Annotated in this window: 48 protein-coding genes and 7 pseudogenes (1 of these 55 running past the window's edge); 23 read left to right on the top strand and 32 right to left on the bottom strand. The window is 57.8% G+C overall.

All coding sequences use genetic code 11. From position 1 onward, the window contains the following. Both FHT77_RS26295 and FHT77_RS26290 read right to left on the bottom strand, forming a co-directional pair. On the bottom strand, positions 1 to 659 hold the 5' portion of the coding sequence (locus FHT77_RS26295; RefSeq protein WP_183757872.1) for a type III PLP-dependent enzyme. The gene continues 583 nt to the left of window position 1, outside the view; only the first 659 of its 1,242 coding nucleotides appear in the window; it begins with the start codon at positions 657 to 659; its stop codon lies beyond the left edge, outside the window. A 41-nt stretch (positions 660 to 700) separates the two neighbouring features. Next, positions 701 to 3,298 (bottom strand): EAL domain-containing protein, encoded by a 2,598-nt coding sequence (locus FHT77_RS26290; protein ID WP_183757870.1) that lies wholly within the window; start codon positions 3,296 to 3,298, stop codon positions 701 to 703. 297 nt (positions 3,299 to 3,595) lie between these two features. Between FHT77_RS26290 and FHT77_RS26285 the strand changes: the two genes are divergently transcribed. Next, positions 3,596 to 3,826 carry a patatin-like phospholipase family protein gene (locus tag FHT77_RS26285; RefSeq protein WP_183757867.1) on the top strand — a complete coding sequence of 77 codons (231 nt, stop codon included), beginning with the start codon at positions 3,596 to 3,598 and terminating at the stop codon, positions 3,824 to 3,826. A 315-nt stretch (positions 3,827 to 4,141) separates the two neighbouring features. Here the strand turns inward: FHT77_RS26285 and FHT77_RS26280 are convergent, their stop codons facing one another. Then, positions 4,142 to 4,555: a response regulator gene (locus FHT77_RS26280; protein WP_183757865.1), complete on the bottom strand. Its 414-nt coding sequence runs from the start codon at positions 4,553 to 4,555 to the stop codon at positions 4,142 to 4,144. 285 nt (positions 4,556 to 4,840) lie between these two features. On the opposite strand from FHT77_RS26280, the gene FHT77_RS26275 reads away from it, so the two are divergent. Beyond that, the gene (locus FHT77_RS26275) at positions 4,841 to 5,512 is read left to right on the top strand and encodes a DUF938 domain-containing protein (protein WP_183757863.1); all 672 of its coding nucleotides are present in this window, start codon (positions 4,841 to 4,843) and stop codon (positions 5,510 to 5,512) included. Between the two features lie 541 nt (positions 5,513 to 6,053). Next, positions 6,054 to 7,241 carry a diguanylate cyclase gene (locus FHT77_RS26270; RefSeq protein WP_183757861.1) on the top strand — a complete coding sequence of 396 codons (1,188 nt, stop codon included), beginning with the start codon at positions 6,054 to 6,056 and terminating at the stop codon, positions 7,239 to 7,241. 210 nt (positions 7,242 to 7,451) lie between these two features. Here FHT77_RS26270 and FHT77_RS26265 read toward each other — a convergent pair. Then, positions 7,452 to 7,896 (bottom strand): annotated as a pseudogene (locus tag FHT77_RS26265) (3-hydroxyacyl-CoA dehydrogenase family protein); the annotation flags it as partial. A 229-nt stretch (positions 7,897 to 8,125) separates the two neighbouring features. On the opposite strand from FHT77_RS26265, the gene FHT77_RS32115 reads away from it, so the two are divergent. Together FHT77_RS32115 and FHT77_RS32110 are read left to right on the top strand one after the other, a co-directional pair. Then, positions 8,126 to 8,479 (top strand): PAS domain-containing protein, encoded by a 354-nt coding sequence (locus FHT77_RS32115; protein WP_310503299.1) that lies wholly within the window; start codon positions 8,126 to 8,128, stop codon positions 8,477 to 8,479. 1 nt (position 8,480) lies between these two features. Next, entirely contained in the window at positions 8,481 to 9,047 is a 567-nt protein-coding gene (locus tag FHT77_RS32110) for an HWE histidine kinase domain-containing protein (RefSeq protein WP_310503300.1), read from the top strand. A 1,105-nt stretch (positions 9,048 to 10,152) separates the two neighbouring features. Here the strand turns inward: FHT77_RS32110 and FHT77_RS26255 are convergent. From FHT77_RS26255 to FHT77_RS26245, 3 genes are read right to left on the bottom strand one after another with little or no spacing between them, the layout of a single operon-like run. Beyond that, positions 10,153 to 10,443 (bottom strand): hypothetical protein, encoded by a 291-nt coding sequence (locus FHT77_RS26255; RefSeq protein ID WP_183757859.1) that lies wholly within the window; start codon positions 10,441 to 10,443, stop codon positions 10,153 to 10,155. Next, positions 10,424 to 11,203 (bottom strand): sulfite exporter TauE/SafE family protein, encoded by a 780-nt coding sequence (locus FHT77_RS26250; RefSeq protein WP_259131358.1) that lies wholly within the window; start codon positions 11,201 to 11,203, stop codon positions 10,424 to 10,426. Before FHT77_RS26250 ends, FHT77_RS26255 begins: the two co-directional genes overlap by 20 nt. Then, complete coding sequence (locus tag FHT77_RS26245; protein ID WP_183757857.1) at positions 11,200 to 11,379, bottom strand: DUF1127 domain-containing protein; 180 nt, start codon at positions 11,377 to 11,379, stop codon at positions 11,200 to 11,202. Before FHT77_RS26245 ends, FHT77_RS26250 begins: the two co-directional genes overlap by 4 nt. A 178-nt stretch (positions 11,380 to 11,557) precedes the next feature. Here FHT77_RS26245 and FHT77_RS26240 point away from each other — a divergent pair, with 178 nt between their 5' ends. The 3 genes and pseudogenes from FHT77_RS26240 (at position 11,558) to FHT77_RS31625 (ending at position 14,383) form a co-directional block, all read left to right on the top strand. Further along, positions 11,558 to 12,901, top strand: coding sequence for a PLP-dependent aminotransferase family protein (locus FHT77_RS26240; protein ID WP_183757855.1), 1,344 nt, complete (start codon positions 11,558 to 11,560; stop codon positions 12,899 to 12,901). 399 nt (positions 12,902 to 13,300) lie between these two features. Then, positions 13,301 to 13,450, top strand: a pseudogene (locus tag FHT77_RS26235) (SDR family oxidoreductase); the annotation flags it as partial. A 381-nt stretch (positions 13,451 to 13,831) separates the two neighbouring features. Next, positions 13,832 to 14,383 (top strand): annotated as a pseudogene (locus tag FHT77_RS31625) (integrase). A gap of 243 nt (positions 14,384 to 14,626) precedes the next feature. Here the strand turns inward: FHT77_RS31625 and FHT77_RS26225 are convergent. After that, positions 14,627 to 15,445, bottom strand: a complete 819-nt coding sequence (locus FHT77_RS26225) for an alpha/beta fold hydrolase (RefSeq protein WP_183757851.1) — start codon at positions 15,443 to 15,445, stop codon at positions 14,627 to 14,629. Positions 15,446 to 15,701: 256 nt separating this feature from the next. Here FHT77_RS26225 and FHT77_RS26220 point away from each other — a divergent pair, with 256 nt between their 5' ends. Both FHT77_RS26220 and FHT77_RS26215 read left to right on the top strand, forming a co-directional pair. Continuing rightward, entirely contained in the window at positions 15,702 to 16,625 is a 924-nt protein-coding gene (locus FHT77_RS26220; RefSeq protein ID WP_183757849.1) for a LysR family transcriptional regulator, read from the top strand. 935 nt (positions 16,626 to 17,560) lie between these two features. Beyond that, positions 17,561 to 18,013 (top strand): hypothetical protein, encoded by a 453-nt coding sequence (locus tag FHT77_RS26215; protein ID WP_246720187.1) that lies wholly within the window; start codon positions 17,561 to 17,563, stop codon positions 18,011 to 18,013. A gap of 307 nt (positions 18,014 to 18,320) precedes the next feature. On the opposite strand, the gene FHT77_RS26210 is transcribed toward FHT77_RS26215, so the two are convergent. From FHT77_RS26210 to FHT77_RS26190, 5 genes are all read right to left on the bottom strand, one after another. Further along, positions 18,321 to 18,938: a DJ-1/PfpI family protein gene (locus FHT77_RS26210; protein WP_183757845.1), complete on the bottom strand. Its 618-nt coding sequence runs from the start codon at positions 18,936 to 18,938 to the stop codon at positions 18,321 to 18,323. A 61-nt stretch (positions 18,939 to 18,999) separates the two neighbouring features. Further along, positions 19,000 to 19,950: a substrate-binding domain-containing protein gene (locus FHT77_RS26205; protein WP_183757843.1), complete on the bottom strand. Its 951-nt coding sequence runs from the start codon at positions 19,948 to 19,950 to the stop codon at positions 19,000 to 19,002. A gap of 57 nt (positions 19,951 to 20,007) precedes the next feature. Beyond that, positions 20,008 to 21,000 carry an ABC transporter permease gene (locus FHT77_RS26200; RefSeq protein WP_183757841.1) on the bottom strand — a complete coding sequence of 331 codons (993 nt, stop codon included), beginning with the start codon at positions 20,998 to 21,000 and terminating at the stop codon, positions 20,008 to 20,010. Then, positions 20,997 to 22,556 (bottom strand): sugar ABC transporter ATP-binding protein, encoded by a 1,560-nt coding sequence (locus FHT77_RS26195; protein ID WP_183757928.1) that lies wholly within the window; start codon positions 22,554 to 22,556, stop codon positions 20,997 to 20,999. Before FHT77_RS26195 ends, FHT77_RS26200 begins: the two co-directional genes overlap by 4 nt. 28 nt (positions 22,557 to 22,584) lie before the next feature. Next, a complete protein-coding gene (locus FHT77_RS26190; RefSeq protein WP_183757838.1) occupies positions 22,585 to 23,265 on the bottom strand; it encodes a GntR family transcriptional regulator in 681 nt (226 codons plus the stop codon). A 111-nt stretch (positions 23,266 to 23,376) separates the two neighbouring features. Between FHT77_RS26190 and FHT77_RS26185 the strand changes: the two genes are divergently transcribed. The 5 genes from FHT77_RS26185 (at position 23,377) to FHT77_RS26165 (ending at position 28,528) form a co-directional block, all read left to right on the top strand. Beyond that, positions 23,377 to 24,411 carry an Ldh family oxidoreductase gene (locus tag FHT77_RS26185; protein WP_183757836.1) on the top strand — a complete coding sequence of 345 codons (1,035 nt, stop codon included), beginning with the start codon at positions 23,377 to 23,379 and terminating at the stop codon, positions 24,409 to 24,411. Beyond that, entirely contained in the window at positions 24,408 to 25,634 is a 1,227-nt protein-coding gene (locus tag FHT77_RS26180; RefSeq protein WP_183757834.1) for an iron-containing alcohol dehydrogenase, read from the top strand. The genes FHT77_RS26185 and FHT77_RS26180 overlap by 4 nt, the downstream gene beginning before the upstream one ends. Before the next feature lie 17 nt (positions 25,635 to 25,651). Then, entirely contained in the window at positions 25,652 to 27,139 is a 1,488-nt protein-coding gene (locus FHT77_RS26175) for an NAD-dependent succinate-semialdehyde dehydrogenase (RefSeq protein ID WP_183757832.1), read from the top strand. Between the two features lie 15 nt (positions 27,140 to 27,154). Next, entirely contained in the window at positions 27,155 to 27,976 is an 822-nt protein-coding gene (locus tag FHT77_RS26170; RefSeq protein WP_183757830.1) for an alpha/beta hydrolase, read from the top strand. Positions 27,977 to 28,198: 222 nt separating this feature from the next. Continuing rightward, positions 28,199 to 28,528, top strand: coding sequence for a hypothetical protein (locus tag FHT77_RS26165; RefSeq protein ID WP_183757829.1), 330 nt, complete (start codon positions 28,199 to 28,201; stop codon positions 28,526 to 28,528). Here FHT77_RS26165 and FHT77_RS26160 read toward each other — a convergent pair. Next, positions 28,516 to 29,088: an AraC family transcriptional regulator gene (locus tag FHT77_RS26160; protein WP_183757827.1), complete on the bottom strand. Its 573-nt coding sequence runs from the start codon at positions 29,086 to 29,088 to the stop codon at positions 28,516 to 28,518. The genes FHT77_RS26165 and FHT77_RS26160 overlap by 13 nt on opposite strands. A gap of 248 nt (positions 29,089 to 29,336) precedes the next feature. Continuing rightward, positions 29,337 to 29,556 (bottom strand): annotated as a pseudogene (locus FHT77_RS31620) (helix-turn-helix domain-containing protein); the annotation flags it as partial. A 612-nt stretch (positions 29,557 to 30,168) separates the two neighbouring features. On the opposite strand from FHT77_RS31620, the gene FHT77_RS26155 reads away from it, so the two are divergent. The 4 genes from FHT77_RS26155 to FHT77_RS26140 all read left to right on the top strand — a co-directional run bounded on the left by FHT77_RS26155 (position 30,169) and on the right by FHT77_RS26140 (position 35,899). Next, entirely contained in the window at positions 30,169 to 32,466 is a 2,298-nt protein-coding gene (locus FHT77_RS26155; protein WP_183757825.1) for an FdhF/YdeP family oxidoreductase, read from the top strand. A gap of 783 nt (positions 32,467 to 33,249) precedes the next feature. After that, positions 33,250 to 34,812: a sensor histidine kinase gene (locus FHT77_RS26150; RefSeq protein WP_246712697.1), complete on the top strand. Its 1,563-nt coding sequence runs from the start codon at positions 33,250 to 33,252 to the stop codon at positions 34,810 to 34,812. Further along, on the top strand, positions 34,805 to 35,461 hold the full coding sequence (locus FHT77_RS26145; protein ID WP_183757821.1) for a response regulator transcription factor: 657 nt from the start codon (positions 34,805 to 34,807) through the stop codon (positions 35,459 to 35,461). The genes FHT77_RS26150 and FHT77_RS26145 overlap by 8 nt, the downstream gene beginning before the upstream one ends. Positions 35,462 to 35,530: 69 nt before the next feature. Continuing rightward, entirely contained in the window at positions 35,531 to 35,899 is a 369-nt protein-coding gene (locus FHT77_RS26140; protein ID WP_183757819.1) for a response regulator transcription factor, read from the top strand. 697 nt (positions 35,900 to 36,596) lie between these two features. On the opposite strand, the gene FHT77_RS26135 is transcribed toward FHT77_RS26140, so the two are convergent. The 11 genes from FHT77_RS26135 to FHT77_RS26085 form a co-directional block, all read right to left on the bottom strand. Continuing rightward, positions 36,597 to 36,929 (bottom strand): cupin domain-containing protein, encoded by a 333-nt coding sequence (locus tag FHT77_RS26135; RefSeq protein WP_183757817.1) that lies wholly within the window; start codon positions 36,927 to 36,929, stop codon positions 36,597 to 36,599. 10 nt (positions 36,930 to 36,939) lie between these two features. Then, positions 36,940 to 37,944 carry a zinc-binding alcohol dehydrogenase family protein gene (locus tag FHT77_RS26130; RefSeq protein ID WP_183757815.1) on the bottom strand — a complete coding sequence of 335 codons (1,005 nt, stop codon included), beginning with the start codon at positions 37,942 to 37,944 and terminating at the stop codon, positions 36,940 to 36,942. A 32-nt stretch (positions 37,945 to 37,976) separates the two neighbouring features. Then, entirely contained in the window at positions 37,977 to 38,855 is an 879-nt protein-coding gene (locus FHT77_RS26125) for a 3-keto-5-aminohexanoate cleavage protein (protein ID WP_183757813.1), read from the bottom strand. Next, positions 38,855 to 39,616 carry an SDR family NAD(P)-dependent oxidoreductase gene (locus tag FHT77_RS26120; protein WP_183757811.1) on the bottom strand — a complete coding sequence of 254 codons (762 nt, stop codon included), beginning with the start codon at positions 39,614 to 39,616 and terminating at the stop codon, positions 38,855 to 38,857. The genes FHT77_RS26125 and FHT77_RS26120 overlap by 1 nt, the downstream gene beginning before the upstream one ends. A gap of 2 nt (positions 39,617 to 39,618) precedes the next feature. Then, complete coding sequence (locus tag FHT77_RS26115) at positions 39,619 to 40,545, bottom strand: dioxygenase (protein ID WP_183757809.1); 927 nt, start codon at positions 40,543 to 40,545, stop codon at positions 39,619 to 39,621. Positions 40,546 to 40,578: 33 nt separating this feature from the next. Next, positions 40,579 to 41,361: a glutathione S-transferase family protein gene (locus FHT77_RS26110; protein WP_183757808.1), complete on the bottom strand. Its 783-nt coding sequence runs from the start codon at positions 41,359 to 41,361 to the stop codon at positions 40,579 to 40,581. Positions 41,362 to 41,426: 65 nt separating this feature from the next. Next, positions 41,427 to 42,470: a branched-chain amino acid ABC transporter permease gene (locus tag FHT77_RS26105; RefSeq protein WP_183757806.1), complete on the bottom strand. Its 1,044-nt coding sequence runs from the start codon at positions 42,468 to 42,470 to the stop codon at positions 41,427 to 41,429. Further along, positions 42,470 to 43,348: a branched-chain amino acid ABC transporter permease gene (locus FHT77_RS26100; protein ID WP_183757804.1), complete on the bottom strand. Its 879-nt coding sequence runs from the start codon at positions 43,346 to 43,348 to the stop codon at positions 42,470 to 42,472. Before FHT77_RS26100 ends, FHT77_RS26105 begins: the two co-directional genes overlap by 1 nt. 12 nt (positions 43,349 to 43,360) lie before the next feature. Then, entirely contained in the window at positions 43,361 to 44,092 is a 732-nt protein-coding gene (locus tag FHT77_RS26095; RefSeq protein ID WP_183757802.1) for an ABC transporter ATP-binding protein, read from the bottom strand. Then, a complete protein-coding gene (locus FHT77_RS26090; RefSeq protein ID WP_183757800.1) occupies positions 44,092 to 44,838 on the bottom strand; it encodes an ABC transporter ATP-binding protein in 747 nt (248 codons plus the stop codon). Before FHT77_RS26090 ends, FHT77_RS26095 begins: the two co-directional genes overlap by 1 nt. A gap of 69 nt (positions 44,839 to 44,907) precedes the next feature. After that, entirely contained in the window at positions 44,908 to 46,182 is a 1,275-nt protein-coding gene (locus FHT77_RS26085) for an amino acid ABC transporter substrate-binding protein (RefSeq protein WP_183757798.1), read from the bottom strand. Positions 46,183 to 46,394: 212 nt separating this feature from the next. Here FHT77_RS26085 and FHT77_RS26080 point away from each other — a divergent pair, with 212 nt between their 5' ends. Together FHT77_RS26080 and FHT77_RS26075 are read left to right on the top strand one after the other, a co-directional pair. Continuing rightward, on the top strand, positions 46,395 to 47,501 hold the full coding sequence (locus FHT77_RS26080) for a LacI family DNA-binding transcriptional regulator (RefSeq protein WP_246712696.1): 1,107 nt from the start codon (positions 46,395 to 46,397) through the stop codon (positions 47,499 to 47,501). A gap of 548 nt (positions 47,502 to 48,049) precedes the next feature. After that, positions 48,050 to 48,625, top strand: a complete 576-nt coding sequence (locus tag FHT77_RS26075) for an acyloxyacyl hydrolase (RefSeq protein ID WP_183757797.1) — start codon at positions 48,050 to 48,052, stop codon at positions 48,623 to 48,625. Positions 48,626 to 49,908: 1,283 nt separating this feature from the next. Here FHT77_RS26075 and FHT77_RS26070 read toward each other — a convergent pair. The 4 genes and pseudogenes from FHT77_RS26070 to FHT77_RS26055 form a co-directional block, all read right to left on the bottom strand. Further along, positions 49,909 to 50,790, bottom strand: a pseudogene (locus tag FHT77_RS26070) (ATP-binding protein); the annotation flags it as partial. A gap of 356 nt (positions 50,791 to 51,146) precedes the next feature. After that, positions 51,147 to 53,750 (bottom strand): bifunctional lysylphosphatidylglycerol flippase/synthetase MprF, encoded by a 2,604-nt coding sequence (gene mprF / locus FHT77_RS26065; RefSeq protein ID WP_183757795.1) that lies wholly within the window; start codon positions 53,748 to 53,750, stop codon positions 51,147 to 51,149. Between the two features lie 76 nt (positions 53,751 to 53,826). After that, the gene (locus tag FHT77_RS26060) at positions 53,827 to 54,117 is read right to left on the bottom strand and encodes a hypothetical protein (RefSeq protein WP_183757793.1); all 291 of its coding nucleotides are present in this window, start codon (positions 54,115 to 54,117) and stop codon (positions 53,827 to 53,829) included. A gap of 92 nt (positions 54,118 to 54,209) precedes the next feature. Continuing rightward, positions 54,210 to 54,332 (bottom strand): annotated as a pseudogene (locus FHT77_RS26055) (aspartate-semialdehyde dehydrogenase); the annotation flags it as partial. A 72-nt stretch (positions 54,333 to 54,404) separates the two neighbouring features. Here FHT77_RS26055 and FHT77_RS31610 point away from each other — a divergent pair. After that, a pseudogene (locus FHT77_RS31610) lies at positions 54,405 to 54,563 on the top strand (glycosyltransferase family 4 protein); the annotation flags it as partial. Between the two features lie 849 nt (positions 54,564 to 55,412). Then, complete coding sequence (locus FHT77_RS26040) at positions 55,413 to 56,621, top strand: GGDEF domain-containing protein (RefSeq protein WP_246720190.1); 1,209 nt, start codon at positions 55,413 to 55,415, stop codon at positions 56,619 to 56,621. 174 nt (positions 56,622 to 56,795) lie between these two features. Here FHT77_RS26040 and FHT77_RS26035 read toward each other — a convergent pair whose 3' ends face one another. Together FHT77_RS26035 and FHT77_RS26030 are read right to left on the bottom strand one after the other, a co-directional pair. Beyond that, entirely contained in the window at positions 56,796 to 57,089 is a 294-nt protein-coding gene (locus FHT77_RS26035) for a type II toxin-antitoxin system RelE/ParE family toxin (RefSeq protein ID WP_183757785.1), read from the bottom strand. Continuing rightward, entirely contained in the window at positions 57,089 to 57,343 is a 255-nt protein-coding gene (locus tag FHT77_RS26030) for a type II toxin-antitoxin system ParD family antitoxin (protein ID WP_028828054.1), read from the bottom strand. The genes FHT77_RS26035 and FHT77_RS26030 overlap by 1 nt, the downstream gene beginning before the upstream one ends. Positions 57,344 to 57,671 lie beyond the last annotated feature (328 nt).

Here is a 57,671-nt window from a genome sequence, read left to right as displayed (position 1 = left end):
CCGACATGAAATGAAATCCCCGCCTTGATCCCCTTTGAGCGGATGTGACGCAGCAGGTGGATTGCCTTGTCCGGCATCGCACCGAATTTGGTCGAGAGAACATAGCGAGCGTCGGTTCCATTCGTGGCGAGCCTGACGGCAATCACGAGATCGCTACCGCGGGCTTCCTCGGCTATTTTGTCCACCTCCTCCAGGCAATCGGCCGTATAGAAGCGAATGCCGTGCAGATCATTTGCCATTCGGATCGAACGGCGTGTCTTCGCCGGGTTGTTGTAGAACTTTCCAGCGGTGCTTCCGAACAGGCTGCCAATCAGTTCGACCTCGTCGAGAGAGGCGACGTCAAAGTTTGTAATTCCGGTCTGGTAAAGGGTCTCCAGAACAAACGGATGAGGATTGCATTTGACGGCGTAAAGGCAGGTCCCGGGAAACGAAGAGAAGCTCGCAGCAGCACTGCGTAGTCTTTCGGGCGTGATGCAGAAGACGGGTTCTGACGGCTTGAGCTCCGCAATGACCGCATCCACGCTTGCGAAATTCCTGAGCGCATCCTTCGCGGGCCGGAGGGTCGTTCCGCCGCCCGAAAAAGCTGTCTCAATCTGACCTTGCAGATGTCGCGCGTCGTGGCCGAGTACGTGCTCGGCCGAAAGGGCATGGGCATTCATTTTCGTTGAACCTGTTTTTGATTATTCGTCGTGCGCGAAAGCTATGCGGCTTCTTCGCCAGCTTCCTTACCGGAAGCCCAGCGCCCGATGAAGGCGGACAGTTCCAGTGCGGTCACAGGGCGGCTGAAGTAGTAACCCTGCAGCTGGTCGCAACCCTCCTGGGCAAGGAACGCGGCCTGCTCCGGCGTCTCAACGCCTTCTGCAGTCGTGGTCATGTTCAGGCTCTGGCCGAGACTGATGACGGATTTCACAATGGCGCCCGACTTATCCTTGCTGTTCATGTCTCCTATGAAGGACTTGTCGATCTTGATCTTGTCGAAGGGGAACGAATTCAGGTAGCCGAGCGACGAATAGCCGGTGCCGAAATCATCCATGGCAATCTTGACACCCAAGCTCTTGAGGCCATTCAGGATTTCCAAGGCTGCTGATGTGTCGTTGATAAGGACGCTTTCCGTTATCTCGAGTTCCAAGCGCGCAGGATCGAGCCCTGTGCGTACCAGGACCTGGCGCACTGTCTCGACCAGCTCCTTGTTGCGGAACTGCACGGGTGAAAGGTTTACCGCGACGCGCAGTCCATCCCATTCCATGACCTGGCGGCAGGCCGTCTCGAGGATCCACTCGCCCATCGAGACGATGAGGCCGGTTTCTTCTGCGAGCGGAATGAATTCTGCCGGAGACACGAGACCGCGGATCGGATGCCTCCATCGAACCAGCGCTTCCACGGCCGCAACGCCATGCTGTGCAAGATCGATCAACGGCTGATAGTGAATCTCGAGTTCGTCCTTCAGGACCGCCTGGCGAAGATCATATTCGAGAGTCTTGCGTTCCTGGAGTTCGGCATCCATCTGAGCCTCGAAAATCCGGTAGGTCGCCCGACCACCCTGCTTGGCTCGGTAAAGTGCGATGTCCGCACTTTTGAGCAACCGTTCCGGATCGGCATCATCCACGTTTGCAATCGCGATCCCGATACTAACTCCGACATGAAGATCCTGCCCTTCAATGATGAAAGGCGCGCGGACGACATCGATAAGTTTTCGGCTGAGTTCTTCGGCTTCCAGCGGTTGGTTGAGACCGATCTGGATGATCGCGAACTCATCACCGCCAAGTCGGGCGACGGTGTCATTCTGGTGTACGCATGCCCTCAGCCGTCCCGAAAGTTGCTGAAGCAGGAGATCTCCAGCACCGTGGCCCAAGGTATCGTTGACTTCCTTGAAGTGATCGAGATCGAGGCAGATCACCGAAACTCTCGCGGTCTGCTCGGCATTCGACGTAAGAGCAACATTCAGACGTTCCCGGAACAGAACGCGGTTCGGAAGTCCAGTCAGGGCATCGTGGTGCGCCAGATGGCTTGCCCGTTCCTGGGCTTCCACTTCTTCGGTAATGTCTGTCGCTGTCCCCCTGAAACCAAGGAATTCCCCTGTCGTGCCAAGGATAGGACGACCGGCCAATCTGGAGATGCGGATGTGACCCTTTGCGTCGCGATAGCAGCAGCGAAGATCTCTGAACGAGACGTGCTCATCAGATCCCTCGACCAGCCGCTTCCAACCGTCAGAGTCAGCGTCACTTGAAAAGAACTGACCGAGTGTCTTCCCGAGAACATCAGAGGCGGGCAACCCGGTGACATCGGTAAAACGTGCCGAGAAGTAGACCAGTTTGAGCGAATGGTCGGTTTCCCAAATCCAGTCGGACGATGCTTCCGCCACGTCCTTGAACCTTACTTCGCTCTCCTTCAGCGTCTGAGCATAGGCTTCCACGGTTTTGGCGGAATCCTCCAATTCCTTCGTCGAACGCCTGGCATTGCGCACGACAAGAGCTGAAAACGCCGCCAGAACTGCAAGCACCAGACATAGCGGGGGCAGGATAAACTGCAGGAGCTGGTATCCCGGCTTTGCGGGTGACCAGGTAATCGCTCCGAGGAATACCCTGTCTTGCGTCAGCAATGGTATAGACGCCTCCGCTCCACCGGCCTCATGAAGCGAGATCTTCAAGTCGGAGAGTAAGTAGTCTCGTCCCATGCGGTCCAGGAAGCTCTGGTCGAGCCGCTTTGCGAAAGCCAGCATCGTAAGTTTGCGCGGATTAACCGTCGATCGATCAATCGAGGGAGGCAACAAAGCGCTGGCCGCAACCAGGTAGACATTGTCCCCTGATTTGATCAAGCTCGTAACCGGGTCAGTCTGTATGGCAGCGACATGCAAGAGATCACGCAATCCACGTGGCATCAGCTTGAGGGCATCAACCTTCTGCGGAACGCCCTCGATCACTGCGTATACGGTGTTTTCGTTGGCATCGACAGCAAAGGCCATCTCGTAGCCCAGGCCTTCAAAGATATTCGCCCCGATATTCCCGTCGGTTGCCGCCCACTCCAGGTTGCTCTTGTCGTGCAGGTTTTTGTATGCGTCCTCCCAAACCGCATAGTCCCGCAGATTGCGCGCGACCTCGCGCGCCTTGACCTGGAGAGCCGTAGTTGCAAGCTTGGTGGATGCTTCGACTTCAAGGCTGTTTTGCTGACGCGCGGATAGAACAACAATGGCAATGACAATCGTAATTGCCACGATGAGGATCCCAGCCATAGGAAATACGATCCTGCGGTTGAAATCGCGACCGAAAAAGTTGGCCGTATGGGGAACGAAGGCGCGCATCTTTTCCTCATGAAGTTTTCTCAAAACTACGAGTTGAGATACAAATTCTCAGTTAACTAGAATTGTAACTTTTCGCGTTGGTTAACAATATATGGATCTGATTTCCCCGCGTGTTTTATTCCATTAAACCACTGAAATATGGTGGCATTTGTCTCTGGCTACGCCGCAATATTCGCCATGATCTAGAGATGCTGAAATGGGAAGGGCACCATACCACTAAGACCAAGCAGCAATTCCAACGCGAACATGTCATCCGGCGAGAGCCTATAGCCATCGATCTCGCCCTGCAAAGTGGCGGTGCGCTCGGGCGTTCAGCTGGGGGTAATCGAGCGGATCATCGACGAGGCCGGCCTGGTCATTTCAAGCATTACCGGCACATCCGCGGGGGCGATGAATGCGGTCGTTCTTGCCCACGGCGTTGCGCTGGACGGGGAGAAAGGGGTAATGGCGGCGCTCGAGACATCCTGGCGCCGCGTCAACGGGATAGCCGGCTTTAGCCCTTCCAGCGCACCGCACCTGACGTTATGAGCGTTGGCCCGGAACGCGGTGACAGCGATCGGAAACCGGTTGGGATCGTTTTGACGATCACGCGTTGGATTGCCTACGCCCGCGCCATTGACGTGCGCTATCGACGATGTCATCGCATGTTAACGGTCGGTTCTTCCCGGCTCCAGGCGATGCCAAGCCCGATCCTGATTTAAAGTCGATGCCCAGGCCATCTCGAGCGGGGTAAAACAGGCTGCAGAGCAACCCTATGCGACGTCCCCGCGAATTACGGCAGCTGAACGATTTGTCGCAAAGGCCTTCGCGGTTTTCATTTTATAAGCTTGAGCGGGTCTTCCCCTAAATCCGAACGGTCGAAACAGGTGTGTCAACTCCCAGCAGGAACCGGAAGCATTTAATCGCGTCCTCAGGTTCATATGGCTTACTCAGGAACCGACAGCGTGGGGGAAGCGAAGACTGCCGGAGACTAACGACTCCCGATGTTATGACAATTGCGAGATCCGGTCGCTCACGATGAATGCGAACAGCAAGAGCAACTCCGTCAAGTGGACCTGGCATGTTTACGGCGGTGAACACAAGCCCGATGTCAGTTCGCCGGTCGAGAATACTTAGCGCTTCTAGTGCGTTTATCGCAGGGATCGCAGCGAGGCCCGTGCATGCCAACTGAGCCGCGATGCGAGAGTACAGATCCGCATCGGGTTCGACGATAAGAATCGCGCCGGCGAGTTCGGGTTGAATGTCTTTCTGTTTCAACGCAGTCCCCCGGGTGCATTGTTCTCCTTGCTCCGATCGGGAGCAACGGAAGGACGTATTCAAACCAGCAATCTAGAGGCTCGCATTTTGCTTTCCCACGTCGACCATACTTCAATTACGCCCAAAATAAATGCGACTTTATGCAGACCAGTTATGCGCTATGCATTCACCGAATAACATGGTTCATAGAATTGAACCTCCACGGGGCCGCGTTAGACCAAGTGGTTTCAGTCCCATCGTTTCAGCTATAAGGTGGGAGACAACGCCAAAGTGGATTCAAGACCCATGCCCGCAGAGAAGGACGACCGTTCGCCTGTTGCACTGGAACAGCGCGACGTAAGCGCCGACAAGCGCATGTTCTCGCCTTCCGTTGCGCGAAATTCGGCGCCGATCCTCACGGCCCTAAAACGTGTCCTTCCAACACATGGCGCTGTGCTGGAGATTGGTTGCGGGACTGGCGAGCACGCCGTGTGTTTTGCGGGAGCAATGCCCAACCTCACCTGGCTGCCCAGTGATCCGGATGCCGACGCTCGCACCAGCACGTCTAGCTGGAGCAAATTCGCAGGGCTGAAGAATGTGCTGGCACCGCGGGATATTGATGTGTGCTCAGGACAATGGGACGTCGAACAAATGGGGGCTTTTGACGCCATCGTGTCGATCAATATGATCCATATCGCGCCATGGGCGGCAAGCTTAGGATTGTTCGCAGGAGCTGGCCGTTTGCTTCGCGCTGGTGGGCTTCTTGTTCTATACGGCCCGTTCATGCGCGACGGCGCACACAACGCCCCCTCGAACGCTGCTTTCGACGCGGCTCTAAAGGAGCGCAACCCATCCTGGGGTGTGCGTGATATCGCTGATCTTGAACAAGTGGGCGAGGCCGCTGGACTTAGTCTCAGAGAGGCGATCGAGATGCCTACCAACAATATGTTGCTGGTCTTCTCCAGCGGCAGTGCCTGAACGACAATCGTCCCAGGCCCCGGAAGATCGGGTACCACAAACGTGCCAGCGGGTGCCCTGCAACAAAAAAGCAAGGACGCGTCGTGTCAGTCGCCACTGAACCGAATGCAAGCCGTGCCAAGGAGTTGCGCTCGGTTGCAGCCTTTGGTCAGCGGATCCTGGAGGGCGTCATGTCCGCTTCGCCGCAACGGCGGCCGATGGCTCCACACTATGGACGTGAAGCCGTCATTAAAACATGCTCATCGCAAACCTCCGAAAGAGGCTCGACAGCGGACGAGCTCTCGAAGGTCCCGCCGGAACAAAACCTGAGAGCCCGTCATTCGCCATCCAGTGCAGTTGAAAGGATTCTAGCCAGCGCCCCGCGTTTGTCTTATTGCGGCTGCGGATCCAGTCCCGCTATGAAGCGAGACTGGATCGAGTGAAGTGACCTGGATCGCCAGGGTGATAATGCGACCTCGGGCAACGATCGCTATTTGGTGTTTCACAATTTATTAGGACACTTGTACTGAAGCTTCGGCCGGGCTTGTAGTGGGATGTGGCAATGGTGAACGGAGCAGTTTTCTTCCTTGTAGTGAACTTCATCATCGCGATCTGCTTTGCACTGGTTTTCGCCGTCGTGGCAGTGCGCAGCCGATCGCGTCAGGCCGCACTGTGGTTCTCGGCGGGTTTCGCTGTCGCTTCACTTTCCGCCATTAGTGAACTCCTTGTTGCATACACAGACTTGCCGCGACTCTTCGCCGTTCTGGCCTTTGGAAGCGTGCTTGGGGGGATGATCCTTCTACGCGTGGGTATCGGCGAGCTTTATGACGTCCGAATAGCACCGCTCTGGGCCACATTTTTTTTCGCAGCTTGTGTCGTACTCGATCTCGTTATCTATGGTTTGCCGCGTAGCACGCTTCGGCACGCCATATCTTATCAAACACCGTTTGCCCTGGTCGTTCTCGCCAGTGCTGTGGCGGTCTTTGCTTCAGCGCGCCACGCGAAGATCGATCGGGTCCTCGGCTTTCTGCTCGTTGCAACCGGTCTACATTTCTTTGCGAAAGCTGCGCTGGCGGTGACCGCGGGTGCTGGTACCAAAGCCGCCGATTACGTTCACACGAACTATGCAGTGATTTCTCAGGGATCGACTGCGGTGTTGATTGTAGCGGTGGGTCTGACACTGCTTTCGGTGCTCGTCCTCGATATCATGGCTGACGAGCGCAGCAATTCCGAAAGGGACATGCTTTCGGGTCTTGCCAACCGCCGAGGCTTCGAGAATGGTGTCTCCGCTGCGCGCCTGGTTGCACCTGCTGTCCTACATTCTGTCATGATCTGCGATATCGATCGCTTCAAAAGTATCAACGACACGTTCGGACACCATGCCGGGGACCAAGTGATCCGAGCCTTTGCCGACCTCCTGAAATCCATAGCCGAGCCGGATTTTATCGTCGGGCGTATCGGCGGGGAGGAGTTTGGGGTGTTTATGCCGAACACCACGGTCGATGCGGCCATGCTATTTGCCGGTGTTGCGCGGCGCGAGACGATGGCAATCACTGTAGAGGGTTTGCCTAAGTCGCTAACCGTGAGCGCAAGTTTCGGTGTCGCGGAAGTCGTCGCCGGGGAGAGTCTTGACGACACAATGCGCCGGGCCGACATGGCGCTTTACGAAGCAAAGCGAGCCGGAAGAAATTGCGTTAGACAGGCTCGAAGTGCCCGTTCTGCGTCGCCGGATATTCGGGTGGTGTCGTGAAAACGGGCTGTTCAGGCCAGACTATTTCTAGCCCTTAAAGTTGCCTGCTTTTGGAGCCTGCGTGAGACAGTAGCGGCATAGTCCGAAAAGCGCTATCAGTGGCCGGAATGGCCGGCAGAGACATATTTTACGATTACAGCAGAAAACGGAGCGAGTAACGACGTGCTCTTGGTGGCAGGACTGCCGTGGCGATGTCCACCCGCTAAATTGGCGGCTTGGCACCGGCACATCCCCGCGATAGTCGTAAAATCCTTTCGCCGACTTTCGTCCGACCCAGCCGGCTTCGACGTATTTGACCAGCAGGGGACTGGGTCGATATTTGCTGTCCGCGAGCCCGACGCGCACTAACTCATAACGGAGAGGCAGGTGTCCAGACCGATGAAATCGGCAGGTTCGAGCGGTCACATTGGGCGATCGGCACCCAGCCGCATACTGTTGTCGATTTCGCGAACTGAGTTCGCCCCCTCGTGCAGAGCGTAGACCGCTTCATTGATCATTGAAATGAGGTCCGATGCACGGTGAAGCCCGGATAGTCATCTACGACCACAGCAGTTTTGCCGAGTCGCTTGATGACGTCATAAACCGTCTCGAATGTTTCTCTGCTGGTCGCATCGCCCCGGATCAGCTCCACCAGCTGCATCGCAGGTGCCGGATGGGGGTCGCAAGGGCGGCCCGGCTGTTCACATTTCAGCCATGCCTTGTCGAACAAAAAAAGAAGTTCATTTTCTCGAAGCGTTTCGGCGAGGCGGAGGCAGATGCCCCTATAGCCAGCCGTTGTTCAGACGCCGTACAATGATGCCGTCGTGAGTGAGCTGATCACATGGGCCGATCAAAGCCCAAAGGATGCCATATACGGGAAGCCGCGAGCGCGGAGGAATACGCATGTGGTCGACACGATGACGCAACCGGTCGTCGTCATCGATCAGAATTTCTGCGTGACGACAGCCAACAATGCGTTCATAGAAGCCTTCGGGGTCGACAGGGACGACATTCTCTCAGAAAATATCTTCTCTCTCGGAAACAGACAGTGGGACATTCCCGAACTCCGACAGCTCGTTTCCGCTGTCGTTCCTCGGGCGGCCGCGATCATCGGCTTCGAGGTGAGCCACGACTTTCCGAACATCGGGCCACGGACCTTCCTCCGTGGACGCGCGGCGGCTTATCCATTCCGACGACAACAGCCGCAATATCCTAGTTATGTTCGAGGACGTGACGGAACGCCAACGTCACGACGCTGAAATGGACTTCATTGTCGCGGAAATGCGGCATCGAATGAAGAACATGTCGGTTGTTGTCCGATCCGTCATCACGAACACACGGGCCGATCAGCCTGATGCGGCGAACTTCAAAGAGGCTTTGCTCGGTCGCCTCGACGTGACGTTCAAGGCGCAGGACATCGCCGCCCGTTCCGAGACTGCCGATTTCGAATTCCTCATCAGGGAGTCGATCAGCATCGGAGTTTCGAAACGGCTCGATTGCTCAGGTCCGACCGTCGAGGTGCCAAGCGCGAAAGTGCTTCCAGTCAGCATGATTTTCCACGAGCTTTCCACCAACGCGATGAAATACGGTGCGATATCCGAGCCGCAAGGTCGCATCCACGTGAGCTGGGAGTTGGAAACCGGAACGCGAGGGCGCCAATTGATCGCCTGTCAATGGCGCGAGAAAGGCGGGCCACCTGTTTCGGATCCGCAGCGGAGGGGCTATGGGAGCGAACTGATCGAAGGGCTCAGCGTCCACATCGCAGGATCGGTGGAACTTTCCTATCCCGCTGAGGGTTTTATCGCTCTAATCAAGATCCCGGTGTGAGAAATGTGAGCGCCCCCGAGGAAGTGGAAACCACGGCGACAGCGTTCTCGTGGTCGAGGACGAGGCGGCAGAAGGTCACGCCAGTGGCGGTGGAGCTTGAGAAGCGAGGCATCCCCTTTGTGCTTGCAACCGCATCCGCAGCGCACGAACTGGCTCCCTTCCCTATCCTCGCCACCGCGTTGAATGTGGGAAAGCCCACCGATTAAGGTCAACTTGTCCGAGCCATTCGTAAGCTGATCGACGGCTAGTAGGGATCGCGCCACTTACCGACAAGCACCTTCCGCACTTGCCAACCGCGATCAGTGAGCGAGACGGCTGTCCAGAGATTGAGGGTTCATGGCGAACCGCGACTTGCGCGCCGCGTTAAGCTACATGTTTCATCTGCGCGCGTAGCTTCTTGCGGAAGACCTAGGCCGGCGTCCGATGGCCGAGACATTCGCCCGGTGTCGCATCGAGCTGATTGCTGATCTCGGACTTCGAGTTTTCTTCTGGATCGCGCCGAAGACCTGAGACATGGCGACCAGCACGACCTGCGCATCGACGAAGTCTTCGAGCTTCAGCTTGAGATCCTTCGCCAGTCGCCGCTCATTGCTGCGGCTCCGACTGGAGGCAACTGCCATTGCAGCGATGCGTCTGCACGTGGAGCGCGACCCCATAGTGGCAATCTCTTTAATTCTCGAATCCCGTCATAGCCCTGCTGTGCAGGCATCCGACTAGAACTTGTCATTCTGTGCACACCTTGAACAGCTTGTCCTTCACTGAGAATAACTCGGTGACCGAGCATCTGCCCCGTTAGACCTTCGGCAAGAAACATATTCGGCGACTATCATATTTGCCGCATCGGTCACGGACCAACCGCTCTTCACGATCAGGTCAGTTGCGAAGGTACCTCATGAATTGGTCGCCTGAAATTTTCGGTCGCGACTGCATCGATTGCCGTGTCATTGCGGCACCGTTCGCTCGATAGCGGACTCGGAATTTCTCCACTTCGATCCAGAGCAACTGGACTTCGGGTGAAAGCAGGACATGTTTTCTTCGCTTGAAAAAGCCGAACATCTCCACCTCGCGTATGTCTCCAAAGCATTCGCGTCCATCATTTCGCGGTCTATGGATTTGCCTTGAGATAGACAATCAGGTCTTCAATTTCGAAACCCCAGAGGCCCGAAAACGAATCGTGGTGCCAGACACCTTCCTGCTCGGCTTCGAAAGGAATCCCCACAAATCGATGACCGTCCAGACCAACCCGTCCTCTCCCGCCTTCCGCATCGCCGGGAATAGTTGTATCCCGCGAGACCGCCTGCCTTTTTCCGACGACGTTCTTGAGCGACGGACGGAAGGACATCGCCACCACATCGACCCTCACCTCCTGGTGATCTTCATACCAGATACCCGGCAACACCGTCCCACAGAAGCTTCACAGCAGTCACAGCAAGCAGTGCGTAGCATGCGCGGAAGATCTGGCGTTGATCGAGACGTCCATGAAGTCGCCAGCCCATTCCGACACCACTGGGAACCGCGAGCAAGCATACGGCCATTAGCACCAGGTCAGCACCTTCCGGCCGCACCAGCATCAACCACGGAACGGCTTTGGTGGCATTGCCGACCGTGAAGAAGAGGCTGGTCGTTCCCGCATAGACTTCCTTGGTCAAACCGAGCGGCAGCAGGTACATCGCAAGCGGCGGTCCGCCGGAATGAGCAACCATCGTGGTGATGCCCGACGCCAGCCCGGCTGCAACAGCCTTGGGTGTCGATCGAGGCCGAATGGAAACGCCGCCGCCTCCCGCGAGCCACAGCCCAACGAAGATCAGTGTGACGACAGCCATGACGATTTCGATCGCATGATGGTCGAGAAAGCGGAAAAGCAGATATCCGCTCCCGATTCCGACAATAAGTCCGGGAAGCAACGGGGCGAGATCCTGCCGCGACCACGTGTTTGGCTTCCAATAGCGGAGCGCGTAGAGGTCCATGGCGACAAACAGGGGAGCGAGCAGGCCACCGGCGGTTACCGGATCCATCACGAGCGACAGGAGCGGGATCCCGACAATAGCGAATCCTCCTCCGAACGCCCCTTTCAGGAAGCAGATCAAGAAGACCCCTGTGAAAGCGACCAGAACGGTCATCAAGGTCAGATCTGCAGCGATTGGCTGGGTGGTCACGACCTCCTCCCTCGGCTGTAGGCATGCACCTGGCCGAAGGCTGCGGCCTCGATTTCAGAGCGCGCAAGACCGATGTCCTTCAGAGCATCGTCGTCAAGTTCGCGAAGCTTTGACACCGCGATACGACGCCCGTAGTGGCGCAGAACCTTCCTGAATGCTGAGAGCACTGTGATCATTTCCATTCTCCATCGGTTGACCCGCTGCAACGCGAGGCCGTCGTCGCTTCCGCTGGTCGAGATCGGCAGGCGGCCTGGAATGATTGCGGTTGTGATAGTGCCCCGCGCCACCGGTTGACGAGGGCATTATGCTCCGATACTATATCGGTACAATAAAAACATTGATCTCGGAGCAATGATGGCGAATTCCGAATATCTGAAGCTCGCCGACACGATCGCCGCGCAGATCGCCGCCGGGGCTCTTAAACCTGGCGATCGCCTGCCACCGCAGCGAGCATTCGCGTATGAGCGTAAGATTGCTGTCTCCACTGCAAGCCGGGTTTACGCAGAGCTTCTGCGCAGAGGACTGGTCGTTGGCGAGGTCGGTCGAGGCACGTTCATATCCGGTGAAGCGAGGCGGGGCGCCGCCGCACCGGGCGAACCCCGCGACGTTCGGATCGATCTCGAGTTCAACTACCCCACCCTCCCCAACCAAACGGCCATCGTCGCCAGGAGCCTGGAGGGACTGGGTCAGCCTGCGGCGTTGGAGATTGCCTTGAGACAAGCGACCAGCGTCGGCACCCGTGGAATACGCGACGTCGCGGCGGCCTATTTCGCGAGAACCGAGTGGTCTCCGAACCCGGAGCAACTCGTATTCACTGGCAACGGCCGCCAGAGCATCGCGGCGGCGCTAGCGGCCGTTGTTCCGAACGGCGGACGATGCGGCGTCGAGGCCCTGACCTATCCATTCATAAAGGGCGTCGCGATCCGACTGGGCATCTCGTTGGTTCCGGTCGCGATGGATTCTTCGGGCTTGCGTCCAGACGCGCTACGCAAGGCGCACGAGGAGGCAAACCTGTCGGCAATCTATGTTCAGCCAGCAGTGCACAATCCTTTGGGAACGACAATGCCGGCTTCCCGTCGACGCGATCTCGTTCGCGCCGCCGATGAGCTTGATCTTTGGATCGTCGAGGACAATGTGTACAGCTTTCTCGAGGACGAGCCGCCACTTGCCAGTCTCTCTCCGGATCGCTGCATCGTCGTCGACAGCCTTTCCAAGAAGATTGCACCGGGGCTCACCTTAGGGTTCATCGTCCCCCCGCCTGCGCTGCGCGAAAGCGTGATGGCGGCAGTGCGCTCCGGAGGCTGGACCGCATCGGGCTTCGCATTCGCTGCGGCGGAGCGTCTGATGACGGACGGGGCTGCCGCAGAACTTGCGCGCCTGAAGCGTGGCGACGCGCAGGTACGCCAGGCGCTCGCCGCCGAGTGTCTCGCGGGGTTCGACTTCCAGGCCAATCCGAACTGTTATCATCTGTGGCTGACGCTGCCGCAGCACTGGCGCTCCCAGAGTTTCGTGGCGGCCGCAGCCCGTCGCGACATCGCATTGACCCCGTCGACAACCTTCGCCGTCAACCCCGGCCACGCGCCTAACGCCGTCAGGCTTGCCCTGGCGGCGCCTTCAATCGATCAGCTCGAGACGGGACTCCGCACGCTTGCCGCCCTACTCCGGTCCAGTGACCACGATCTCGAAGCGACGGAGTGAAGAACTTCCAGTCGATTAACTCGACACCTTGGCTGGAGTTGTCAGCTTACACGTTCGGTCGTTCGTGCCGGTGGCAGAAGCTGCCATTTGCCTGGCATTGGGAGAAGTCTGTTTATCGGGCCTCATGTGCCGCCGGCCGCCCAATGCCGAGTGATCGCCGCAAGTGGCCGAATCCCTCATGGGGGCGAGCACCACGCTCGAGCCTCCCTTCGATTGACGTTTCCTGCTTTGTCCTCCGATCTTGGGTCGCGGCAAATTCACGCGCAGCTTGGATGAACGCTGTGAAAGCCGCTGGCGGATTCTGTAGTACAACGCTAGTGGTGCTAGAGAGGGTGGCCAGTCTCTAAGGACGCGTATCGCCGAGGAAGCCGGCTCAGCTATGACGCGGCGATCCAGGTGATCATGAACTCGCTTGGCGGCATACCGCTCGGACGACCGGCCAAGCCGGAAGAGGTGGCGGACCTGATCGCCTTCCTGGCATCTGATAGAGCGTCATCGATCACCGGCACCGAGCATGTGATCGACGGTGGGACCGTGCCCACCACCTAAAGCACGTGCGTACCGTACCGTTCGGTGTGTGGACATGACCTGTCTGAGCTACGGTAAATGTCACCAAAGGTCGCAAACGCCTCCGCGATTTGGCGAAGTGCTCGTGCATAGGCATCACTTGCCCCATTGGCCAAACGCCGGCCTGCGCAATGATGCGGCGGTGGGCCGTAGAGGCGCGTAGCCGCATAATGGTAACTTCTTGGTCTGTAAACCTGGCGCTCACATGACTGCAATGATGGCGGAAGTGATCATTGAGCTCACCTGTTCTGTGGTTGCAATTCCATCCGGGCCCCAACTCCGGTCAGTCTATTTCCGGCCGCGTCATAGAACCGAGAGCTCTGCGTTCTCCCTCTGGCCAATGGTGGCCATAGGAGAACTGAAATGGGTATCTCACAATACGATCCTGCTGCACTGGGTCGACCTGCTTGGAACGCAGGCAAGCAAGTTGGCGTCAAGAAGCCCCTGAAGCAGCGCAAGATCTGTGCAGTGTGCTTCTTTCTCGACCGAGAAGGAAGGATGCGAGATCGAGCGCGTTCGATCTCGCCATCGACAGCGAGCTCCGCGGCTGCGATTTGCCAAAAATCAAAATTGGGACCCTCGTCACGTGCCACGAAATTCGAACTCGAGCGATGGTCGTTCAGAAGACCGGCCGCACGGGGAGGAACAGTCGATGACTATGTCTCTCCCCAGTCGAGTCGACCACCCGATCATCTCAGCACACGGCAACATGCCAGACTGGTCGATGAGTGGGTCACTGGGATTTGGCTGCGTCGGCAAGATCACGGCACGCATTCCCTTCGACGAACGAAGGCTGCCTTGATCCAAGGCCAGTGGCAACCTCCGAGCGATCCAGATCCTGCTTGGCCATACCAAGATTACTCAGTGAGGTATCTCGGCGTTGACATAGACCTCGCCGAGCGCACGGAGATCTAAAAATTTGCAGCACCGTACCGGGCGATGCCGTTCGTGCATAATCGAGCGGCACCGTCGATTCGAGGAAGCGACGGTGCCGCCGGCATTTCAGCCGTTCGGACACGATGGCCAGGTCCCAAAGGCTGCCATCGAGTTGAGCGCAATAAAACCCGAAGATGGCAGCAATGCTGGCATGTCAATGGCAACAGGTGTCACCCGGCACTCCCGGGTGACAGGTTGAAGGCCGCGGTCCGGTCGATGTCGTCAAGACCTGATGAACGAGAGCAGGTCGGAGTTGAGGACATCCGCATGTGTTGTCAGCATGCCATGGGGGTATCCTGGATAGGTCTTCAGCGACCCGTTCCTGAGCAGGTCGACCGCACGCGGCACGGAACTCGCAAAGGGGACGACCTGATCGGCCTCGCCATGCATCACCAATACCGGCACGGTAATCTTCTTGAGGTCTTCCGTATAATCTTCCAGCCAAGAGTCGACAGTCGCGTAGTGAGCCAGGGCCCCCCCGGTCATGCCCTGACGCCACCAGTTTGCAATGATCGCCTCCGAAGCCTCGGCCCCGTCCAGGTTGTAACCGTAGAACGGGTTTTCAGGGACGAACCGGAAGAACTGCGAGCGGTTGCCAAGCACGCCCGCGCGGATCGCTTCGAACCACTCCGGCGGCTGACCGGATGGGTTGTCCTCGCTCCGGTACATGTTCGGCGTCAGGGAAGCGACGAGTACCGCCTTCGAGACCCGCTCCGGGTGGCGGGCGACATAGCGAGCTACCTCGCCGCCACCCGTGGAGTGGCCGATGTGGATCGCGCCGCGCAGGTTGAGGTGCTCAGTGAGGGCCGCGAGGTCGGCAACCCAGTGGTCCATGTCGTTGCCGGTGCCGGGCTGGTCGGACCGGCCGTGGCCGCGCCGGTCGTGGGCGATCACCCGGTACCCGGCTTGAAGAAAGAAGGTCATCTGAGCGTCCCAGTCGTCCGCCGACAGCGGCCAGCCGTGGCTGAAAACGATCGGCTGGCCTGAGCCCCAGTCCTTGTAGAAGATGTTTACGCCGTCCGTGGTAGTGATTGTAGGCATGGTCTCGCTCCATCCGTGCTGTTAACTCATTTAAAGTCATAATTGCTCAACTAGAGCCACTCACCCACGCGCGCTGAAATAAACAACGCAAGATTGTCAGGAATACCTCATCTTTCCTTTCGACTCGCGAGCGAAATACTCCGGTGAGGCGTGTTCGATTGTATCCCGAAATTGCGACATTGATTAAATCCTACTTTTATCAAAGACAAATACCTTGTACGTTCGAGCTATGCCTTGAAGGTATAGCGAAGACCCGATGGAACTGAGGCATTTGCGCTATTTTGTTGCTGTTGCGGAGGAGGGAAGCTTCCTGACCGCAGCCGAACGGCGGCTTCACACTTCCCAGCCTTCACTCAGCAGGCAAATTCGCGATCTTGAAACCGAAGTCGGTGTGAAACTGTTGGAACGGCAGTCGCGCGGCGTGACGCTCACCGCTGCCGGTAAAGTGTTTCTTGATCACGCGCGGCTGGCGTTGTTGCAAGTCGAGGCCGCTGCGGAAGGAGCCCGGCGGGCAGAACGGCCAGAAAAACAGTCGTTCGCTATCGGTTTTCTCGCAGGCCAAGAGGTCGTGTGGCTACCCCATGCATTGCGCATCATTCATGAGGAAGCGCCGGGGGTTGATATTATATTGTCTAGCCAGTCTTCCCCAGACCTTGCTCTGGCACTGATGCGAGGCAAGCTGGACGTCGCTTTCCTTCGCCCCGAGACGCAGAGTCTTGGTGTCTCCTTCAAGTTTTTAGCTAAGGAGCCACTGATCGCCGTGATGCCGGCGGACCACCGCTTGACGTCGCGTAAAAAGATCCAGCCCCAGGACCTTGCGCGCGAAACTTACGTGAGTTCGGCTAGAATTTCTCCCGTATTGCAATCGGTAATCCAAGATTACGCGTCGAGCGTCGGGATCACACTCGAGGCAGAGTACGAAGGCGAAGGCCTACCATCAGCAATGTCGCTCGTCGTGTCTACAGGTGGAATAACGCTTATTCCGCTTTATGCGCAAAATATGCTGACTCCAAATGTCGTTGCTAGAGCACTTGAGGGTGTGCCTCCGACAATTGATCTCACCTTAGGATACAACGATTCAAATTCCTCACCTTTGCTCCGCCGATTTTTGTCTCGTTCTGATGAACTAGTCGCGAACGTACAGAATCAGAGCATCATCCGCTATGCTGAGGTTCCATAGTAGAGATCAAGCTTTGTCGGAGGGGCGCCGCATCCAGAACTGACGGACTGGTTTTAGGGACATTTTCCTTTCGCCGATGTCGGTTTACAGTCGAATGCCGACTTTGTTCACGGACCCTGCCGACCGCAAACGATCAGGACTATGTTGAGATCAATCTTGCAGATATTGGCGCGGACTTTGTCGCGACCTCGATCACCTAGGCCGCCCGTTGCGGCTTGAAAGTGTCGATGCCGGTACGCCTCAAGACCTTGGTGCGTGAGATTGCCCCCGCGGCCGTCTGAACTTCTCAGATTGATGCTTCGCACTTGTTGCTGGAAGGTGATCCCGTCCCATGATGACGGCAATGGGCCGCCCTTAGATCTACAGAAATCGGTTCCGCCGTCAGTATTTGCGTTCGCTGTTGCTGTGGGGGCCCGTTATTCCTGGACCGGCCTAGAGGCTCATCTCACCCCGTGATGGGCCTTGTTGCGTCAGCACCCCTTGGTCACCGGCTCTCTGGTGTGTTTGCTTTGAGCGACGTAACGTTCGTTTCGTCGACTAAGAGCTTCCGCCCTCGACCTTCGTAAGAGAATGTCGCCCGCTTAAGCGCCCATTTCAGAAGCTTTCGACGCGTGTTGGCGACCCTATCGGCATGGACGAGAGGCGTCGCCATGGCGAGGGTCAAGCAGCTCCCACAGCTTTGACGACCTCCGGCGTCCGCCCAGACGCGCGGGAGCGCCAGCTGGTTGCCCTCCCTGAGCGCCTTGCCGACAACCGCGATCTTTCATGGCATGTGGCGAGATGCCGAATCTCGCGGACGCGATGCTGGCGCCGGTCGTGACGCCTGTCTGCAGGATTGACGCTGCAAGGCTTCGATCCCGAGCCGCAGCACGACTAAAGAGGGCACGGGAACTGTTGGATACGCACATCGTTATTGTCGGACCATGGAGGACAAAATGTCGAACGTTTCGAAGACTGGTACCGACGAAGTCAACAATGCGACCAATCCCAATACATTTGGACGTTCAGTGGAGAGCCAGGCTCAAATCGCCGACGCTGCAGCGGCGGGGGCGTCCGGGGATGCTGGTGAGACGCTTCGAATCTATCGTCTGGAGCCGATCGCCGAGCCAGATGATCCGCGTTGGGGCAATTCGCCAGGACATGACGTAGTGATTGTCGCCGCAAGAACGGCGGGGGATGCGCGGATCGTCGCGGCGAGCCGTGAACTAGACTTCATGGAGGTTGACGCCGCGCCCGCAGATGACGTTACCACGGTCAACGCGAGCGCATTTCGCGACGACAAGCTCTACACGGTGATCGAGATCGACAGAAACCGCACCGATGTCTCGCGCGGCGTCTTGGAGGGGGAGATTTCGGTGGAAACGATCCGGCCAGTTCAGCCCGACTGACGATGGAAATAGCTCTTCAAACGAGTTAATTGGCGCTGCTCGAGGCCTCTCGCCTCGAGCGCTATCACGCACTGGACAGTGTTTAGGGCGCTTTCGAACTCGATGAATACTTCGTCCCCACTGAACTTGATGATCAATCCGTGGTGAGAGGGTCAGACAGCGTTCCCATGGGCGTGCCTCCATGTGAATTCTCCTATCCGATCGAACCCGACCCCAAAGATGAGGTCGCTTTTCTTTCTCATGATTGGAAGGCCGCCAACATGGCAGCCTTAAACTTAAGATCTATAGGTCAGCAAAAGTTTGCCGGTTATTCCGCAGCCTGTGCCACGTCGTCACGATGATGAATTTCAGTCCCAAGGACCTTCAGGCACTCGCGAATGAACGCCGCAAGTGCTGTCCATCCCTTCGCCGAAACCATAGTTCCATCAACGAGTGCCTCCGTCGGCGACAGATCGACGTAGGTGCCACCGGCGAGTGTCACTTCAGGCTCGCAAGCGCCAAGAGCACCAACCCGCTTGCCGCGCACGACCCCGTCGACGGCGATCAGGATCTGGACCCCATGGCAGATCGTGAAGATGGGCTTCCGGGTCTCGTGGAAATGGCGAACCATCGCCTGGACGCGCTTGTCGGTGCGGATGTATTCAGGACCGCGCCCGCCCGCCGCGTAGACCGCGTGGTACTGATCAATTTGCGCCTCGGCTTCCGAGAAGGTCTTGTTGATCGTGAAAAAATGGCCGAGCTTCTCGGTGTAGGTCTGGTCGCCCTCGAAGTCGTGTAGCGACGTCTTGATCAGATCCCCTGCCTTCTTGTCCGGGCAGACCACATGCACCGTATGGCCGACCGCTTCCATCGCCTGCTGGTAGACGAAGATTTCGTACTCCTCGGTGAACTCGCCCGTCAGCATCAGTATCTTCTTGCCTGGCATGATTTTACTCCTCTTAGGTCATGCGATGGGGCGGCGCTGGCCGCCCCGGTGACGTTGATAATCAGAACGGAGAGTCCGGGAAGTAGTATTCCTTGGCATTCTCCTGGGTGATAAGCGGCGCATCCAGCTTGACCGCTCCACGCACGGGCGCCTGGCCGACGAGGTTGGCGACCGTCATGTAGATCGCAGTCTTGATCATGGCAGGCGGGTAAGGCGTCTCGACCGGGGTCATTGCGTCACCGTCGATGACCTTTTTGACGATGTCCTTCATACCGTTACCGCCGAGCGCCAGCTTGATGTCCTTGCGACCTGACTCCTTGACGGCCTCCAGTACGCCAAGCAGCATGTCGTCATCGTTTGCCCATACAGCATCGATCTTCGGGTACTTGGCAAGATAGTCCTGCATGAGTTTGAAGGCTTCATCGCTGTTCCAGTTCGCGTACTGGATGTCCAGAACCTTGAGATCGGTGCCCTTGATGGCATCCTGAAATCCTTGGATACGCTCATCGTCAATCACGGTCGGAATGCCGCGTAGCACGACGAGATTGCCTTTGCCGCCGAGCTTTTCGATCATGAACTTCGCCGTGTTACGGCCTACGGCGATGTTATCGCCCGCCAGATAAAGGTCCTGGATGGACGGGTCGTTAAGACCCCTGTCGACGACGGTGATGAACGTCCCCGAATCCTTGACGGCCTTCACAGGCGTGGTCAGTTCCTCGGACGTGTAGGGCAGGATGACCAGCGCATCGAGCTTGCGGCCTGCCGAGAGATCTTCAAGCGCGCTTACCTGTGCGGTTGCCGAGGGCGAGGTCTTGACGACGACTTCGACGTTGGGAAACGAAGCGTTGATTTCCTTGGCTGCCGCCTGAGCGTGATAAACGATACCTGCCGTCCATCCGTGATCGGCTGCGGGGATCGAAACCGCGACGACCTTCTTGTCGGCGGCAAATCCATGACTTGCAATGAACAAAGTACTCACGGCCGCGGCCGCTATCCATTTCGTAGTAGACATTCCATTCCTCCCAGAATTTGGACCGAAGACCGTGAACCCGTGTGGTCCTGACACGGATTATTTCGAAAACCTTTGAATGAGCATGGCGATAATAATGATGACGCCCTGGACACCAGCTACGAGGTATTCCGAGACGAAATCGGAAAGCACCATCAGGTTGGCGATGAGTTCAAGAATGACCGCGCCCGCGACCGTTCCCCAAATGTGTCCCTTGCCGCCCCGCAGCGCTGTTCCGCCGATCACCACCGCGGTGATGACCTGCAGTTCCCAAAGAACACCTGTCGTCGGAGTGGCTGCTCCGAGTCTCGGCACGTAGCAGATGGCGGCGATTGCAACGCAGGCACCCTGGATCGCGTAGGCGATAGTGCGGGTCTTAATGATCGAGATGCCGGAGTAGCGCGCGACGTCCTCGTTGGCGCCGACGGCTGCGCATTTGCGCCCGTACTTCATCTTGTAGAGGATGAAGGATGCGATCGCGGCAACTGCGAGCGAGATCACGATAGGCAGTGGTATACCTGCGACCGTCCCGAAATACACCGGACGGTAAGCGTCGCGTAGGCTCCGGTCGATCGGGATCGTGCCTCCGTCCGACATGTAGGTAATCAGCGCCCTGAAAATGCCCATCGTGCCGAGCGTGGCAATGAACGGCTCGATCTTCCCGACAGTGACGATCAGGCCATTCATGAGGCCGCAGAACAGCCCCACGGCTACAGCCACGACCATGCCAGCCGGGATTGCCGACACCCCCCACTCCGGGGCCATCCGGTTCATGAACATGATGGTGATTCCGGTGATGAACGCGGCCATTGATCCGACGGACAGATCAAGCCCACCCGAGGAAATCACGAACGTCGCGCCGACGGCGATGATGGCGATGAAGGCGCTTCTCGTGATGACATTGCCGAGGTTGGTCGCGGACAGAAAGTCCGGATTGATCGCAAAGCCGATCACCATCAGCACGGCCAAAGCGACAAAGGGTCCGACGTCGGCCCAGCCGATATTCCATTCCCGCTCCGGTCTAACCGAAGTGGAGCCTGTTAATACGGTCATCTTGTTCCTCTCTGAACACGTTCAGCGGCATCGCTCGTCGCCAAGAGCGCGACATTGTGTTCTGTCATCTCTTCGCCAGAGACCTCTCCTGCGATGCGCCCTTCCCGCATCACAAGGATCCGATGGCAGATGCCGATCAGTTCCTGCATCTCCGACGAGATGACGATGCAGGTCTTGCCCTGCGAGACCAGCAGCTGAATGAAGGCGTAGATCTGCGCCTTGTTGGCGATGTCGATGCCGCGCGTTGGCTCATCGATCACGACGATCGACGGTGCGGTCAGCAGTACCTTGGCGAGCAGCAGCTTCTGCTGGTTGCCGCCTGAGAGCTGGCCCGCCTGGACCCTCGTACTCTTGAGGCGAATATCGTATTGCTCGATTGCGTCAGCGAGCGCGGCCCGCTCGCGGCGACGGTGCATCAGGAGCCCGGGGTGAAAGCGACCGAGAGCCGATAACGTCAGGTTAGGCGCCAATCCTTCCCGCAGAAGAAGACCTTTTCCCTTTCGGTCCTCGGTCAAATACCCGATGCCCGCATCGAGTGCTGCCCGCGGCGAATGGATGTCGATGGGCTTGCCCAGCAACTCAACCACACCTTTTGCCGGGCGCAATCCCATGATGCCTTCGAACAGTTCCGTCCTACCGGCACCGATCATCCCGGCAAAACCCAGTATCTCGGACTTGCGCACCTGGAAGGACACGCCCTTGACGAAACCTGGCACCGAGAGGTCTCGAACAGTCAGTTCCACGCCGCTTGACGCCTTTACCCGCTTGGGCGGATAGAGCGCGGCGAGATCGCGGCCGACCATCAGGCGAGCCATGTCCATCTGGCTTAGGGTGTGGCCGGGATAGCTGCCAACCATCTTGCCGTCACGTAGCACCGTTACCTTGTCGGCCAGGCGTTGCACCTCATCGAGCCGGTGGCTGATGTATAGAATTGCGGTGCCTTGTTCTTTCAGTCGCATGATGATCGAAAGCAGACGCTCGACCTCTTCCTCGGTGAGGACTGCAGTCGGCTCGTCGAAGATCGCAAGCTTGTAATCGTCGAGAAGCGCGCGGGCGATTTGAACGAGCTGGCGATCAGCGAGCGATATGTTGCGCACCAGCGCGTTGGGTGACGCATCACAGCCGAGTTCGGAGAGCTTCTCCCTGGCGATACGACGCATGGCCTTGTCGTCGACGACGCCGTTTCGCATCCGCTCACGACCGAGGAACAGGTTTTCTGCAACGGTAAGCGCGTCAGCGAGCAGGATCTCCTGGTGGACAAGAACGATACCTGCCTGTTGAGCCTGCTCCGGCCTGGAGAACCGGACCGCACCATCGCTCATGGAAAGCGACCCGGTGCTCGGTTCGGCGTAGCCCGACAAGAGGCGCATGAAGGTCGACTTGCCAGCACCGTTTTCGCCGATGACCGCGTGGATCTCACCCGGGAAGATTTCGAGGGAGACATCAGATAGAACCGTAACTGGTCCGTACTGCTTGGAGACACCCTCGGCGCGCAGAACGGGAGCGCGCGCAACGCTGTGGGTCTCAGTCGCCGAGGCCCCTCCGTTTCGTTCCATGCTCACAACGCTCGACATCGGCGGCCTCTTAATCGAACGCGGGGAGCAGTCGGTCACGTGAGTGCTCGAGATGGACACGCATTGCCGCTTCGGCTGCGGAAGCATCGCCCGCAGCGAACGCGGTGATCAGAGCCTCATGTTCATCTAGAGCCTCCTCGGTGACCCGAGAGTGAAACATCAATCGGAAAATGTGAAAGTGCGTGTGTTGATGGTTCAGCGTCTCGCGAATGAGCTCGTTTCCAGCGATTTCGAGAATCTTGTCGTGGAAGAGCGCGTCCTGGCGAGCGAAGGTCGAATAGCGCAGTCGTTCGTCGCCGCCGTCCCGGCGGCCCATCACACCTGCGGCCTCTTTAAGTGCGGAGAGCTTGTGCTCATCCATGACAGATGCAGCCTTGGCTGCGCTCGCAGGCTCAAGCAGCAGACGGAGCTGATAGAGTTCATCAAAACGCCTGCGAGCGATCTGAGGCGCTGCGCTGTATCCGATGAGATGGGTCTTAACCACAAGCCCTTCTCCCTCAAGGCGACCGAGCGCCTCGCGGATAGGGGTTTGCGATACGTTGAGTTCACGGACGAGGTTATCGACGGTGATCCTTGCGCCTGGGGCAATCTTCAAGGACATCAACTGGGCGAAGATCGCGTCATAGACACTGCCTGCGAGGCTGTTGCTCCGCTGAATGAATCCACTTGGGTCGGGCGCTTCGTTCAACATCGTTATATTCCGGTCCTGCATTATTTTTTGCCTCTTGACACAAACCATCGCTAACACGATGCTCCGCGATATGCAATCCCATATCCTATAGGATTTTATATCGGAGATGTTGTGAGGGTAGATAAAGACGGCGCCATGGCGTTAGCAACACGCCTCCTTGCGGACCGCGGAACACCTGCGGCCCACGCTGCAATGCAGGCACGCGTGCTGGTGGAAGGGGAGCTGAAAGGCCATCCCTCCCATGGCCTGCAGCGGCTACCGCGTATCTTGTCCCGCATTGAGCGCGACCTTATCGATACATCGGCTGCGGGAATGCAAAACTGGCGCTCGTCCTCTTTCCTTGAGGTTGATGGCCAGAAAGGACTGGGACCGGTCGTCGCCCATGCCGCGCTCGAGCGGATCGCTGACAAGGCTCGTGCAACTGGCATTGCAGTTGCTGGCATCCGCAACTCCAACCATCTTGGCATGCTTGCGCACTACGTCGAATGCGTGGCCGATCGCGGCCAAATCGGCATTGCCATGTCCTCGAGCGAAGCGCTTGTTCACCCCTATGGAGGGACGCGCGCGCTCCTCGGAACCAACCCGCTCGCGATCGCTGTTCCCACGGCCGGAAGGCCGCTCATTGTCGATCTGGCAACCGGTCTCGTTTCAATGGGCAAGATCCACCATCATGCTGCCAACGGCGTCGCCATTCCTCAAGGTTGGGCTCGCGACAGCAACGGAAAGCCGACCACGGATGCCGCAGCTGCCACAAGGGGTTCGATCGCGCCTTTCGGCGATGCAAAGGGGTACGCTCTCGGGATAGCGCTCGAGCTCCTCGTCGCCTCGATCGCTGGTTCGGCGCTGGCTCCCGACGTGCGCGGCACGCTCGACGCCGACAATATCTGCAACAAGGGAGATGTGCTGATCGTCATTGACGTTGCTGCAGAGCCAGCCCTGCTCCGGCGCTTCAGTGACTATCTCGAGCGAATCCGAACTTCCATCCCCGCTGATCCTTTGCGCCCCGTCACAGTTCCCGGCGACGGCGCATCGTCGCGGTGTGAACAGGCGCACAAGGACGGGATCGAGATCAGCCCCAAACTGTGGGACGAGCTCAACGCACTTTCCTACTCGAACAAACCACTTGCCAGAGGACATCGACAATGACCCTTTTCGCCGCCATCCGGCTTCCCCGCGAAATTCTTTTCGGCAAGGGGCAGCGCCATGCTCTCCCCTCAGTTGCGACTAAACTAGGTCAACGCGCACTCATCTGCACGGACAAACGGTTTGCTGGCTCGCCCGTCTTCGGCGAGATCGTCAAGTCGCTGGAGGCTGCGAACATTGCAGTGCTGATTCATGATGGTGTCCAGCCTGACGTCCCCGCAGCTACTGTCTCGACATGCGTCGAGGACGCGAGCAGCTTTGATCCCGATCTGGTGATCGGGATCGGCGGAGGAAGTTGCCTTGATATGGCAAAGTGTGCGGCCCTGCTGCTCACCCACGGCGGAGCGTTGAAGGATTACTACGGCGAGTACAAGGTCCCAGGTCCCACTATCCCCGTCATTGCCGTGCCAACAACGGCAGGAACGGGATCAGAGGTCACACCCGTTGCGGTCATTTCCGACACCGACCGCACGCTGAAGGTCGGCATATCCAGCCCATATCTAATCGCGGCCGTGGCGATCTGCGATCCGGAACTGACGATGACCTGCCCTCCCGGACTGACCGCAATCGCCGGAGCCGACGCCCTGACCCACGCTATCGAGGCTTTCACTGCGGCTCGCAGAGGCACCGATCCCGCTTTGGCGCAAGAACACGTCTTTATCGGAAAGAGCGCCCTCACCGATCATTTTGCACTGTTGGCAATCAAGCTTCTGGGGCGCAGTCTCGAAAAGGCTTGCAAGGATGGCTCTGATGAAGAGGCCCGAGCCGATGTCATGATGGGAGCGTTGGCAGCGGGTTGTGCCTTCGGGACAGCAGGGACCGCAGCGGCTCACGCCGTCCAATACCCAGCCGGAGCGCTGACCCACACCGCGCACGGCCTCGGTGTTGCAACCATGATGCCGTACGTGATGAACTACAACAGGTCGGTTTCCACCTCCGAAATGGCCGATATCGCTGAAGCGCTTGGGCTTGATCGTGAGGGTGCCGATCCAAAACAGCTTGCCGTCGCCGCGATCGAGGAAATTCGCAGGCTGTTCGCAGCGATCGGTATCACCCCCACCCTTGCCGATCTCGGGCTGGCAGCCGACAAGCTCGACTGGACGGCAGAACAGGCCTTCGGCATCGACAGGCTCATCAAGAACAATCCACGGCCGTTCGATCTCGATGCAATGAAGCGTCTTGTAAGAGCAGCTTACGACGGCGATCTCGAAGCCTCCGCAATCTGAACATCGAGGGAAAACTCATGACCATTGCCCAGCAGATCCATGCAACCGAGTGCGAAACGCCGGACATCGACGCCGCTGCACGCGGGCTATATATCGACGGGTCATGGCGGCCGTCGCAGTCCGGTCGGCAAATCGACGTCGTCGATCCGTCGACTGGTGTCATTCTCGCAGCTGTGCCTGATGCGACAATCGAAGATGCCCAGGCATGCGTCGATGCCGCAGCGGCGTCCGCGCGTGCATGGCGTGCCACTCCGCCCCGCAAGCGATCCGAGATTTTGCGTCGCTGCTTCGAACTGATGGTCGAACGCTCGGAGATGCTGGCGACCTTGATCTCGTTGGAGAACGGTAAGGCGTTGCGTGACGCGCGCGGCGAAGTCGCCTACGCTGCCGAGTTCTTCCGCTGGAACGCCGAAGAGGCAGTACGCATCACAGGAGAGTTCGGCATCGCCCCATCAGGCACGAACCGCATCATCGTGGATTATCAGCCCATCGGGATCTGCCTGATGATCACGCCTTGGAACTTCCCCGCAGCGATGGCAACCCGCAAGATCGCCCCTGCCCTTGCGGCAGGGTGTACGGTCATCCTCAAGCCTGCCAGCGAAACGCCACTCACGGCCTACGCACTTGCGGCAATCTACGAAGAGGCTGGCGTGCCGAAGGGCGTCGTCAACGTTCTGACAACCACCAATCCCGGGCCTGTGACGGCACATGTTTTGGCAGATCCGCGTGTACGGAAGCTTTCCTTCACGGGATCGACAGGCGTTGGTAAACAACTGCTTGCAGCGGCAGCGAAGCATGTCATCTCGTGCTCAATGGAACTCGGCGGCAATGCGCCCTTCGTAGTCTTCGATGATGCCGATCTCGGTGCCGCGCTCGACGGGGCAATGATCGCCAAGATGCGCAATGCGGGCGAGGCATGTACGGCAGCAAACCGCTTCTACGTGCAATCCGGCATATACGACGCATTTGCCGAAGGATTGGCCAAGCGTATGGCCGCCTTAAAGGTCGGTCCGGGCATCAACGCCGAGACCGACTGCGGCCCGATGATCACTCGCAAGGCGGTCGAAAAAATCAGCCGCCTGGTTGACGATTCAAAAGGCAAGGGCGCGCGCGTTCTATGCGGCGGTGAGGCGCCGTCCGGGTCTGGTTTCTTCTACCCGCCGACTGTCCTTGCCGACGTCCCGGTAAACTCGGAGATGATGTCAGAGGAGATTTTCGGTCCCGTTGCACCGCTCTACCGTTTCCATGACGAGGAAGAAGCCATAGCGTGTGCCAACGATACGGAATATGGTCTTGCAGCGTATGTGTACACCCGTGACCTTGCACGCGGCCTACGCGTTTCTTCCGCCATCGAAGCAGGTATGATCGCCCTCAATCGAGGTTTGGTCTCCGATCCGGCAGCGCCCTTTGGCGGCGTAAAGCAGAGCGGGTTGGGGCGCGAGGGCGGACAGCACCATGGCATTGCCGAGTTCATGGAAGCCAAATATATCGCTACGAGTTTCTGAAGCGGAGTTGCTCTTATGGAAACCGACCCATTCCGGATCCGCGACCATGTCGCGGATTTCGATGCCATTGTTGGTGAGATCGTCGCGGCGAGTGCGAGGACGCGCGAAACCTTGCCAATGATACTGGACGTCGCATATGGCGACGGACCAGATGAGACGGTGGACATGTTCTTTCCTGCGGGTCCCCGTCAGAACCTTCCTGTCCACCTGTTTGTCCACGGCGGGTACTGGCGGATGTTCTCCAAGCGGGATTACTCTTGCATCGCCAACACCATCACTTTGGCGGGTGCTATCGCCGTGATTGTTGATTATTCCCTCATGCCGGGGCAGCGCATGGAGGTTCTTGTCGACCAAGTCGTCCGCGCCAAGGAATGGGTCGTCCAGCATATTGCAAGTTATGGCGGCGATCCCTTGCGTCTTTCTGTGAGCGGACACTCTGCGGGAGCGCATCTCGCGACGTTCACGTTCGAGGAGAGCGAAAAAGGATCCAGAGTTCAGGGCGCTTTCCTGCTCGGCGGCCTTTATGATCTTGCACCGCTGCAACAATCCTTCTTGCAGAGAGAGATAGCGCTGACCGAGGACGAGGTGTCTCGCTTCACACCACTTTTTCGACGGCATCGAGCAGATTGCCGAGTTTTAGTGGCTGTCGGCCAGGACGAAACACGTCCCTTTCATGACCAATCGGATGCTTTCATCAACCACGTTGCAGCCCAAGGCCTTTCGGCAACGCGTAACAAGATAACGGGTCGCAACCATATGAACTCTGTTCGCGACCTGGGAGTAGCGGGATCCGAAACGGGAGATCTTCTGATCAGCTTCATAAATTCTGGAGCTTGATCGTCGGATAGTTCTGTTGGCCCAAATTGCATATGTTGCCGGCAGCGCAGACGGGGCCTACATGAGGGTGGAGTACTTTTGTTTGCTGCCAGAAAGTGCCGCATTGCAAAGTCCGGGGATTGGTGAGGCGTAAAAACAAAACGGCAATGCTAAGCTCAAGCGCGCGTTACATCAAAGTTCGAAAGACCGCCTCCGCGCGGGCAATTCTTGGAATGGCAACAAGTGACGGCCACATCGCTCAAGATGCTGACCCAGAAGGCGGGCTGCTCGAGGCAGCCTGTTCCGATCGTTTCGGATGGGTTTCAAACAGACGTCCGTGAACAAAAACATGCTGAGGCGATCCACGCTAGTCAGATCGACATCGAGATTATCCTTCGCGCGGATCGTTATCTGCCACGCTGTAAACGGACCAATAGGGCCGAGCATCGGCTGGCCATGAACCGTCTCGACAGCGCCCTTTGGAGTAACGATGGCGAAGCGGCCAAAGAGTCGGCATGGCATCTAATCCTCCAGCTTGCGCGAGATCGCCGTGGTGGCCCTCAGCTATTGTAGCGCGGGACATCAACTGCTGCCGCATGTCGCCGCCATGCGCTTGGCGTGGTTCCAGTCGCGCGACGGAAGACTCGCGAAAGATGGGATTGATCGGCCAAGCCGCAATCCAATGCAATTTCGCAGAGGGAGGCGTTGCTTGTCAGCATCCTATGCTTGGCATGCTCGACCCGTCGCGAAACGATGTAGTTGTGGGGCGTCAAACCGAAGCTACCCTTGAACACCGCGGCAAAGTAGCTCTTACTCAACCGAACTAGACGCGCGAGGTCCTCAAGTGAGATTGGGCGGGATATCCGCTCATCAACGAAGCTCTTCAAACGGTTGATCTGCCAAGGGGCGAGGCCCCGCGTTGAGCCTTGTTTGCTTTCGACGCCGCTGGCTTTCAAAGGCCGCAGCAGGGTCGACGCTGCCTTGACGAGGTTGATGGTGATGGCCTCGTCCCGGTCGACGTAACTTGTGGCATGGAACAGCAAGCGCGAGACCTCGCGCAAGGTCTCGTGGCTGACATCGGAGAGGTCAAGAGAAGACGGTGTAGGTCGGGTAAGAGGCGTAGCGCCAGGCATCCATGATCTCCTTGGAGAGTTCGGCTGGCCCCATAGTGAGACGCAGGATGCGAGCAATGAATTGTACGGCCAGTGTATTTCCCTAGACGTTGGTATGGAACCGCTACGCCTCGGTATAGATTGTCGGGTAGGCATATAGGCGCGCCCATTGATGGAGCGAGAAATCCGATGCGCTTGCTCAGTGCGGAGTAGGGAGCCAGAGCCAAATGGCACTGCGAAACAGCATGCTCGCTTCTCCATAAACGGGATCATTTATACAAAGGTCCCTGGTGCTTTTGGCTTCCCGAACTACCGTGGCTCTCGCTGGGTGATGCTTCGGGGCTCTTCGACGTCGATTTGCGAAATGCCCGGAAGAAGGAGCTAGGCTCCGAATAGCCAAGCTGGGCTGCGATTTCGCCCGTCGCCTTCGACGGTGCTCAGCAGCATCTCGATTGCAAGATCGCGGCGTATGTCATCCTTGATGCTCGCGCATCGACCTCATCCGTCAGAGTGCAGCTAAAGGTGTCAGCGATGCGGCCAGCGCCGCCATCAGACCTTTCATTCTCTCTGATCGGCCCATCGGCGTGGAGAATGAAAGTGCCGGTGGCAGCTCCAATCGACTGCTGGTCTAATCCAGCCAATACCTAAGTTTAGTTACGTGATCGGCTGGACGGGTCTACCTTCGACTCCATCGCCTCACCCCTCATGAGGCGGGTAGCGCCCTCCCAGCTACCGGCTTCGGTGTTCCCTCCCCCTCCGCCGAAGCCGCGGATCCTCCCAAGATCCGCCAAGGCCGTCTCCATCCGCCCGGAGACGGCCTTCTTTTTCTGAAGCCGTGTCGGGCTTCATAAGCGGAAGCGGATATGGTTCGCTGCCACCATTGAACGTGCCAGGATATGATTCGGCGGCCGCCCTATTCATCAAGCACCGTCCGAACCAATATCCGGCGCTGGGCGAGATTGGCTTAAGGCCAACACCTACGGGAACAGTCCGCGACGCCCTATTCCTCAGTATAATGGGCCGGATGCACACCTGTGATAGTCTCTCTCGACTGATGCGCCTGCGGCGCCGAAGCAGCCCCGGATTTCAAGGAGATTCGACATGAAGGATCAGCGTCCAGAAGGTATCGAACAATACGAGCAACCGGCCGGCGGCTGGGGCGCGCTCAAGGCTGTCGCCAAAACGCTGGCTCACCAGCGGGTTGTGGCCCAAGGCACCATGACGCTACTGAGGGCCAATCAACCGGAAGGCTTCGATTGCCCTGGCTGCGCATGGCCGGATCCCAAACACACGTCGTCATTCGAGTTCTGCGAAAACGGCGCCAAGGCGATAACCTGGGAATCGACAGCCAAACGGTCTGGACCGGAACTCTTCGAGAAAAACACCGTTTCCGATTTTTGGAACTGGAGCGACCATGAGCTGGAAGACGCGGGGCGGCTGACAACGCCGCTGCATTACAACAGCGAGACCGATCGCTACGAGCCGATCGAGTGGGAGGCTGCCTTCAAACTCATCGGCGCAGAACTAAACAAGCTAAACAATCCAAACCAAGCGGAATTCTACACATCGGGTCGTGCTTCCAACGAAGCAGCATTTCTCTACCAGCTCTTCGTGCGCGCCTACGGGACCAACAACTTTCCAGACTGTTCCAATATGTGCCACGAGGCGACGAGCGTCGGGCTTCCGATGTCGATCGGAGTTGGCAAGGGCACAGTGACCCTGCAGGATTTCGATTACGCCGATGCGATCTTCAGCTTCGGCCACAATCCCGGGACAAACCATCCGCGCATGATGACGACGCTGCACGAGGCTTCGCGCCGTCGTGTTCCAATCGTCGTCTTCAATCCTCTGAAGGAGCGCGCGCTAGAACGCTTTGCCGCGCCCCAAGACCCGATCGAGATGATGACCCTCTCATCGACACCGATCGCGTCAGCCTATCACCAGGTCCGTACTGGCGGAGACCTGGCAGCGCTCAAGGGCCTGATGAAGGCCCTGTTCGAACGCGATGTGGCCGACATCGCGACGGGCGGCTCCGGGGTGCTTGATCGGACGTTCATCGAGGAACATACCGCCGGCTTCGATGCCCTGCGCGCGGATGTTGAGAACACGAGCTGGGATCAGATCGTCGCGATCAGCGGGCTGACGAAGGACGCCATCGAGAGTGCGGCCGAGGTTTACGCGAAGGCAAAAAACGTGATTGTCTGCTACGGCATGGGCATCACCCAGCACGCCAATGGCACCGGCAACGTACAGCAGATCGCCAACCTGTTGATGCTACGCGGCAATATCGGCCGGCAAGGCGCCGGTATCGCTCCGATCCGCGGCCATTCAAACGTTCAGGGCGACCGCACCGTCGGGATCACCGAAAGCCCCAACAAAGCGCTCATCGACGGCATGGAACGAGCGTTCGGCTTTCGTCCGCCCGCGGAGAAGGGACACAATGCGATCGAGGCTGTGGAGGCCATCATCGCGGGTGAATCCAAGGCGCTTCTCTGCCTCGGCGGCAATCTTGCCGTCGCGATGTCCGACCCGGAGGCCACTTTCGAGGGCATGCGCAAGCTCGATCTAGCCGTCCACATCGCCACCAAGCTGAACCGGTCGCATCTTCTAACAGCCAAGACTTCGCTGATCCTGCCATGTCTTGGACGTACGGACCTCGACACGCAAGCCTCGGGCCCACAGGCTGTCACCGTGGAAGACTCCATGTCGATGGTTCACGCCTCGCGCGGTTTCTTGAAGCCTCCGAGTGAAGCGCTGAAGTCCGAGCCTGCAATCATCGCCAATATTGCGAAGGCGACGCTTGGCAATCGTTATGGCATCGACTGGGACGGCATGATTGCGGACTATGACCGTATCCGCGAGAAGATCGAAGTGGTGTTCCCCGACTTCCACGAGTTCAACAAGCGTGTGCGTGTGCATGGCGGTTTTCGCCTTGATGTCGCCGCCTCCTTCCGTCGGTGGAACACCAAAACCGGCAAGGCAAATTTCCTTGTTGCTCCGGGCCTCGATGAGGATCCGCTGATCAAGAACCCCGATGCTCTGGTCCTCACGACGATCCGCAGCCACGACCAGTACAACACGACTGTCTACGGTCTCGATGATCGTTATCGCGGCGTCTTTGGCCGCCGCGATGTGATTTTCATGAACAAGGACGATCTGGCCGGCCGCGGCCTCAAGGACGGCGACCGGATCGACATTCGTGGCCTCGTGGGAACTGGCGAGGCCACGCATCGCGTGCGTGGCTTCACGGCGGTCGAATACAATATCCCAAGAGGATCGGTTGCCGGCTACTACCCCGAGATGAACGCGGTCGTCTCTCTGAGCCACTATGACCGTATCTCGGGCACGCCGTCTTATAAGGGCGTTCCAGTGACGGTCACCGCGACCAGCGACGGCTAACCAGCGGATCGACTTCCGGAAAATTGTGCCCGCGACGCGTCTATTTCGAGCCGCATTTCATTGGAGCAGTGGCTTTGTGGGTGCCAGGCCACTGTTTCCATGGACCCAAACTTTTGGCTCATCCACGTACACTTACGTGGCCCGATCTGGGCAAGGTGCTAGGATCTCGTCATGCACCAGGAGTCCATTGCAAACTTTGCAAAGTCCAGCGAACACAAGGCACTGAACGTCAGGTTCTTCGCCTTTCTGGTCGGTGCCACGATGGTAGGCGGCTATATCGGCTTGGTGACATACTCGTGTTTGCCACCGGTATCCATGAGATCTACAATTTTGTGTGGCTCCCACTTGACAGCTTGACCGGCGGTTCGGTCTTTATGGTACGTGGCGATTGCGAGCTGCTCCACAGCGATGGCCACGTGGCTGGTGGAGGCGCCCCTGCCTCTACGAGCAAGAATCTCCGCCGACCGAAACGAGCAGTGAAGCACCGGTCTGGGGCTGGTGGAATCCTTAGAAGCAGTAAAGTAATTTGCACCCGAACTCTGCCTGAAAGGCACCGGCCGAGACGCCATTGCTGCATCATTTGCTGACCGGAAAAGCCTGTCGAGAGGCAGCTACTGGATTGAAAGAAATGCTATCATGCACGACCAGAACTGGCGTCGCTGCAAGGCGCGGATACATCGAACAACCACCAGTCCGGTTTACACCTATGTATAGGTTAGATGGGACCAGAAAGCGGGTAAGGTCTTGGCAGAAAAGACTGGGGGAAGGATGCCTGTACCGTCAATGATATTCCGCGTTCGCGATGTGGAGGGATCGGGTCAGAACCTGGTCTTCGCCTTGATTGCGATCGCGCTTGCGGCCGCCGTCTTCTACGTCGATACGTACACCGATATCGAGGGCGCCGTTGCGGTGCTTTATGTGGTCGTTATGTTGCTTGCGGTGCAAGCGAGTACCCGGGTGGGGCTGCTCGTCATCGCAGCCGTTTGTGCCGCCCTCACCCTTGTTTCCTACGTTGTGACACATGGGAAAGATGCCGACCTTCAGTCTACCGTCCGCCTGGCCGTCGCACTCGCTGCGCTATGCGTCACGACCATGCTTCTCCTAAAGTCGGAGACGGCTCGCCTCGCGCTACTTTCCATCAATTCCGCGCTGAAGGAGAGCGAGGCAAGATATCGGTCGATCTTCGACCGCACCCGTGTTGCGTTGTGGGAGCGAGACTACTCGAAGCTGCGTGGCTATCTGATCGATGTCCGGGCACAGGGGGTTACCGACATCAAGGCGTATGCGCGCGCGAACCCGTCCGTCCTCGATCATTGTGTGGGTCTTATAAAAGTGGTCGCGGCGAACGAAGCAGCGCGCGAGATGCTGGGATCTGCCTCGGTCAGAAGCCCCCGCCGGTTCATCCTGCCGGGGCAGGAGAAGCTCCTTGACGTGTTTCAGGCGATCATGGACGGTGAACGGGTGTTCGAGGACAAGGTCGAAGTACTCGCCGACAATGGAGAGACGAAGCTCGTATTGCTAAGCATCAGCTTCCCGGAAGACCCGGCCGCCTTCAACCGGGTCGTTGTCAGTATGGTCGACGTAACCCAGCGCGAAGTGGCTTTGAAGGCCCTGGCGGAAGCGCAGGCGGAATTGACGAAGGCATCGAAGGCAGCAACGGTTGGCGCGATGTCCGCATCGCTTGCGCACGAGCTCAACCAGCCGCTCGGTGCGATCGTGGTCAACGCGCAGACGCTCTTGCGGTGGCTAGATCGAGATCCACCAGATCTTGTAGCCGTACGCCGTTCGGCCGAGCGAATGATCCGCGACAGCCAGCGGGCGAGCGAGATCATACAAAACACGCGCGGTCTGCTTTCTCCAGCGAGCAATAAGCTCGAAACCCTCAACCTCGGCAGCCTGGTCGATGAGACCATGGCTCTGATGGAGCACGAGCTTCAGCGGAGCGGCACGACGGTGCTTGTCGATCAAAAGCCAGGCGTTCCGTCGGTCCTTGCCGTGAAGATCGAATTGCAGCAGGTCCTGATTAACCTGATCACCAACGCCGTTCAGGCAATGGACGAGGCCGGCTGCCCAGAGCGGATTATCAAGATAGCGATTGAGCGACCTGACATCGAGCACGTGTGCATCGCGTTGCGTGACTCCGGACCCGGGATCACCCAAGATGCGAAGGACAAGCTGTTTTCACCGTTCTTTACGACGAAGGCAACCGGCATGGGCATGGGACTGTCTATCTGCCGCAGTACCTTGGAGGCGCGTGGCGGAAAGCTCGACGGAACCAATCACCCCGAAGGCGGCGCGATATTCGAGATGCGCTTGCCGATAAAGCCGGAGTTGGAACATGCCTGACCTACGCAAATCGCAGAAGCAACCAGCCGGGCCTGTCGTCTTCATCGTCGACGACGATCTCTCCATGCGGGAAGCGCTGACAGACCTGTTCCGTTCGATGAAATTTGACGCCGAGGCATTCGAGAGCGCGGCGTCCTTCATGGAAACGGCGAACTTCAATCGTCCGGGCTGTATTCTTCTCGATGTCCGCCTGCCTGGTGTGAGTGGACTGGATTTCCAGACACAACTCGAACGCATCGGCAGCCAGATGCCCATCATCTTCATGACCGGCTTCGGCGACATTCCGATGAGCGTGCGGGCGATGAAGGCTGGCGCTGTCGACTTCTTGACCAAACCCTTCAAGGATCAGGACATTCTCGATGCCGTCGCGACGGCGATGGAGCGCGATACCGCGCGCCGACGCCAGAGTGCGCAGAGTGAGGCCGTCGCATCGCTTGCCGGAAATCTGACTCCACGTGAGCGCGAGGTCATGGACGCGGTGGTCAAGGGGCTGATGAACAAGCAAATCGCCTATGAACTCGGGATCAGCGAGGTCACTGTCAAACTGCATCGCGGCAATGTCATGCGGAAAATGGAAGTTCGCTCGGTGGCCGAGCTTGTAAGGAAGACCGAAATGCTGGGCGAAGGCGTACGACCACCTGTATCTTAGTATGGTATCTTTGAGTTGGGCATGAAGGCATAACAAGACTTAGAAAAGCAGCCAGAGAAGGCCCGTTCATTGCCCCCAATCCCAACCATAGCCGTCGTCGACGATGACCAGGCCATCCGTGAAGCCATGGACGATCTTGTCAGGTCCTACGGCTACGAGTGCCGGCTGTTCGCCTCGGCGGAAGAGTTTCTTGCTTTCGAACCGCGATCGGCCATTGATTGCATGCTTGTCGACGTGAAGATGCCCGGCCTCAGCGGGATCGAACTACAGGCTGAATTGAACAGGCATTCGCAGCGCCCCCCAATGATCTTTGTCACCTCGTACAAGGATGAGCGGACACGCAGCACAGCGATGAACGGCGGCGCTTTCGCCTTTCTTGGCAAGCCGGTCGATATCGAAAAACTGATCGGATGCCTCGAATCAGCGCTCGGCCACTGAGCGCTGAAAGTCAAACTGAAATTGCAGCTATTCTGCGCGGAACCATTTAGCGAAACGTCTCGCACGGCCCAGCAAATTAAACCGAGCGGTCGCGGCTGAGAAGCCCGGTGTTCTCACCGGAGCGACACCTTTTGGGGTACTCGGCGCACGCCGCTTCACGCATACACCGAGGAAGCAAGCAAAGGAGACAGGACTGTGTTCTCATTCACGAACACCCATTTGTCCGAGCAAGACGGATTGCGGTCCCTGAGCGTCAGCCTGGTTAATCACCTGTCTCGCCGATCATACACATTGCGATGCGAGATTCGGCGTCACGAGCCTATCGAGACGATCGATACGACAGCTTTCGACAGGCGGCTTGAATCGCTGCGCAAGTCCATAGACAACGCCGCTTCTGGCATTTGACCTGTCGAACCGCGCCGCCGATTGCTTGATGACGGCGCCGCGCTTCGCCGCTCGCCTATGCAATAGTTGGTTGCTTGCTTATGGCCGTCCCCTCGACCACCGGTGAAAAAAATATATTCAGGGATACGCCTCCTGCCGTCTTGATCTCGGCGGTTACAGCTATGCCGGGAGAGAGGTAAAATGCATCATATTGCCTATTGTGTTTTCCGCGGTGCGGCTTGCCGACGCCGTCAGCGGCAAGGCATAGGCGCTTTCGCCACACGGGTTTCCGATTTTTGGGACACCTCGTCAATTATACGGGCATCGCGAGGAGAATGGTCGCCGGGGAACCGGACCGGTTGAATAGCGCCCGCGCTTCGCCAGCTGCTAGTCTGCAACTATCTAACGGACCCAACGCTACTGACTGGGTGGCTGTCTCAACTGTTACTTCGCCAGAAATCACGACGTAGATTTTCTCAACGGCCGCATCCTTCAGGGAGGTTCGCGCACCAGGCAACAGGTGCGACAGGCCAATCCAGATGGTGTCGGTGTTCGTTGCTTCCTTCCCCTGAAGGCGCAGGCATTGCATGTCATAGTGCTCGGCCGCCTCGTAGGGCCGAGCTTCCTTGTACCGCGTTACTTGCATTTCGGCTGTCTCAGGGCTTCAACAATACGCGGTCGGCAGTTCCGCGCAGGACAGACGTATATGCCTTGGCCGCATCATTCAGCCCGTAGCAGGTGGCCGGATTGATCGGGAAAGGCTTCAGCAAGCCTTCCTCGAATTTCCCTTTCAACCGGTCAAAGATGCGCGCGCCATCGACCGACGACAAGGCGAGCGTATCGATGCCGATATACTTGTGCCGACCACGGAAGAAGTTGAAGATGTCAAACGGTACGGCGCGATCGAAAGTCGAGATGAAGATCTGCCGCGCTTGCCTAGCCATCGCCTTGTTGGCCAATTCGAAATACGGGCTGCCGACGGTGTTGAAGACGATATCAGCTCCGTGGCCGTTGGTCCGCTCGTGAACTATGGCGGCCACGTCGTCCTTGCTGCTGTCAAGCATTTCCACGGGGCCGTTGGTATGGCCGATTAGCGGCTGGGCATTGTATTCGACCGCAAAGACTTTGGCGCCCGCCAGGGTCGCGAGCTGAATAGCCGCCTGGCCGACCTTGCCGTTGCCGCCGCATACAAGGACGACATCGGTTGGCTGAACGCCACCGGCCTCGCGCAGACCTTCGTACGCCGTGATAAAGGGAACGCCGATGGAGCCAGCCTCCTCCATGGTGAAATTGGAGGGTTTTTGCCGCACAGCCTTCTCATCAAGCACCATCCATTTGGCATGGCTGCCGTCCTGGCTGATACCCAATTCGCCGCCACCGCCCCAGATTTCGATTCCGACCATGTGTTTTGGCCCTTCGCGCACGATGCCGCCGAAATCACGCCCCGGTGTGCGCGGCCAGATGGCATGGGGCATGTGCCCAAGCGAGGCCTTCACATCGCTCGGGTTGACACCGGCTGCAATGATCTCGACCAGTACCTGCCCTGGACCAGGCTTTGGCACGCCAACATCGGCGACCTCGATCTGAAGGTTGTCGAGATCGGGCGACGGCCCGCTAACCCGCAGCGCCTTGCCCAACTTCGTGTCAATCTGGATGTTCATAATGTTGTCCTTTCTGAGACCAGCAATTGGGTTCAAGGCTTGAGGTTGAGGATGTCGCGGGCTTGCGATGGGCTTGCGATGGCGCCACCCAACTTTTCGATGATGTCGCGAGCCCGCTCGACAAGTTCGCCATTGCCTTTTGCGAGGACGCCTTTGGCGATGTACGAGTTATCTTCGAGGCCCACGCGGACGTGTCCGCCAAGCAGATAGGCTTGTGCCGCCATTGGGAACGACATCCGCCCGACGCCAAAGCCGGTCCAAGCGGCGTCGCGCGGCAACATACGAGCGGCGGTCGCCATCGCGTCCGTCGTCGACGGGAGGCCATATTTGACGCCGGTGACGATGGTGAACATGGCAGGCGATTTCAGCACACCGGCCTTGAGGAGATCGTGAGCAAGCTGGATGTCGCCCGTGTCGAAAACCTCAAGTTCAGGCTTTGCGCCGGTGCTCTCGATGATCTCTGCCATGACCTTCACGTTGCCAGGGGTGTTGATCACGACCTCGGCCCCGAAAGTCATGGTGTTCAGGTCGAGCGTGGCAATGTCGGGCTTCAAGGCCACGATGTGTTCGACCCGTCGCTCAGGCCGCATCAACGTGGTCCTGGGACCGGCAACGGCGGGATTTTCATCGCTTGGGTGATACCGACCGCCGGGGCCCGTGGTCACGTTGAGGATGACTGCATTGTTCTTCGCGCGGATCCGTTCGATGACCTCGCGATAGTACGCAATCTCCATCGACGGCTTTGCCGTTTCGGGATCGCGGACATGGATATGGACAATAGCCGCGCCCGCGTCCGCTGCTTCGAGACAGGAGTTGGCAATTTCCTCAGGTGTCACCGGCAGACCCGGGTGATTTTCGCGGGTCGTGAGATTGCCGGTAACCGCACAGGTGATGATAACGTTCTGTTGCATCAGAGATGCCTCCCTCCGTCGACGACGATGCGGGTGCCCGTCGAGAATTTAAGATGCGTTGCACAGGCAAGGATGGCCTCGGCCACGTCGGTCGGCGTGGTGAGACGCTTCAGCGGCGTTGCGGCTGCCGCCTTATCCTTGAACTCTTGGCCGCGGCCGGGAACGAATTCGGTATCGACCACGCCCGGAGAGATAGCCATGACCCGAACCGCTGGAGCGAGGGCGCGGCCGAGCGAGTTCGTCATAATGTCGAGACCCGCCTTTGCGCCACAATAGGCGATGTTCGATCCGATGCCTGTGAAGGCGGCAATCGACGACACGTTGACGATAAGTCCCTGGCCGTGTTCCGCCAGTGCCGGTGCAAAGGCTCGAATGGTCGCAAACACCCCTCGCCAGTTGCTCACGAAAACCTGGTCGATGATCTCGTCGGTGAGTGCGTCGAGATCGGCATGTGGAACCGGCTTTGTCACGCCCGCGGCATTCACGAGGATGTCGGCACGCCCGCAAGCGGAAAGGGCCGCGGCACAGAAGGTCTGGATCGATGAAGTATCCTCTATTGAAACCCGCAGCGCGATATGGCCGCTTCCCGGCAACGCCTCCGCGATCTCACGCGCCCTGGCCTCCCCGGATCGATAGCCGATCACGACTGTGGCACCGGCTTGGGCCAGCAGGCGGCATGTTTCGCTGCCGATACCGCCGGACCCGCCGACCACGATCGCGACCTGACCCTTGAGGGTGTCGAATTGAACGTTCTCACTCATTGTCAGGCCTTCGTTCCAGAGATTGGCGGGATGGGATATGTCGGGTCACCTTCAAGAAGCTTGAATGTGTATTCGCAGGTATAGAAAGGCAGCTGCTCGCCCGGATAATTTGGATGCGGCTCAAGATGCTCGACGAAGTCCCCCACGATCTGAGCCTTCGCACCGAAGACGACGTCGGTTACGAGAGCTTCCTGGGTGTCGGAGAAAATCTGCGTAATCAGCGTCTTGTGACCAGGTGCTGAGACAATGAAGTGAATGTGGGCGGGCCGCATCGGATGACGCTTCTGGGCATGCAGCAAAACGCCGACGGGGCCATCCGTCGGGACGGGATAGCCAGCGGGCTTCACCGACTTGAAGCGGAAGCTGCCTTGCTCGTTCGTATGAAAGACGCCGCGCAGGTTGAAGTCGTCCTGGTCACTGTCCTGGTTTTCGTAGAGTCCCACGGGAGAAGCCTGCCAGATGTCGAGCTTGGCACCCGCGACAGGCGCTCCATCGATATCGACCACGCGACCGGAGAAGAACAGCGTCGGTCCCGGCGTCTCGGATCGGGCGATGCACTCGCCGTCGACGCATTCTGGCGCGTGGCCACGATAGAACGGACCAAGAAGTGCCGACATGGTCTCGCCCTGCATGCCGTCATTGTTGATCAGATCGATAAGGGTCGACGCGCCTAGTACATCGGCGGCCAGTACCACCTCGTTGTTGGTCTCATGGGTGTGGTGGCCGAGCGCAGCGATCCAACGCAGCCCAAACTCGAATTCTTCTTCGGTCGGACGGGTCTCGATGATGAATTGGTGAAGGTGGTTGATCAAGGCATCCGTGATCGCCTTGAGGCGCGGATTGCTCGTTTTCGCCATTGCGGTCAGTACCGTTGGCGTCACGTCCGCGATCGTCGCGATCAGCCGGGGTTCGATGGTTACGTGTTGCATTGCTTGTCTCCTCCGGTGTGCTGGCGCGGCCGCTTATGCGGCGACGTGCGCCGTCCGTTGCAGGGATTGCAGATGGGGGTATTTTTCGGTCAGCAGAGACCCGTGATAATAAGTCTGCGCGAAAGCATCGGTTGCTTTGATGTTGCGCAGCCAAAGATCGATCTGGGGCGCATCAGCCCAGAGATGGCCGAGGTTGATGTCGTCCATCCGAACGATCACCGGCATGATGGCGATATCAGCGAGGGTCAGTTCAGCGCCCAGCAGCCAAGGGCCGCCACATTCGCCCAGCCAATGGGCCATGCGGTCGATCCCTCGCTTCAGCCGCCCGAGTGCTTCATCCATTTCCGACTGCGGAAAGCCGGTTCGCCCCATTTTCAAGAGGAACTCGCGTCGCAGCGGCTTGCTTTCACAAACGGCGAGGAACTCCTCTTCCGTCATTGCCTGGTAATGCGGCAGAAAGGCCAGGTTGTATGACGGAACACGTACGGCCGGTGTCAGAACTTCGTCGATGAAGCTCATCATTGCCCGCATCCTCGCCACTTCTATCGGAGGCCGCGGACGCAGTGGCGCGACATCGCCCAGAATATCTTCGAGATATTCCATGATGACGGCGGAATCGACGACGGGCGTGCCGTTGTGAACCAGCGTCGGAACAACACCATTCGGGTTGATCGCGAGATATTCGGGCTTCAGTTGGTCGCCCCTGAACAGATCGAGTCTGTGCTCCTCGAAGGCCCTTCCCTTGGTGTGAAGCGTGTAGCGCACACGCTGACTGCAGGTCGATTGTGGCGCGTTGTAGAGTACGAATTCGGACATGACTTTCTCCTCCTGCCCCTTGGGCAAGTCCGTCACCATGGTGTTGATCGGTTATGGGACTGTCGTCAGTCCCAGTTCAAAATCCGGGGAAGCTTGCCTTTCTTGGCAAGAGTCCCCACCAGGCCGAGAGGGAAGAAGACAAGCCCAAGCGCCATGATCAGACCCGTTCCGAGAATGTTGAGTTCGGAGGCACCCATTGTCGCCACGAACAGTTCGTTGAGCGCGACGATGGCGACAGCTCCAATGACTGGTCCCGCGATCGTGCCCTTTCCTCCGAGAATGCACATCAGGACCATGTTGGCCGAGATGCCGATGATCAGGAAAATGTTGGGCCGCAGGTAGGTCAGGTACTCACCCCACACCGCTCCGGCCATGCCAACGAAGAAGGCCGACAGCGCGAACGCCAGTACCTTGTACAGCCGCGTGTTTATCCCGGCACTTTCCGCCTTGATCTCATCCTTGGAGATGGCGCGGAGACCAAGACCAAACTTTGAGTGCTTGATCCTGTAGCTTGCCCAGACCGTGAAGGCGGCAATGGCGATAAACGCGTAGTAGTACGGCAGTTTGGTCCATTGAGCCGATAGACTGTTCGAGGGCAATGTCAGGCCATTCGTGCCGCCAATGAATGCCCAGTTGTCGAACAGGATCCGCGCAATCATCAGCAGTGCGATCGAGGAGATAATGAAGCTCGGCCCGCGTACCCGCAATGTCACGAGCCCGATGAGATAACCGACCGCCGCTGCGATGAGGCCAGCCAGGGGGGCCGTCACGATCGTTGAGATACCGTAGCGGGCAAGCAGCATTCCGGCCACGTAGCCACCGATGCCAAAGAAGACGCTATGGCCGAGGGAGATATAGCCTGCAAAGCCACCCAATATGTTCCATCCGGAAGCCATCGCGACAAAGGATGCAGCAAAAAGCACGAGATGAAGGAGGTAGTTGAAATTGCCTGCGAACTGCAAAAGTGGCAGTGCAATCAGGATGGTGAGCAGTGCAAGCGGAAACCAAGTGGCTCGCGTTTGATCGGCCTTCAGCGCCAGTTTCTCGTTATGCGCACGCCGGGCTTCAACCACGCTGTTCGTGCTTGAGTGAGGGAATGTGACCGTCATTACGCCATCTCCGGTTTTTCGCCGAACAGGCCCTGTGGCCGGACGAGCAGGACAATGAAAAGTGCGAGGAAGAATGTCATCGTCGACCATGTCGCGCCGATCCAGGTGCCGACGAAGGCCGCGACGAGCGACAGGCCCAGGGCTGCCACGACGGTGCCGAGGATGCTCCCCATACCGCCGAGCACGACGACAGACATCAGCATAGCGATCCATTCCCAATGCTTGGCCGGGAAGAAGCTGAAGACGAAGCTGACAAGCGAACCAGCGGCGCCTGCGAGACCGATCCCGATAGCGAAGGCGAGGATGCTGATCGCGTTGACGTTAACGCCCAGCAGTTCAGCGGCTTCGCGGTTCTGTGTCGTGGCGCGGATCGCGTAGCCAAGCCGCGAGTATTTCAGGAAGAGCGTCAGACCGCCGATAATCAGCAGCGAGACAATACCGGCGTAGAGCTGACCCTTCGGAATGAAGAGATCGCCGATGAAGATCGCATCTGTCGCGTAGGCCGGAGACGTAATGCGCTGCGTGTTCGTAAACATGCCGCCGAGCAATCCTTCTGCCATCGTCGCCAGCGCGAAGGTCAGCAGCACCGTCATCTCGGAATATTTCGCGTTCTTGGCCTCGCGCTCGAAGAGGAGTTTGTAAAGCACCACCCCGACCGCGGCCATTGCGATCGAAGCAACCGGCACCATGAGGATGGGATCGAGGCCGAGGAGTTTGAAAGCCCAGTAGGCGATATACGCTCCGCCGATGATCAGAGCCGGATGTGCAATGTTCACGATCCGCATCACGCCGAAGACCAACGACAGTCCTGATCCCATAAGTGCTATGACGCCGCCGAGCGCGAGCCCGAGCACCAATATCTGGATAAATTGAGCCATGTTGTTCCCCTTTCAGGCGGCAGCTTTCTTGCCACCAAGGTAGAGTTCCCGGATTCGAGGGTCGGCGAGAATGTCTTTCGCGGGCCCTTGAAAAAGGGTTCGTCCGAGATCGAGCACGACGCCCCAATCGGAATTCTTGAGCCCCATCAGGGCATTCTGCTCGACGAGCAACACTGTGATGCCGTCCGCCGACATCATCTTCATGATGTCGAACATCTCTTGAATTACCTTCGGCGCCAGACCGAGCGAGGGTTCGTCGAGCATGACGATACTAGGCTTGATTATCAGCGTGCGGGCCATCGCCAACGTCTGCTGCTGGCCACCCGACATCGTCCCGGCGTGCTGATCAGCCTTTTCCTTAAGCATCGGGAAACGCTCCAGGATTTCGTCAACGCGCCGGTGAAGCTCTTTCTGACCATCGAGAATGAAGCCGCCCATCCGCAGATTTTCTCGAACGGTCATCTTTGGAAAGAGGGCACGCTCCTGCGGCACGAAGCAGATGCCTTCCCGCAGGATTTGGTCGGGACGCATCCCGTTCAGTCGCTTACCTTTTAAGATCACGTCGCCCTTGCGGATTTTGAGCATACCGCAGATTGCCTTCAGCAGGGTCGACTTGCCTGCTCCATTCGGACCGATAATGCAGTGCACCTTGCCCGGTTCGACTGTCAGACTGGCGCCATCGAGGATTGCTGGGCCGTCGCCATAGCCAGCGGTAATATTTGTGACTTGGAGGAGTTCCTGCATCAGGCCGCCTCCTCTTCGAGTACGCCACCAAGATAGGCATCGAGGACCTGCGCGTCCTTGCGCACGATATCCGGGGTGCCCGAACAGATGACCTTGCCCTGCGCCATGACCACGACCTTGTGGGATAACCGCATGATGAGGTCCATGTTGTGCTCGACGATAAGGACCGTGAGGCCCATTTCATTCAGCGCCCGAATCCGATCGACGATCTCCTCCATGAGCGTGGGATTAACGCCACCGGCAGGTTCGTCGAGCAGGATGATTTTCGGTTCCGACATCAAAAGCGCGGCCAAATCCATGAGCTTTTTCTGCCCGTAGGAAAGATTGTGCCCATCCTCGTAGGCGATGCGCGTAATCCCCAGAAACTCCAGGATCGACATCGCCTTGTCTTTTTCCTCGCGGCTGATTGCTGGACGGAAGAGCCCGCTAATTCCATTGACCTTCGACTGGACGATGACATTTTCGATGACCGTCATGTCGGACAGATTGCGCGATATCTGAAAGGTGCGACTAAGGCCCTTGGCCGTGATCTTATGGGGGCGCAGCTGCTCGATGCGCTCACCGTCGAGCCATATCTCACCGGACGTCGGCGTGACGGTGCGGCTGATGCAATTGAACGCGGTGGTTTTTCCTGCTCCGTTGGGTCCAATCAACGCTGTGATCGAGCCTTTCTCGACCGTGAAGGAAGCGCCGTCCACGGCTCGCAGCCCTCCATAGTACTTGCATAGGTTTCTGACCTCTAGCATCGCCCGATCCTCCTTCGTTCGCTGGCTTGGTTTGCGGGGCGGCGCGCGTCCGCCCCGTTCGAGGTTTTGTCAAAAGCCCGCCTTGGGATAGCTCAACGGGGAAACTCCCTGAAACTCGTCCTTGGGATAGACGAACTTCAGCTGCCCGCCCTGCCATTGCGTCATGATGTACGACTTGTCCTTCGCGAGGCCGCGATCGTCCCAGGAGAAGCGTCCAAGCACGGTCCGCACCGGGCTGTCCTTCGTACGCGCGTGAAGCCATTCGGCCATCTTCGCATTGTCAGTCGAACCGGATCCCGCAATCGCTTGCTCAATCCCCTGGCAGACAGCAAACGGGATGGCGCTGTCTTCGTCGGGGTCAACGCCATAGGCTGCATTGAAGGCCTTGACGAAGTCCTCATTGGTGAACGGCTTTCCTGCCAGCGTGCTTTCGAAAGGTGCATCCTTGTGCCAGTTAGCGTGCACCATGACGCCCTCGGCGGCGCTTGCGCCGACACCCTCGATAAACTCGTGTTGAGCGCCCTGGCTGAGGTAGACGAACTTCGGCGTCGCGCCGACTGTCTTAAGGGCACGGGTCAGCTGTACGGCCTCTTCCTCCGATGCCGTCAGACCGACAATCAGTTCGGCGCCAGAACGCTTGATGGAGTTGGCGAGGTTGAGCCAGTCATTGAACCCATCGTCCGGCCACTTTTCCTGCATGACGACGTCAATACCCGCCTCCTTGAGATATCCTGGCGCGAGGTCGGCGATCTGCTTGTTTGTCGCCGCGTCGACTACCTTCTCGCCAAGCAGGCCCGATGCGATCGCGTTGGCGAAGAAGTCGTCGGCGTGGACGATGGCAGCTGACTTCGGTCCCTGCCCAGCCGGGATCAGGTCCTTGATGACGTTGACGACGTCTTTTCCAGTGTATTCCGCGGCGCCAACCTGAAAATAGAAGAGGTTCTTGTATCCCTGCTCGTAGATGCGCAACGCACCGCCGGAGGGCACGGGGTGAACCATGTTGTACTTCGACAGTATGCTTGCCACGGGATACGTCAGGCGGCTCGAGAACGTTCCGTAGACGGCATCGACCTTGTCGACGTTGATGAACCGTTCGTATTGATTGATCGCGGTTGCCGGGTCCGAACGATTGTCGCTGACAACGAGATCAACTGGACGACCGAGGATTCCACCTCCGTCGTTTATCAGTTTAGTGCACAGCTCATAACCGCGTTTATGCTTTTCGCCGCTGACGGCAAGGCCGCCGGTAATAGGTAGCGACGCGCCAATCTTGATATCGTCCGCATGAGCGGCTGGTGCATTCAACGCCAGGACAGTGGTTGCTAGAAGGACTGAAAGTTTCATCGAGACTCCTCCATTCTCCGAAACTTGCTGCGCAATCGATTGCGTACACGCTCGCCAAAAGCCGTAGTCCGACCGTGAAATACCACGGTCACCTCCATGACCTGCGGATTCAACTGAGTTACGCAATCGATTGCATTAGGAGGTAGCATACGTCTTATCATATCGTCAACAAATTCATGCAATCGATTGCTTAAATATCAGGAGTCGCTAGTATGACCTCCGTTGAAGGGTCGAAGTACATGCTAAAAAAACGCATCACATTGAAGGACATAGCACGCGAGACCGGGGTCCACGTGTCGACAGTCTCCCGCGCCCTCGATCCTGTGGAATGCAAGCACCTTACAGAGGAAGTCGCCAATCGAATTCAATCCGCGGCCAAAACGCTTGGTTACCGCCCCAATCGGATTGCCGCCGGGCTTCGCACCAATCGGACCATGACGGTTGGCGTAATTATCCCTGACATCACCAACGTCATCTTCCCCCCGATCCTGCGCGGGATTGAGAGTGTTCTCGAACCGCTAGGTTACGCCTCGATCATCGTGAATACCGACAGTGATCCAGAGCGGGAGGAACGATTGATAGACGTTTTGCGGGACCGAGGCGTCGACGGGGTTATTCATGCGGCCGTCCTGCGAAACGATCCCGCGATTGCAAAGGCGGCTGATGATGGGTTGCCCGTGGTGACATTGAACCGAAAGGTTGACGGTTCGCCAATACCTTCGATCGTCAACGATGACGATTCTGGGATCTGTCAAATGCTGCGGCATCTTCGGGATCTTGGTCATACGCGCATTGCCCACATATCCGGCCCTCAGGATTTGTCGACGGGCCAGCTTCGTTTAGCGGCCTTTCGACGGGCGGCCGATGACATGAACGTTGCGGTCAATGACGAATTGATCGAGGTTGCTTCACGCTTCGACGAGGCGGAAGGGGCACGTTGCCTTCTCAACCTGTTAGCCAAGGGCAAGCCATTCACAGCGGTTCTGTGCGCCAACGATCGACTTGCTCTTGGAGCAATTGAGGCATTGAGGGAGCGAAGCATTGGCTGCCCAGGGCAGATATCGGTCACCGGCTTCAATGACATGCCATTCCTGAACCTCGTTCAGCCACAACTTACAACCGTCCGCATACAGCAATTCGGCGCCGGAAAGGCGGCGGCGGGCGTCCTGCTGCAACTGCTGAACGGCGATAGCTCCGCTCCGAGGGAGACTATCTTGCCGGTGGAGCTTGTGGTCCGTAACAGCACGGGCTCTGCCCCAGAAATTCCCGCTTCGGTGTTGCCTAAACCCAACGACCCGGCTGGAGCTATTCAACAATAAATTGAGGAGCGCTCTGTGGCGAGAAACTTCTTTATACCGTCTAGAATTGGCAGCCCACAAATCGATGAACTCATCGGCCCAGCAAGAGGGCGCGTCCCAGACGGCATGATCAATCAAGCGGTCGCACCTTCGAAAGCGTAGCAAATGGTAGCGCCAGCAATCATCAGATCGTGAGTGTACTCTACATCCGCGTGAACCAGATACACCGCCGGCTATCTGGTGACAATGTACGTGTCCCTTCCATGGCCATCCTAACGCCCGCGAGCACCCTGGCCCCGGTTGACGATCCTTGATCATTCGTCCCAGCCATCATCCTTTATCTCCGTTGGCTTCTCCTCGCCCGTCAGCCGGGACGATCGATCGTGGGCGTCATGACGTTGCGCCGGCTGCTGTAGCAGCCGGCGCAGACATGACGGGGAGAGCTCAAACCGTGGTTGGCCGCACATCCGAAATAAAATACTAAGGCTGATCAAACGCGGTTTACCAAGTCTCGATCGATGCTACTAATTGGGAATGGGCTCTGACGCGAGTCGGATGAGGAAATCTGGATGGCAATCGAATTTCCGAAAGTTGTAGGGTGTTCCTCACTAGCATTTCTTGTGACGGTCACGGTCAATATGTCAGTCATTCCGTCTCATGCCGGCGAGCAAATCTTTGATGAATTACGCTTCGGAGCATCCGCATCGATACAGGGCGGCGGCGAGCACGAAGACGGTATCTTTCCCGAGGTGACGGTGTTCTTTGATCCCTTCGGTCAGGACTCCGCGACGGGCTTTGAGCAACAGCTTCTGCGCCCGCGCATCAATCTCGGCACCTCGATCGGCACATCGGGGGAAGCCACCCAAATCTTTGCGGGTCTCTCCTGGACTGCAAACTTCAACGACCAGGTCTTTGCCGAAGCCGGCTTCGGCGGCGTCTGGCACGATGGGGAGCTCGAAGGCAACACGGATGGCCCGAATCTCGGCTGTCGATTCCTCTTTCGAGAATCCCTGGGTGTCGGTTACCGCTTTGACCAACACTGGAATGTCATCGCCCAGGTTGCCCATTCGTCGCATGCCAATCTCTGCGATGGTCCGAACAACGGCATGACGCGCGCCGGTATTCAGGTCGGCTACAAGTTCTGAGCTGCCAGCGATTTTCTGCCGTCGATCACCAAAAGAAATTCAGGCCAATCTATCCGATAAGCTCGACCCGACAAACTTGAAAGTCCGCTCATGAGATACATTGGCGAAGGCCGTTTGCGCGAGCGCGCTTTTGGATAGGTCTACACCTCTGCGCTCTCGGTGCCCAGCACCAACAGGACAGTCATAGCTCCCTCAAGGCTGCTACCGAGCTTTCAGTGATGATATCCTCGACGACCGCAACTATCTCCGGAAGGAGATCGGTGCCTTCGGACATGACATATCAGTTTGACGCTGCCCCCACGCACGGCCCGAATGGTCGCGGCCATATTACCGGTCTGACCTCGGCATTCTCTGCTATCCGAAAAATGTGGATGGCTGGCGGTCCCGTGAAGGTGACGATGCTTACTTTCGCCATCGGCAGCACAAAGATTGCGTTATTTAGAAAAGCGCAAAGACATTGGCAGGTGCAAGGTCTGCTTCACGGCCGAATCCGGGCGCAAAGCTATTACAGGCGAAGACGTCCCTGGTCTTGACAGGATACGAGCTGTTGACCTTGCGTTCCGTTTCGTAAGTAAGTGATCTGACAAAGAATGTGTGGGAAAGACGGAACCGAGCTGAAACACTGAGACCGGCGCAAACCAAGACCGGGCTGGCCAGTTCAAGCGCAGTCGCCACGTCTTCATTCTCTCATTATCGACAGCAGGCCCAACCTCCATCCCATCAGCTTGGCGAAATTCGCGCGACAGCTAACCTGATGCCTACACCCCATCAGCGCAAGTTCTTCAGTGAATCCGCGTCTGCAGACTGACGGAGTCGCGGCGGTTGGTCTTCACCCGATCGCCCGCTCGCTTGGGCACCAGCGATGGCGTCACCGCCACGCAGTTATGCGCAAGTTCGATGAATTTTAAGATATCCCCCTCATGGTTCGCCCTCGCCAAGCATGGGCCCTGCTGCGGCCCATCCGGAGCAATCCGCCGATTCAGCTTAGCGCGGGCCACCTTCACTCCACGAACATACAGTATAGAGCGGCGGCGGCCCGTATTATATCTCGGCTTCTACGCGTTAGAACCTATCCAGTTTCGCAGTAAGTAGTCTCCGAACAATGGAACCGTGAAAGCTATGTCGGCATATGAAGGGCTGTAGATCATCCTTTTTTATGATACTGGCCCGCAAAGGCCCGAGCTTGGTAGGCGGCTCTTTCATCATCTCTGCAACGTCGCCGGATTTGGAAGGCCCCTCGCCTAACTTAGCCATGGCGAAAACGTATTCACGTTCGCGCGGCGTCAGGCGGTCAAAGCGTACCCTAAAAACCCATCGTCAAGTCTTTGAAGGGCTCGCTGGGATGACTGATCCACGTCAGCAGCATCTATCGGCGACTGATTGGCGGTATTCCAAGCTTGATAACCCCATTCCTGGAGAAAATATGTATAGCCTTGGGTCTTCGTGACGACAGATTGCAATGCATCAACTTTTATTTGCTCACCTTCCTCCTCAATCGGGTTCTTGATAGCTAGCTCCGCCGAATTTCGATCAAGTGCCCCCACTGAGGGATAGGTAAACAAACGCTCCGCATAAGACTTCGCATCGCCGGAAAGAGCAGCCACCTGAGGCAAGCCAGCGCCGAAAAACAGCACCGGTAGGCCTTTCTGATTTATCCGATGAATCGCAACGATTAGTCCAGCGTAGTCCTTTTCATTGATGTATTGGATTTCGTCGATTAGGAGCGTCCAGCCGCGTTCTGCAGCCTTCGCCGCCTCCCCGACCCTCACAAAAAGCTCTGCAAGGTCACATTCTATGTTTCCGCTATCGGCCGTTCCTGTTTCGGGATCCACTGACAACGCGAAATCGCCCATCTCCACTTTGAATATTGACGCGAAACTACGAAGCGCTCGCATTACACTGAAGGCACTCGCTTTCGCTTGGTCGATTACACTTACTTTGCGAAGGATTTGATGGATGCACGGATAAAGAAGTGTTGGAAGAGCAACTCCTTCTGGTGCTTCCACCAAAGAAGTCAGGTGCCCATACTCTTCAGCTATCTTTTCAATTTGGTTTAACAAAACTGTCTTGGCGACGCCGCGGAGCCCAAGCAGTATCTGATACTGGGCGGGCCTGCCGCGAATAGCTCGTTGGACAGCTATGCGTGCATCTTCTAGAATTTTGTCCCGTGCAGCGAGTTCCGGTGGCTGTTATCCGGCACCTGGTGCAAACGGGTTGCGAACTTCATCCCATCACTTATATCCAGTTTAGACGGTTCTAGGGTGAATGTCTTATAACTACCTATAAGTCAATATCACTCTGAGGATGGATGATTGGCTTGCGCTTCATGCGGTAAGGACTACTGCTGCGGCCAACTGAAGCTTCATGTGTCCCTTTCCCATTGCCTGTTTCTTCTCGCAAGGTCAGAGTTAATAGTGGTGCCTGAAGTGCGCAGTCGCCTCAGGCAATAATGGACTGGCTTCGCAGTTCCAGGGCGATGAGCCGGTCGCCGGCTGCTCCCCGCGAACTTCGCAGGCTTCGATCATTTCCTGACGGCTCCCTTGAGTCCGCCGCCGATCAGAAATGTCGCATCCATCAATGCGATCATCGGATTGCCTCCTCCGGAGACCGCAAGATAGCGCGGTTGCCAGTGCGGATGAAACTTGGATTTGAAGGCGCGAAGCCCCTTGAAATTGTAGAAGCGCTCGCCGTGTTCGAAGACGGTGCTGCCGATGCGGTCCCAGACAGGGGCCGTTTCGCGTTTCGACATCCCCGAAAGCGGTGCCATGCCGAGGTTGAAGTGTCTGTAGCCCTCCGCTCTCAGATGTTCCATGATCTGCACCAAGAGGAAGTCCATCGCGCCTTTTGGCGCATCGGGCGAAAAGCGCATCAGGTCGATCGTGGCTTCGGACTTGGTTCCGGTGACAAGGATATTGGCAAAGGCAACAATTCGGCCGTCCTTCCTCAGCACGCCGACTGGCTGCGAAATGAGGTAATCGGGCTTGAACGCGCCGAGCGAGAAGCCCTTCTCCTTTGCATTGTGATGCTCGAGCCAGGCATTGGAAACGGCCGAGAGCTCGTCGATGATTCCGGGGACATTGGCGGGTTCGACGACGGTGAATCCCAACCCGTCACGCTGGGCTCGGCTCGCGGTCTGGCGCAAGTTAGCCCATTTGCCGCCCTTCATCTCGAAGGTGCGCAAATCGGCGATTGCCAATTCGCCGAGCTTAAAAGCGCGCAAGCCGGCATCGGCGCAGTGCGAAAGCAGCGCTGGCGAAATCTGGTAGAAGACCGCACGGCAGCCTGCAGCGCGCGCCGCTTCCACGAAGTGCCAGACCAGTTCCTGGACGCCACGATGATCGCCGATCGGATCGAACAGCGCGATCCACGAGCGGCCTTGCCGTCCATACATGATGAAGGCATCGCCCTTTTCCGAGAACATGATGGACTTGTCGCCCATGCGCACCAGATTGGCGTCAGCACTGTCCTGTTTGTCGACGATTTCCACGGCGCGGCGCACGGCTTCCTCATCTGCGGGTTCCGGCCTGAAAGTCACCGGCCGCAACAGGCTGAAGATAGCGATTACCGAGGAAATGATTGTAATGCCGAGCACGGCACGCAGACCGCGCGGCGCTTCCGCGGCAAATTCGAACTGCCACCAGAGTTCGTTGCTGTATTCCACGTCGCGATAGACGAAGAGCAGGATAACGACGGAACCGACGACGATGACGGCAATCGCCATTAGCCAGGAAGCGGTCATTGCCTGGTTGAGAAGCGACGCATGGCGGGTAAAGAGCTGGCGGCTGACGAACAGGCCGAAGACCAGAAAGGCCAGGAAGCCTGCCTCCACGAGAGCGATCGCCTTCAGCAGCGAGAATGTCAAAGCGGCAACCGCCGAGAATACGGCCACCCACCAAGCGCCGTCGAGCCGCTGGCTCAGGCCACGGGCGGCCACAACCAGTGCAAGACCAAACAGGCTGGAGAAGAAGTGTGCGCCCTCTACTATCGGCAACGGCAAATAATTGGAGAGGAATTCGAGATTCTGATCGGGCGTCGGCGTCACGCTCGAAAAGATCAGCATGACGCCCAGAAGCAGCGCCAGCGCCGACAGCAACTGCGGCATCAACCGACCACCAATGCGCCGTACGCTGGAGGCCGCCGGATGATCCACGAAACGGCGAAGCTCGGTCACCGAAACCGCAAGGATGGCGATCAGCAGCGGCAGAACGTGATAGATCAGCCGGTAAAGAACGAGCGAGCCGAGAACGGCATCGATATTCACCGCACTGCCGAGCGAGGCAATGATGACGGTCTCGAAAACGCCGAGGCCCGCCGGCACATGGCTCAGCACACCAAGCCCGACGGCGATCGCGTAGACCGCCAGAAACACCGGCCAGCCGATCGCGGTCTGCGGCAGGAGCACATAGAGCACCGAGGCAGACGCTGCGATATCGAATGCAGTGACCAGGAACTGGCGCGACCATGTGCGCGAATCCGGCAGCCGAAGTGCAATCGACCCGATTTCGATCACCCGGCCTTCGCGGCCGAGCACCATGAGAGAGCCGAGGATCGCCAGGATGACCGCAGCGATCAGGCGAAGCCACGGGCCGCTGACATTGATCAGCGGTGCGATCTCATTGGCGATGACAAGGAGCGCGATTGCCGCCACGGACGTCAGGCCGAGGCCGAAGGAAAGTGTGATGAAAGCAATGATGCGACCGATATCCTCGGGCGAAACCCCAAGACGTGTATAGGCGCGGTAACGGATCGCACCGCCTGACAGCGCGCCGAAACCGGCTGTATTGCCGACCGCATAGGCACTGAAGGCCGTCAGCGCGACATGCGGGAAAGGCAGACGCTGGCCGATATAGTCGATGGCATTGAGATCGTAGAAGACGAGTGCCAGAAAGCTCAGGGCCGTGAAAAGCAAGGCGAGCAGGATCGAACTCAGCCGCGTCTCTGCCAGTGCCGCCACCACGTCGTCGTAGCGCACCTCATCCGTCAACTGCATGACTGCGTAGCCGACGAGGCAGAACAGGGTCAACGTCGCAGCTGCCACGAGCTGTGTGCGATAACGACGGAGAAGGCCCCGGTATCCACCAGCATCTTCGCTTTGCATTTCTTCCAAATCGTACGGGTTCGCCATGTTACCAGCAAGAATTGTTGCCTACGGCAGCGCCAGCATGAGCGGACCTTTCATAGATCCGCCACCGCTATCTCTATCAGTGGATGGATCGATTGATGACACGATGGGGATAGGCGGCCTTGAACTGCGCCATCATCGCGCTGGCCTGCTGCAGCACACGTTCGGCCTTTTCAGGATCATCGCGAGCAAGTTCGTCGGCATTGACCCGCATTGCTTCCGCCATGCTGGCGGACATCACTGCAAACTTCCCTTCTCCGCGGACCAACGCCTCTTTTGAGGCAGTCTCGAGCCAACGAGCAAAGTCCACGATGATCTCTTCCCGCTCATCGATCTCAACGCTCTTGATGATGCTGATATTCTCTTCCATACAGGTCACTCCATACACAATCGGCGCACACACCGAGTTCAACGCCTCGGGTTGGGAACGAGCTAGGAAGACGAAAAATCGAATTCAAGAGTTCAGTGAAACTTAAACTCGCCCTCGAGACGTCGCCATTCGTTCGGTCCGATCAGACCCTTGTGTGTATGGCGGACGGAGTGCAGCGGCCCGTCGAGGCTGTCGCGCCGGAAGTCCACGAACCGGCCGCGTCCCCTCGAAGGACTCGAACATGATTTTCGCCGTCGACTCTTTGCTCAGTCGAGGAGGTTTTGCCGATGAAGATCGCGCAGATCGCACCGCTCGCCAAAAGCGTTCCGCCCAAGCTTTAGGCTGGAACCGAGCGCATTGTTTCCTATCTCACCGACGCACTCGTCGCCCAACGTCACGACCTCACACTTTTTGCCAGCGTTGATTCGATCACCGCGGCGAAGCTATAACCAGGTTCTCCGGCATGGTTATGTCGCATCTGTCAGTACCCAGCGTGTGTCGAAGTCGACAACGCAAATAAGTATACGACAGCTCGTGCGGTAAGGACGCACTCCACGCGGGTCAGCGTCGAAGAAGAAAATAATGCCCGCCTTCGCCCCGCGGCGAACCATACGCCTATCGCGACTTACCGCAATTGCATTTGACATAGGCGGTCGGGTTGGCCGTGAGTTAGTATCATCCAAGATCGATAAGAAGCTTGCGCTCTTTGTCGCCGCGGTGACTTGCTTATGAGTTCCGGATCGGATAGTCAGCCGCCGCGCCGGCATGAAGCCGGATCTCCGGAGACATGATGGCTAGACGACAGCTGAATCTTGCGGGTGGTGACGGCCCGACGCTGAAAGACGTCCGCCAAGCCGTCATCTTGTTGGAGTGCAGCGTCTGCGATCGTCGCGAAAGCTTCGAGCGAAAAGTCCTGGTGGCACAATTCGGCGCGGGAGCCAATCTATTGAAGCTGCGCCGGCGGCTGGCCATGGGGTGCGAGCGAATGGTGGGATCCGACGGCGACCGTTGCTCAACCCGCTTTCCGTGTCTCGAAAGCCGCAACTGCTAGGGATCCACATCCCACGTTAAAGGGCGCTCAACCGCAGAATGAACACCTGACGTCTGTACAGTAAAAGCTTCGTTTCACAACAGAACAGCTTTCGAGATGTTCGAATGCTCACGGCTCTACATCGTTAGGTAATGGAGGCCCGTCGGATAGAGGCTTATCTTGCCCGCGCCCGCATACTCTCTAGATCGTCCCCATGAATGTTCTTAGAAGGATACTGGCCGGCAGGTCGACTGTGCGCACGCGCATGCCGGCCCAGTGTCTTAGCCCAGAGATTGACCGGGAGGTCGAGCGCCAGCTGAGTGGGCGCACGCGCGACATTCGTTTTCACCCCAGCCTTCGCCGCCTCTTTCGCGAGCGTTCGTGGCCGCAGACCTCAAAAATCATACGCGCCTGGATGATCTGGGTGATCGTCCTTGACGCATTGACGCTGGCTCTCAACGCCGTCCTGCTTCCGGCCGAAGCGGTACGTTCCATGCTCCTTCCAGCATCCATCCTCGTGCCCGCCGCCCTCGTTGCGGCGGCAGTTTTCTCGATGACACGCGCCTACTGGGTTCAGGGCGCAACGATTCTCACGAGCATGTTCTTCATCCTTCTGTCGGTTGCCTTGGTCGGCGTTAGCACAGGGGGCCAGTTTTACGAGCGGCACTTGACCATCATGCTATTCGTGGCAGTCACGGCGATCGTCATCTTTCCGATACCGCTTAGCTGGTCGGCGACAATCGCAACTTACGCCGTTGGCATATACCAGCTTCAAAACCCCGAGATAGCCATGGGAAGCGCCGCGGCGGCAACGCTATTTTTTGCAAGCGGCGTGGCGGCGACTTTGGTGGCCCGCCGGACGGCCACCATCCTTGCCCAGAAGACTTTCCTGCTCGAGCTAAGGGATCGCAGACGGCTGGCTGATTTAACTGATGCCAATAATCGCCTCGAATTGCTGGCGCGAACGGATCCGCTTACGGGTGTGGCAAACCGGCGCTCGATGGTGGAAACCATTGGCAAGTGCTGGACGGAGGCAAAGGCGACTAGATCGAGCATCGCGATGCTGATGTGCGATATCGATGAGTTCAAGAAGCTGAACGACACTCTCGGCCATGCCGAAGGCGACCGCTGCCTGGTGAAAGTGGCGGGCATCATCCAGAGCAGTCTAAGAAGCGAGCAAGATCAGGTCGCGCGGTTTGGAGGAGAGGAATTTCTTGTGTTGCTTCCTAATTCAAGCGAAGAGGATGCACGGTCTGTCGCAGAAACGATCCGAAGCCGGGTAGAGGCTGCAGCTCTCGCCAACCCCTCGTCACGCGTTGCCCCCTGCGTCACAATTAGCGTTGGCGTAGCGGCAGGGACGGTTGATAGGGAAGCCATATCGCCGGACCAGCTTCAGCGTAGGGCGGATGCATCTCTGTATGATGCCAAAACGAATGGTCGTAACCAAGTCGCTGTATGCAAAGATTACGGTTGAGGATCTGGCGGAGCTCCGTCGGGACCTGCCCAAGCGAACTTCTCAGCTTCTTGATTGGTTTCTAATTTCATGGCGTTGCCGCCGTCCATTGCTTTCCGTGCAGTGAATATGCAGATCTACCGCCGTGATGGGATTGCACTAGCGACCAGCACATTAAATCGGCGAAGGCATTGATTAGAAAGAGTCTCCCGCCCAATCTTCATGGCCATGGCGGATACGGATCACGAATATGCTCCCGTCTTCGATGATGCGATACACCACAAGGTGCGCCTTGAACGGATGGATCCTTACAGGGGGAGAAATCTCACAGCGTTCGCGCGCCATTCTTGGGTTGGTGGCGATGAGTTCGAGCAAGGCAAAAAGCTCATCGTGATATCGTCTGGCAACTGGTGCTCCGAAGATCCGGATGCCTTCTTCCGCTATGGAAACAATATCCTCTTCCGCTTGGATCGAAAGGCTGAATGGCATCAAGCGCTTCCGCGGCTGATCTCGGCTCGAGCGGTGGCTGCAGCAAACAACTCGTCCCTTGAACGGCTCCCAACTCCGCTTCTAATCCCGTCGTCGACAAAGCGCTGCATCTCGGCAATCTTATCCGTACGGGCTTGGTCTCTGCGGATCAGGTCCCTGACATAATCGCTCGCATTCGAGTATCGACCTGTCTTAGCCTGTGCTTCCACCCAGTCTTTCATGGGATCTGGCAGGGATACATTCATCGTCGCCATTCGAGTCTCCTTTATGCTTGAGGATACGTGCTGATGGCAAAGTTTGTCAAATCCAAGATGAGGTCGCAAGTTACTGCTCTTGAAGGGAATCGAACCAAAGTCCACCGCCTCCGATACACTAAGCTGCTGTATCTTTTATGCTCAGCGTGGAAAGGTTCGTTCGCGACACATGGGTTCCATCATCGCTTTACGGCAACACATTTCACCTCAGCGAGGAGTCCCTGGTGCGCCAGTGACCTTGCCCCCAAGTTTTATCCAGTTTTAAGTTCGCTCCGGCGGTTTTGGGTTGCTGTATTTGGGGCGGTAGCGGCGGGTTGCGGTGCGGAGC

The sequence above is a fragment of the Rhizobium sp. BK181 genome (assembly GCF_014193305.1).
Classification (GTDB): domain Bacteria; phylum Pseudomonadota; class Alphaproteobacteria; order Rhizobiales; family Rhizobiaceae; genus Rhizobium.
Note: the sequence above shows the minus strand (reverse complement) of the source record. Positions and strands in the feature narration are given on the sequence as shown.

Bases quoted from the DNA above. Each gene is read 5' to 3' on its own strand.
- FHT77_RS26290 (WP_183757870.1), bottom strand. From the start codon at position 3,298: ATGCGCGCCTTCGTTCCCCATACGGCCAACTTTTTCGGTCGCGATTTC.
- FHT77_RS26275 (WP_183757863.1), top strand. From the start codon at position 4,841: ATGCCCGCAGAGAAGGACGACCGTTCGCCTGTTGCACTGGAACAGCGC.
- FHT77_RS26270 (WP_183757861.1), top strand. From the start codon at position 6,054: ATGGTGAACGGAGCAGTTTTCTTCCTTGTAGTGAACTTCATCATCGCG.
- FHT77_RS32110 (WP_310503300.1), top strand. From the start codon at position 8,481: ATGGACTTCATTGTCGCGGAAATGCGGCATCGAATGAAGAACATGTCG.
- FHT77_RS26245 (WP_183757857.1), bottom strand. From the start codon at position 11,379: ATGATCACAGTGCTCTCAGCATTCAGGAAGGTTCTGCGCCACTACGGG.
- FHT77_RS26240 (WP_183757855.1), top strand. From the start codon at position 11,558: ATGGCGAATTCCGAATATCTGAAGCTCGCCGACACGATCGCCGCGCAG.
- FHT77_RS26225 (WP_183757851.1), bottom strand. From the start codon at position 15,445: ATGCCTACAATCACTACCACGGACGGCGTAAACATCTTCTACAAGGAC.
- FHT77_RS26220 (WP_183757849.1), top strand. From the start codon at position 15,702: ATGGAACTGAGGCATTTGCGCTATTTTGTTGCTGTTGCGGAGGAGGGA.
- FHT77_RS26215 (WP_246720187.1), top strand. From the start codon at position 17,561: ATGTCGAACGTTTCGAAGACTGGTACCGACGAAGTCAACAATGCGACC.
- FHT77_RS26210 (WP_183757845.1), bottom strand. From the start codon at position 18,938: ATGCCAGGCAAGAAGATACTGATGCTGACGGGCGAGTTCACCGAGGAG.
- FHT77_RS26205 (WP_183757843.1), bottom strand. From the start codon at position 19,950: ATGTCTACTACGAAATGGATAGCGGCCGCGGCCGTGAGTACTTTGTTC.
- FHT77_RS26200 (WP_183757841.1), bottom strand. From the start codon at position 21,000: ATGACCGTATTAACAGGCTCCACTTCGGTTAGACCGGAGCGGGAATGG.
- FHT77_RS26195 (WP_183757928.1), bottom strand. From the start codon at position 22,556: ATGGAACGAAACGGAGGGGCCTCGGCGACTGAGACCCACAGCGTTGCG.
- FHT77_RS26190 (WP_183757838.1), bottom strand. From the start codon at position 23,265: ATGTTGAACGAAGCGCCCGACCCAAGTGGATTCATTCAGCGGAGCAAC.
- FHT77_RS26180 (WP_183757834.1), top strand. From the start codon at position 24,408: ATGACCCTTTTCGCCGCCATCCGGCTTCCCCGCGAAATTCTTTTCGGC.
- FHT77_RS26175 (WP_183757832.1), top strand. From the start codon at position 25,652: ATGACCATTGCCCAGCAGATCCATGCAACCGAGTGCGAAACGCCGGAC.
- FHT77_RS26170 (WP_183757830.1), top strand. From the start codon at position 27,155: ATGGAAACCGACCCATTCCGGATCCGCGACCATGTCGCGGATTTCGAT.
- FHT77_RS26160 (WP_183757827.1), bottom strand. From the start codon at position 29,088: ATGCCTGGCGCTACGCCTCTTACCCGACCTACACCGTCTTCTCTTGAC.
- FHT77_RS26155 (WP_183757825.1), top strand. From the start codon at position 30,169: ATGAAGGATCAGCGTCCAGAAGGTATCGAACAATACGAGCAACCGGCC.
- FHT77_RS26150 (WP_246712697.1), top strand. From the start codon at position 33,250: ATGATATTCCGCGTTCGCGATGTGGAGGGATCGGGTCAGAACCTGGTC.
- FHT77_RS26145 (WP_183757821.1), top strand. From the start codon at position 34,805: ATGCCTGACCTACGCAAATCGCAGAAGCAACCAGCCGGGCCTGTCGTC.
- FHT77_RS26135 (WP_183757817.1), bottom strand. From the start codon at position 36,929: ATGCAAGTAACGCGGTACAAGGAAGCTCGGCCCTACGAGGCGGCCGAG.
- FHT77_RS26130 (WP_183757815.1), bottom strand. From the start codon at position 37,944: ATGAACATCCAGATTGACACGAAGTTGGGCAAGGCGCTGCGGGTTAGC.
- FHT77_RS26125 (WP_183757813.1), bottom strand. From the start codon at position 38,855: ATGCAACAGAACGTTATCATCACCTGTGCGGTTACCGGCAATCTCACG.
- FHT77_RS26120 (WP_183757811.1), bottom strand. From the start codon at position 39,616: ATGAGTGAGAACGTTCAATTCGACACCCTCAAGGGTCAGGTCGCGATC.
- FHT77_RS26115 (WP_183757809.1), bottom strand. From the start codon at position 40,545: ATGCAACACGTAACCATCGAACCCCGGCTGATCGCGACGATCGCGGAC.
- FHT77_RS26110 (WP_183757808.1), bottom strand. From the start codon at position 41,361: ATGTCCGAATTCGTACTCTACAACGCGCCACAATCGACCTGCAGTCAG.
- FHT77_RS26105 (WP_183757806.1), bottom strand. From the start codon at position 42,470: ATGACGGTCACATTCCCTCACTCAAGCACGAACAGCGTGGTTGAAGCC.
- FHT77_RS26100 (WP_183757804.1), bottom strand. From the start codon at position 43,348: ATGGCTCAATTTATCCAGATATTGGTGCTCGGGCTCGCGCTCGGCGGC.
- FHT77_RS26095 (WP_183757802.1), bottom strand. From the start codon at position 44,092: ATGCAGGAACTCCTCCAAGTCACAAATATTACCGCTGGCTATGGCGAC.
- FHT77_RS26090 (WP_183757800.1), bottom strand. From the start codon at position 44,838: ATGCTAGAGGTCAGAAACCTATGCAAGTACTATGGAGGGCTGCGAGCC.
- FHT77_RS26085 (WP_183757798.1), bottom strand. From the start codon at position 46,182: ATGAAACTTTCAGTCCTTCTAGCAACCACTGTCCTGGCGTTGAATGCA.
- FHT77_RS26080 (WP_246712696.1), top strand. From the start codon at position 46,395: ATGACCTCCGTTGAAGGGTCGAAGTACATGCTAAAAAAACGCATCACA.
- FHT77_RS26075 (WP_183757797.1), top strand. From the start codon at position 48,050: ATGGCAATCGAATTTCCGAAAGTTGTAGGGTGTTCCTCACTAGCATTT.
- mprF (WP_183757795.1), bottom strand. From the start codon at position 53,750: ATGGCGAACCCGTACGATTTGGAAGAAATGCAAAGCGAAGATGCTGGT.
- FHT77_RS26060 (WP_183757793.1), bottom strand. From the start codon at position 54,117: ATGGAAGAGAATATCAGCATCATCAAGAGCGTTGAGATCGATGAGCGG.
- FHT77_RS26040 (WP_246720190.1), top strand. From the start codon at position 55,413: ATGCCGGCCCAGTGTCTTAGCCCAGAGATTGACCGGGAGGTCGAGCGC.
- FHT77_RS26035 (WP_183757785.1), bottom strand. From the start codon at position 57,089: ATGCCATTCAGCCTTTCGATCCAAGCGGAAGAGGATATTGTTTCCATA.
- FHT77_RS26030 (WP_028828054.1), bottom strand. From the start codon at position 57,343: ATGGCGACGATGAATGTATCCCTGCCAGATCCCATGAAAGACTGGGTG.